This is a genomic window from Tenacibaculum litopenaei (assembly GCF_964514025.1).
GTDB lineage: Bacteria > Bacteroidota > Bacteroidia > Flavobacteriales > Flavobacteriaceae > Polaribacter > Polaribacter litopenaei.
In genome coordinates this window covers 1,077,609-1,119,674 of sequence record NZ_CAZEQT010000006.1, presented here as the reverse complement: position 1 = coordinate 1,119,674, position 42,066 = coordinate 1,077,609, and the positions used below count along the sequence as shown (strand labels likewise).

At 38.6% G+C, this 42,066-nt stretch carries 33 protein-coding genes; 20 read left to right on the top strand and 13 right to left on the bottom strand.

Annotation, left to right across the window (positions count from 1 at the left end; all coding sequences use genetic code 11):
• Window positions 1-4,568: 4,568 nt before the first annotated feature.
• From ACKTS5_RS13680 to rplS, 5 genes are all read right to left on the bottom strand, one after another.
• Window positions 4,569-5,609, bottom strand: coding sequence for an ATP-grasp domain-containing protein (locus ACKTS5_RS13680; protein WP_408044443.1), 1,041 nt, complete (start codon window positions 5,607-5,609; stop codon window positions 4,569-4,571).
• Window positions 5,610-5,621: 12 nt separating this feature from the next.
• Window positions 5,622-5,843, bottom strand: a complete 222-nt coding sequence (locus tag ACKTS5_RS13675; protein WP_408044442.1) for a DUF6095 family protein — start codon at window positions 5,841-5,843, stop codon at window positions 5,622-5,624.
• A 3-nt stretch (window positions 5,844-5,846) separates the two neighbouring features.
• Window positions 5,847-6,665 carry an N-acetylmuramic acid 6-phosphate etherase gene (gene murQ, locus ACKTS5_RS13670; RefSeq protein WP_408044441.1) on the bottom strand — a complete coding sequence of 273 codons (819 nt, stop codon included), beginning with the start codon at window positions 6,663-6,665 and terminating at the stop codon, window positions 5,847-5,849.
• Window positions 6,666-6,824: 159 nt separating this feature from the next.
• Complete coding sequence (locus ACKTS5_RS13665) at window positions 6,825-9,050, bottom strand: NADP-dependent isocitrate dehydrogenase (RefSeq protein WP_408044440.1); 2,226 nt, start codon at window positions 9,048-9,050, stop codon at window positions 6,825-6,827.
• Window positions 9,051-9,560: 510 nt separating this feature from the next.
• A complete protein-coding gene (gene rplS / locus ACKTS5_RS13660; RefSeq protein ID WP_408044439.1) occupies window positions 9,561-9,911 on the bottom strand; it encodes a 50S ribosomal protein L19 in 351 nt (116 codons plus the stop codon).
• 262 nt (window positions 9,912-10,173) lie between these two features.
• On the opposite strand from rplS, the gene ACKTS5_RS13655 reads away from it, so the two are divergent.
• Together ACKTS5_RS13655 and ACKTS5_RS13650 are read left to right on the top strand one after the other, a co-directional pair.
• Entirely contained in the window at window positions 10,174-10,872 is a 699-nt protein-coding gene (locus tag ACKTS5_RS13655) for a phosphatase PAP2 family protein (RefSeq protein WP_408044438.1), read from the top strand.
• Window positions 10,872-12,368 carry a glycosyltransferase family 39 protein gene (locus tag ACKTS5_RS13650; protein ID WP_408044437.1) on the top strand — a complete coding sequence of 499 codons (1,497 nt, stop codon included), beginning with the start codon at window positions 10,872-10,874 and terminating at the stop codon, window positions 12,366-12,368. The genes ACKTS5_RS13655 and ACKTS5_RS13650 overlap by 1 nt, the downstream gene beginning before the upstream one ends.
• Here the strand turns inward: ACKTS5_RS13650 and ACKTS5_RS13645 are convergent.
• The 7 genes from ACKTS5_RS13645 to ACKTS5_RS13615 form a co-directional block, all read right to left on the bottom strand.
• Entirely contained in the window at window positions 12,358-13,836 is a 1,479-nt protein-coding gene (locus tag ACKTS5_RS13645) for an ArnT family glycosyltransferase (RefSeq protein WP_408044436.1), read from the bottom strand. The genes ACKTS5_RS13650 and ACKTS5_RS13645 overlap by 11 nt on opposite strands.
• Window positions 13,837-13,861: 25 nt before the next feature.
• Window positions 13,862-14,539: a tRNA (guanosine(37)-N1)-methyltransferase TrmD gene (trmD, locus tag ACKTS5_RS13640; RefSeq protein WP_408044435.1), complete on the bottom strand. Its 678-nt coding sequence runs from the start codon at window positions 14,537-14,539 to the stop codon at window positions 13,862-13,864.
• 35 nt (window positions 14,540-14,574) lie between these two features.
• Window positions 14,575-15,072, bottom strand: a complete 498-nt coding sequence (locus tag ACKTS5_RS13635) for a hypothetical protein (protein WP_408044434.1) — start codon at window positions 15,070-15,072, stop codon at window positions 14,575-14,577.
• 72 nt (window positions 15,073-15,144) lie between these two features.
• A complete protein-coding gene (gene ggt, locus ACKTS5_RS13630) occupies window positions 15,145-16,824 on the bottom strand; it encodes a gamma-glutamyltransferase (RefSeq protein ID WP_408044433.1) in 1,680 nt (559 codons plus the stop codon).
• A 121-nt stretch (window positions 16,825-16,945) separates the two neighbouring features.
• Entirely contained in the window at window positions 16,946-19,573 is a 2,628-nt protein-coding gene (locus tag ACKTS5_RS13625) for a TonB-dependent receptor (RefSeq protein ID WP_408044432.1), read from the bottom strand.
• A gap of 106 nt (window positions 19,574-19,679) precedes the next feature.
• Entirely contained in the window at window positions 19,680-20,267 is a 588-nt protein-coding gene (locus ACKTS5_RS13620; RefSeq protein WP_456243505.1) for an acyl carrier protein phosphodiesterase, read from the bottom strand.
• Between the two features lie 100 nt (window positions 20,268-20,367).
• Window positions 20,368-21,828, bottom strand: coding sequence for an aminoacyl-histidine dipeptidase (locus ACKTS5_RS13615; protein ID WP_408044430.1), 1,461 nt, complete (start codon window positions 21,826-21,828; stop codon window positions 20,368-20,370).
• A 130-nt stretch (window positions 21,829-21,958) separates the two neighbouring features.
• On the opposite strand from ACKTS5_RS13615, the gene recR reads away from it, so the two are divergent.
• The 12 genes from recR to ACKTS5_RS13555 all read left to right on the top strand — a co-directional run bounded on the left by recR (window position 21,959) and on the right by ACKTS5_RS13555 (window position 32,804).
• On the top strand, window positions 21,959-22,579 hold the full coding sequence (gene recR / locus ACKTS5_RS13610; protein WP_408044429.1) for a recombination mediator RecR: 621 nt from the start codon (window positions 21,959-21,961) through the stop codon (window positions 22,577-22,579).
• Window positions 22,580-23,154: 575 nt separating this feature from the next.
• Entirely contained in the window at window positions 23,155-24,072 is a 918-nt protein-coding gene (locus ACKTS5_RS13605; protein WP_408044428.1) for a PhzF family phenazine biosynthesis protein, read from the top strand.
• Between the two features lie 284 nt (window positions 24,073-24,356).
• Window positions 24,357-25,046 carry a hypothetical protein gene (locus ACKTS5_RS13600; protein WP_408044427.1) on the top strand — a complete coding sequence of 230 codons (690 nt, stop codon included), beginning with the start codon at window positions 24,357-24,359 and terminating at the stop codon, window positions 25,044-25,046.
• A 176-nt stretch (window positions 25,047-25,222) separates the two neighbouring features.
• The gene (locus ACKTS5_RS13595; protein ID WP_408044426.1) at window positions 25,223-25,675 is read left to right on the top strand and encodes a hypothetical protein; all 453 of its coding nucleotides are present in this window, start codon (window positions 25,223-25,225) and stop codon (window positions 25,673-25,675) included.
• Window positions 25,676-26,009: 334 nt separating this feature from the next.
• Window positions 26,010-26,519: a DUF6193 family natural product biosynthesis protein gene (locus tag ACKTS5_RS13590; RefSeq protein ID WP_408044425.1), complete on the top strand. Its 510-nt coding sequence runs from the start codon at window positions 26,010-26,012 to the stop codon at window positions 26,517-26,519.
• A gap of 95 nt (window positions 26,520-26,614) precedes the next feature.
• Window positions 26,615-27,520 (top strand): class A beta-lactamase, encoded by a 906-nt coding sequence (gene bla, locus ACKTS5_RS13585; RefSeq protein WP_408044424.1) that lies wholly within the window; start codon window positions 26,615-26,617, stop codon window positions 27,518-27,520.
• 119 nt (window positions 27,521-27,639) lie between these two features.
• Window positions 27,640-28,497: a hypothetical protein gene (locus tag ACKTS5_RS13580; protein ID WP_408044423.1), complete on the top strand. Its 858-nt coding sequence runs from the start codon at window positions 27,640-27,642 to the stop codon at window positions 28,495-28,497.
• Between the two features lie 252 nt (window positions 28,498-28,749).
• Window positions 28,750-29,202: a hypothetical protein gene (locus ACKTS5_RS13575; protein ID WP_408044422.1), complete on the top strand. Its 453-nt coding sequence runs from the start codon at window positions 28,750-28,752 to the stop codon at window positions 29,200-29,202.
• Between the two features lie 309 nt (window positions 29,203-29,511).
• The gene (locus tag ACKTS5_RS13570; protein WP_408044421.1) at window positions 29,512-30,264 is read left to right on the top strand and encodes a hypothetical protein; all 753 of its coding nucleotides are present in this window, start codon (window positions 29,512-29,514) and stop codon (window positions 30,262-30,264) included.
• A gap of 435 nt (window positions 30,265-30,699) precedes the next feature.
• Window positions 30,700-31,287 carry a hypothetical protein gene (locus tag ACKTS5_RS13565; protein WP_408044420.1) on the top strand — a complete coding sequence of 196 codons (588 nt, stop codon included), beginning with the start codon at window positions 30,700-30,702 and terminating at the stop codon, window positions 31,285-31,287.
• 41 nt (window positions 31,288-31,328) lie between these two features.
• On the top strand, window positions 31,329-31,937 hold the full coding sequence (locus ACKTS5_RS13560) for a hypothetical protein (RefSeq protein WP_408044419.1): 609 nt from the start codon (window positions 31,329-31,331) through the stop codon (window positions 31,935-31,937).
• A 27-nt stretch (window positions 31,938-31,964) separates the two neighbouring features.
• On the top strand, window positions 31,965-32,804 hold the full coding sequence (locus ACKTS5_RS13555; RefSeq protein ID WP_408044418.1) for an alpha/beta hydrolase family protein: 840 nt from the start codon (window positions 31,965-31,967) through the stop codon (window positions 32,802-32,804).
• A gap of 121 nt (window positions 32,805-32,925) precedes the next feature.
• Here the strand turns inward: ACKTS5_RS13555 and tpx are convergent, their stop codons facing one another.
• Entirely contained in the window at window positions 32,926-33,417 is a 492-nt protein-coding gene (gene tpx, locus ACKTS5_RS13550; RefSeq protein ID WP_408044417.1) for a thiol peroxidase, read from the bottom strand.
• Between the two features lie 800 nt (window positions 33,418-34,217).
• Between tpx and ACKTS5_RS13545 the strand changes: the two genes are divergently transcribed.
• From ACKTS5_RS13545 to ACKTS5_RS13520, 6 genes are all read left to right on the top strand, one after another.
• Window positions 34,218-35,003, top strand: a complete 786-nt coding sequence (locus ACKTS5_RS13545) for a LytR/AlgR family response regulator transcription factor (protein WP_408044416.1) — start codon at window positions 34,218-34,220, stop codon at window positions 35,001-35,003.
• A gap of 90 nt (window positions 35,004-35,093) precedes the next feature.
• Window positions 35,094-38,204 (top strand): sensor histidine kinase, encoded by a 3,111-nt coding sequence (locus tag ACKTS5_RS13540; RefSeq protein ID WP_408044415.1) that lies wholly within the window; start codon window positions 35,094-35,096, stop codon window positions 38,202-38,204.
• Window positions 38,205-38,221: 17 nt separating this feature from the next.
• Window positions 38,222-38,989: a LytR/AlgR family response regulator transcription factor gene (locus tag ACKTS5_RS13535; protein ID WP_408044414.1), complete on the top strand. Its 768-nt coding sequence runs from the start codon at window positions 38,222-38,224 to the stop codon at window positions 38,987-38,989.
• A 149-nt stretch (window positions 38,990-39,138) separates the two neighbouring features.
• On the top strand, window positions 39,139-39,885 hold the full coding sequence (locus tag ACKTS5_RS13530) for a gliding motility-associated C-terminal domain-containing protein (protein ID WP_408044413.1): 747 nt from the start codon (window positions 39,139-39,141) through the stop codon (window positions 39,883-39,885).
• A 235-nt stretch (window positions 39,886-40,120) separates the two neighbouring features.
• Window positions 40,121-41,629 carry a hypothetical protein gene (locus ACKTS5_RS13525; protein WP_408044412.1) on the top strand — a complete coding sequence of 503 codons (1,509 nt, stop codon included), beginning with the start codon at window positions 40,121-40,123 and terminating at the stop codon, window positions 41,627-41,629.
• 182 nt (window positions 41,630-41,811) lie between these two features.
• Window positions 41,812-42,063, top strand: a complete 252-nt coding sequence (locus tag ACKTS5_RS13520; RefSeq protein WP_408044411.1) for a zinc-ribbon domain-containing protein — start codon at window positions 41,812-41,814, stop codon at window positions 42,061-42,063.
• The last annotated feature ends 3 nt before the right edge of the window (window positions 42,064-42,066 follow it).

Genomic DNA, 42,066 nt, shown 5'->3' with positions numbered 1-42,066 from the left:
TGTTAAGTCAGAAGAAGTAATGTTACCGTCACCATTAAAGGCAGTCGGATCAACTACTAGGGCACCTGCACCGTTTTGTGTTAAACCAGTACCTGCAACATCCGCGTTTATTTTAGCAGCTGTTACTGCATCGTCATTAATCTTTCCAGTAGTTACAGCGTTATCATTGATCTTAACAGTAGTCACTGCGTTGTCAGCTAATTCTGTAGTTCCAACAGCACCTGCAGCGATTTCTAGTGTAACATCTCCAAGTAAAGCGTTTGTATCACCACCAACCGTTAAGTCAGAAGAGGTAATGTTACCGTCACCGTTAAAGGCAGTAGGATCTACCACTAAAGCACCCGCACCGTTTTGTGTTAAACCAGTACCCGCAACATCCGCGTTTATTTTAGCAGCTGTTACCGCATCGTCATTAATCTTTCCGGTAGTTACAGCGTTATCGTTGATCTTAACAGTAGTCACTGCGTTGTCAGCTAATTCAGTAGTACCAACAGCACCTGCAGCGATTTCTAGTGTAACATCTCCTAATAAAGCGTTTGCATCACCACCAACCGTTAAGTCAGAAGAGGTAATGTTACCGTCACCGTTAAAGGCAGTTGGATCTACTACTAAGGCACCGGCACCGTTTTGAGTTAAACCAGTACCTGCAACATCCGCGTTTATTTTAGCAGCTGTTACTGCATCGTCATTAATTTTCCCGGTAGTTACAGCGTTGTCGTTGATCTTAACTGTAGTTACTGCATTGTCAGCTAATTCTGTAGTTCCTACAGCACCTGCCGCGATTTCTAGTGTAACATCTCCAAGTAAAGCATTTGCATCACCACCAACCGTTAAGTCAGAAGAAGTAATGTTACCGTCACCGTTAAAGGCAGTCGGATCTACCACTAAAGCACCTGCACCGTTTTGTGTTAAACCGGTACCTGCAACATCGGCATTTATTTTAGCAGCTGTTACTGCATCGTCATTAATCTTTCCAGTAGTTACAGCGTTGTTATTGATTTTTCCTGTAGTTACGGCGTTATCGTTAATCTTAACCGTAGTCACTGCGTTGTCAGCTAATTCAGTAGTACCAACAGCACCTGCCGCGATTTCCAGTGTAACATCTCCTAACAAAGCGTTATCATCACCACCAACCGTTAAGTCAGAAGAAGTAATGTTACCGTCACCGTTAAAGGCAGTCGGGTCTACCACTAAAGCGCCCGCACCGTTTTGTGTTAAACCAGTACCTGCAACATCCGCGTTTATTTTAGCAGCTGTTACCGCATCGTCATTGATCTTAGCGGTAGTTACAGCGTTATCGTTGATCTTAACAGTAGTTACTGCGTTGTCAGCTAATTCTGTAGTACCAACAGCACCTGCCGCGATTTCTAGTGTAACATCTCCTAACAAAGCGTTTGCATCACCACCAACCGTTAAGTCAGAAGAAGTAATGTTACCGTCACCATTAAAGGCAGTAGGATCAACTACTAAAGCACCGGCCCCGTTTTGTGTTAAACCAGTACCTGCAACATCCGCGTTTATTTTAGCTGCTGTTACTGCATCGTCATTAATCTTTCCAGTAGTTACAGCGTTGTTATTGATTTTTCCTGTAGTTACGGCGTTATCGTTGATCTTAACCGTAGTCACTGCGTTGTCAGCTAATTCTGTAGTTCCAACAGCACCTGCAGCGATTTCCAGTGTAACATCTCCAAGTAAAGCGTTTGCATCACCACCAACCGTTAAGTCAGAAGAAGTAATGTTACCGTCACCGTTAAAGGCAGTCGGATCTACAACTAAAGCACCCGCACCGTTTTGTGTTAAACCAGTACCCGCAACATCCGCATTTATTTTAGCAGCTGTTACTGCATCATCATTGATCTTCGCAGTAGTTACCGCATTGTTATTAATCTTTCCAGTAGTTACAGCGTTATCGTTTATTTTAACAGTAGTTACTGCATTGTCAGCTAATTCTGTAGTTCCAACAGCACCTGCAGCGATTTCTAGTGTAACATCTCCAAGTAAAGCGTTTGCATCACCACCAACCGTTAAGTCAGAAGAGGTAATGTTACCGTCACCATTAAAGGCAGTCGGATCAACTACTAAGGCACCCGCGCCGTTTTGTGTTAAACCAGTACCTGCTACATCAGCATTTATTTTAGCAGCTGTTACCGCATCGTCATTGATCTTTCCAGTAGTTACAGCGTTATCGTTTATTTTAACAGTAGTCACTGCATTGTCAGCTAATTCTGTAGTTCCAACAGCACCTGCAGCTGTTACTGCATCGTCATTAATTTTCCCGGTAGTTACAGCGTTATCGTTGATCTTAACCGTAGTTACTGCGTTGTCAGCTAATTCAGTAGTACCAACAGCGCCTGCAGCGATTTCTAGAGTAACATCTCCGAGTAAAGCGTTAGCATCACCACCAACCGTTAAGTCAGAAGAAGTAATGTTACCGTCACCGTTAAAGGCAGTTGGATCTACCACTAAAGCACCCGCACCGTTTTGTGTTAAACCAGTACCCGCAACATCAGCGTTTATTTTAGCAGCTGTTACCGCATCGTCATTGATCTTAGCGGTAGTTACTGCGTTGTTATTGATTTTTCCTGTAGTTACGGCGTTATCGTTAATCTTAACCGTAGTCACTGCGTTGTCAGCTAATTCAGTAGTACCAACAGCGCCTGCTGAAATTTCCAGTGTAACATCTCCTAATAAAGCGTTTGCATCACCACCAACCGTTAAGTCAGAAGAAGTAATGTTACCGTCACCGTTAAAGGCAGTCGGATCTACAACTAAAGCACCCGCACCGTTTTGTGTTAAACCAGTACCTGCAACATCCGCGTTTATTTTTGCAGCTGTTACTGCATCGTCATTGATCTTACCGGTAGTTACAGCGTTGTCGTTGATCTTAACCGTAGTCACTGCATTGTCAGCTAATTCTGTAGTTCCAACAGCACCTGTAGCGATCTCTAGTGTAACATCTCCTAATAAAGCGTTTGCATCACCACCAACCGTTAAGTCAGAAGAAGTAATGTTACCGTCACCATTAAAGGCAGTCGGATCAACTACTAAGGCACCCGCACCGTTTTGTGTTAAACCAGTACCTGCAACATCAGCGTTTATTTTAGCAGCTGTTACCGCATCGTCATTGATTTTTCCTGTAGTTACAGCGTTATCGTTAATCTTAACCGTAGTTACTGCATTGTCAGCTAATTCTGTAGTTCCAACAGCACCTGTAGCGATCTCTAATGTAACATCTCCAAGTAAAGCGTTTGCATCACCACCAACGGTTAAGTCAGAAGAGGTAATGTTACCGTCACCGTTAAAGGCAGTCGGATCAACTACTAAGGCACCCGCACCGTTTTGTGTTAAACCAGTACCTGCTACATCAGCATTTATTTTAGCCGCTGTTACTGCATCATTTGCAATTTCATTTGCCGTAACTCCTCCGTTAGCAATATCAATCGTAAAAGGATCAGCTTCAGTACCACTACCGTTCCTAATAAGGGTAGCGTCTGTAGCATTTACAATCTCATTACCTATAACCTGATCTTTATCGTTATTATTTGCAGCAACTAATTCGTCAATCGCAGCTTGAACGGTTGTCGCTGTTAATCCAGAAGTTGCGTTATTATAGGTGGTACCACTGGCGGTAGGGGTAAAGGTAACATCACTACCATCGTTGTTTGTGAACGTAAAGGTACCGTTACCATTATCGGTTAAATCTGCTTTTGAGATTACTTGAGTACTACCGTCTTCCGAGGTATACGTGAAGGTTCCGTTAGCATTATCAACCAGTGTTGTTTTGGTTTCAATATTTCGAACGAGATTCGTCAAATTTAGTTGGGTAGTAGTACCGTCCTCATCCACGTAATCAATATTCGTATTATCAGCATTTAAACTAATTCGAGTAAGCGTTTCTAAATTTTTAACATCAATTACCGTTGGAACTCCATTTTCTGCAGTATAGGTAAATGTCCCATCCGTATTTTCTACAATGGTAGTTAATGTTTCAATTGTTTTGATTACTGTTCCTAAATTTACACTACCACCGTTAAGTAAGTTTAAGGTATTGGTTGCGTTATCATAGGTAAGTACTTGAATTTCGTTCGTCGGATCACTATCCGCATCGTTGATTAACGAACTCAAGTTTACGGTTCCCCAATCTCCAAGGGTCAATTCTTTTGTAATTTCATTAAATAGTAATTGACGGGTATTGGTTGCCGCACAAAGACTTTCCCAAACCATGCCGTTGTATTGATACACACAATCTTCATCTGTGTTGTACACTAGGGCACCTTGAAGTGGGAAAATAGCATTCATCTGTGCATCGGTAACACGAGTAATAACTAAAACCTTGTTATTGCTTTCGAGTTCCAAAACGGAATTGCTATTAATGACATTCGGATTATCTCCAATCTTTACCTGCGCGTAAAGACTGATGGAAGATAGGACTAAAATTAGGATAGTAAGTATTCTCTTCATAATATAACGATATTAATTCACTGAAAACCAGTGTTTTTTCAGTGAGAGTAAGGATTATATATATATATTAGACGTTATTTGCCTTAGTTAAGTCACAAAAGTAGTACTTAATTAAGGTTTTTAACAGTTGATATATAGTTTTTTAAATGTAAAATCTCTTTTGCAAACTCCATAGAACTTTTATACGGAGTATTTAATTTTTTATGATTTGTTATTGCTATTTGATATAAATTTTTCCAATGTTTTCTGATTTCTTTAAGAGCTTTGAAATAAGTATAGTTATTGCTGTCATAGATATGAGTGGGTTCAGCAATAATCCCGTTAATTTCAAGGATTTTAAAATTTAGCCCCTGTTCTAATTCTTCAAAACTGTTGTATTTGATGTCGAGTCGTCCATAATACCAGCCATCAATACTTTTATTGAGTTTGTCAAAAGTGTTTTGAAGTGTTTGAGACACGAGGTGACTTCCATTAATGAATTGTGTTCCCTTGCAGTGATTTCCAATTACCGAAAGAAAAACTTCTTCATTTAAACGCGGGATATACGACAGATCGATATCCTCGTTTTCCTCAATTAACGTTCTATACAATTTCGCTCTTTCGTCTTTCAAAATCAGTTCTTCTACAGTGGATGTTCCATCACCGATCACCGTAAGAAATTTCTTTAGGGTAATTGAAGTAATTTGTCCACAGTTATCAAAGGGATTGCGATAGTAGAAGATACCACATTCGTTTTTATACTCTATAAATTCTTGAATAATGGTAGCGATTGGATATTTTGTTAAATAGCGCTGTAGTTCAGAAGTAGTTTTGATTTTGTGAACCAACAGGCCTCTAAAGCCAATATCGGGTTTTGCGATTAAGGGAAACTCTATTTTTTGATCTGCTAATTGCCCTAGAACTTCTTCAAAACTAGTGTTTGGGGAAACTAGTACTGATTTTGGTCTGTAGGCTTGAGGGATTAATTGAAGTGTAGCGTACTTACTTTCCGTTCCGTTTCCAGAGCTTTTGATACTCGGGTTAACAGCCGTAAAAAAAGCAGGGTGTTTTGCTTTATAAGCAAGATAGAAGGCGTAAGGAACATTTGGCAAGTAAAACATACTCGACGGCCAATATTCCCAATTCAATAATTTTTGAATTTTGTTCATTATCCTCAAATCTTATTCTTTAAAAAGTGTGTCAACTATCCCTTTGAAGGTTCGAAAACCATAATATACGCTATATAAAGTTAATAAAATTCCTGCAATTAATAAAATATATGCAAGGAATACTTTGGGGTAGTCTTTAAATATTCTTAATGCTTTGAAGGCTATGTTTAATACGAGGGGGGAAAAAATTAACAAGCCTAAAAGTATGAGTAGTCGTTTTAAGTTTTGCTCCATATATTACTGATTACTGCGGTAGTTTTCCATTGCTTCTCGCACATTTCCGTATTTTTTTAATAAGGTTGCTGCACGTGCTTTGTCGATTTTTAGGTTTGAAACTAACATGTTAATTCCCCTTTCTACTAATTTGTTGTTAGAGAGTTGCATATCTACCATTTTATTACCTTTTACTTTGCCCAACTGAATCATAGTAGCGGTGGATATCATATTCAGTACTAATTTTTGTGCCGTTCCTGCTTTCATTCTCGAGCTTCCCGTGACGAATTCCGGCCCAACCACAACAGCGATTGGATAGTTGGCTGTTTTTGCAAGTGGGCTTTCCGCATTGCAGGTAATACAACCTGTAGGGATGCCTTTTTCATTGCATTTTTCCAAGGCTGATATCACATAAGGAGTCGTTCCTGAGGCAGCAATACCAATTACGACATCATTCGTCGTTATCTCGTGTGCTTCCAAATCACGCCATCCCTGGTCTGTCGAGTCTTCGGCGAATTCCACTGCTTTTCTAATGGCTTGATCTCCTCCAGCTATGATACCTACAACCAATTCGTGTGGGACACCGAAAGTTGGAGGACATTCACTGGCGTCGACAATACCGAGTCGTCCACTAGTACCGGCTCCAATGTAAAATAAGCGACCGCCAGATTTGAGTTGCTGTACAACAATCTCAATTAGCTTTGTGATGGCGTTTAGCTCTTTTTCTACGGCAAGGGCAACTTTTTGGTCTTCCTTGTTGATGTTAGAAACCAGTTCGTTAACACTCATGTCTTCAAGGTTTTGATAGAGAGAGTCTCGTTCTGTAGTCTTTTCAAAGTTCATAGGGTCAAAAGTACAAATATAGTACGTAAACTTAAGGTCAAATATCGTTGAATTACCGAGTTATACGGATGAATGGGTAATTCAAAATGATTAAAAATAAGTAGGGGGAAGGGTATAAAAAAAGCAGGCCTTAGCCTGCTTTTAATTGTTGTATAACTATTAAAACTTAGCTAATAAATCGTTTAATAGTGCACTAGGACGCATAATAGCGTTAGCTAATTCATCGTTTGGTTCGTAGTAACCACCAATATTGGCAGCGCCACCTTGTACTTGGTTCAGCTCATCAACAATAGCAGACTCGTTGGCTTTGAAAGCCTCAGCAATCGGTCCGAATTCAGCTTTTAATTCAGCATCTGTATCTTGATTTGCAAGAGCTTCAGCCCAGTAAAGTGCTAAATAGAAGTGTGACCCTCTATTGTCGAGCTCTCCGGCTTTTCTAGATGGGCTCTTTCTATTGTCTAAAAGTAGTCCTGTAGCATCATCTAAGGCATCAGCAAGTACTTTAGCTTTAGCGTTACCTGTAGTGGTACTCAAGTGCTCTAATGATACAGCAAGTGCTAAGAACTCTCCTAATGAATCCCAACGTAAGTGGTTTTCAGAAGTTAATTGTTGTACGTGCTTAGGGGCAGATCCACCAGCACCTGTTTCGAACAATCCTCCACCGTTCATCAATGGAACTATTGATAACATCTTTGCAGAAGTTCCTAATTCTAAAATAGGGAAGAGGTCAGTAAGGTAGTCACGTAATACATTTCCAGTAACAGAAATAGTATCTTTTCCTTCTTTAACGCGAGCTAAGGTGTATTTAGTTGCTTCGATTGGCGATAGGATTTTAATTTCTAATCCATCGGTATCGTGATTTTGTAAGTACTTTTCAACTTTTTTAATCAATTCAGCATCGTGAGCTCTGTTTGCTCCCAACCAGAAAATTGCAGGAGTTTGCGTCGCTTTTGCTCTGGTAACAGCCAATTTAACCCAGTCTTGAATAGGGGCATCTTTGGTTTGACACATTCTCCAGATATCACCTGATTCTACTTCGTGTTCTAGTAAAACGGTTCCAGCAGCATCGATAACTTGAACTTTACCGTTTGCGGTCATTTCAAAAGTTTTATCGTGTGATCCGTACTCTTCGGCCTTTTGAGCCATCAATCCTACGTTAGGAACGGTTCCCATAGTAGTAGGGTCAAATGCTCCATTTTGCTTACAGAAGTCAATCGTTTCTTGGTAAAGTCCAGCATATGAACTATCAGGAATTACTGCTTTCGTGTCTTGAGTTTTTCCTTCTTTGTTCCACATTTGCCCTGATGTTCTGATCATGGCAGGCATAGAAGCATCGATAATAACATCAGAAGGTACGTGTAAATTGGTAATTCCCTTGTCTGAGTCAACCATAGCTAAATCAGGACTGTTAGCGTATACCGCGTCGATATCCGCTAAGATCGCTGCTTTTTCTTCTTGACTTAAACTTTCTAAGTTCGCGAGTAAATTTCCAAAACCATTGTTTACATCCACTCCAATTTTGTCAAAAGTAGCACCGTGCTTTTCAAAAAGGTCTTTGAAGAATACGCGTACGGCATGTCCAAAAATGATTGGGTCCGAAACTTTCATCATCGTTGCCTTCATGTGTAATGAAAACAAGACACCTTGCTCTTTAGCCTCTGCAACCTGTGCTTCTAAGAAAGCTACAAGTTTGCGTTTGTTCATTACCGAAGCATCGATAACTTCACCGGCAAGCAAACTTACTTTTTCTTTTAATGTAGTTGTATTTCCGTCAGCATCTGTATGAACAATGCGTACGTCAGTAGCAGCTGCTACTGTTGTTGATTTTTCGTTATGAGCGAAGTCTCCTTCAGTCATGGTAGCTACATGCGTCTTTGAATTCGCATCCCAAGCTCCCATTGAGTGTGGATTTTTCTTCGCGTAATTTTTTACAGCTTTAGGAGCTCGCCTGTCTGAGTTACCTTCTCTTAAAACAGGATTTACAGCTGACCCTTTTATTTTATTGTAACGAGCTAATACGCTTTTTTCTTCTTCAGATGTTGCCTCTTCAGGGTAGTCAGGCAAGGCATATCCCAATCCTTGAAGTTCCTTGATAGCCGCTTTTAACTGAGGTACTGAAGCAGAGATATTCGGTAATTTAATGATATTAGCTTCTGGTTTTTTAGCCAATTCACCTAAAAATGCCAACGCATCTTCAACGCGTTGCTCTTCAGTTAAGTATTCAGGGAAATTAGCAAGAATACGACCTGCAAGAGAAATATCTTTAGTTTCAATACTGATGTTTGAAGATTTAGTAAATGCTTCTACGATAGGTAAAAACGAACGAGTAGCCAAAGCTGGGGCTTCATCCGTTTTTGTATACATGATTTTAGCCGTATTATTCATAAGTAAATTTTAATTAAATATTTTGAAGTCAGGCAAATTTATGAATAAGTGGTGAAATTTTTAGTAGATAATTCTTATAAATTGAGTGTTATAATTGAAGATAGTGTAAAATTTTAGAGGAATTTTGTCTTTTTGTTAGAAATAACAAAAGCCATATTAGGTAAATTGGCTAATATGGCTTTCAGAAATTGAGCTGCTACGAACAAATTAGCTTTTCAATTTCAAGGAGAACATCTCCCTCCAGTAAACGACTTTTAATTAATTCAATAACTATTATTACTTCTTGCAATGGATGTTTTCAATGTACCAAATAGTATGTTGACTGCCATCTCTTTAACGTTAACATGAATACCAAAGTATTTACTGGCTTTTTCAAAGATACGGAGAAATGGTAAAAGTGTTTTTGTTTTAAGTGTTTTGTTATCAACAATTTAAGTAGGGTGTGCTGTCAACAATTGTTAATAAAAAAAGCGCCGTTTTACGGCGCTTTTTAAAATGCTTTTGAAGCTATTAGTTTCTTCTTTCTTTGATTCTTGCTTTTTTACCAGTAAGACCTCTAAAGTAGAAGATACGAGCTCTACGAACTTTACCTCTTTTAGTTACTTCGATCTTTTGGATTGATGGCAAGTTAACTGGGAAGATACGCTCAACTCCAACTGTTCCAGACATCTTTCTGATAGTAAAAGTTTCAGAAGATCCGTTTCCTCTGCGTTGGATTACTACACCTTTAAAGAACTGAGTACGTGTTTTGTTCCCTTCCTTAATTTCGTAGTATACAGTGATTGTATCACCAGCAGCGAATTCAGGTAATTCATTTTTTGTTACAAATTCGTCTTGTACAAATTTTACTAAAGATTCCATTTTTTTGTTTTTTATGTTTTACGAAAAGCAACATTCACGATTTTCGTCAGAGGTTGATTTTTGTGCGTGCAAATTTAGTTTTTTTTTCTGAAAAGAAAAGCTACTAGTCTAATTATTTTTAGGTTATCATAGTTTTTTGAATAGCTTATTAAATTGTTGTCTTTGTGTGAAGTAGTAGTCGATTGTTTAAGTATACTTAAAGTTTCCCTAAGCTTGTATAAACATAGTGCAGGTAGTTTTATTTTCTAAAATTACCGCTGTTATGGGGATACATATTACCACTAAAATTCCACAAAAATACAAATGGCAAATCTGGACTGTTGGCGCTTTGCACAATTTACGGTATTTGTTAGAGAGCATTCGAGTACAAACTTATGTGTTGTATTCCGTGTTTTTTATGGCTAGTTTCATTTTGATAGTCAGTATGAATAAGTTTAGCTTGCACAAATTGATGAATAGCTATCACCATCCTTTTTTTGATTGGTTTTTTAAGTACAGTACCCATCTTGGTGATGGAGCTGTGTTCGGGGTGTTGGTTTTGGTGTTTTTATTTATAAACAGGAAAATGGCATTGGTTTTTTTGACGAGTGGAGTACTTACTTTGTTAATAACTCATTTGTTGAAAAAGGTGATTTTTTATGGAATAGCTAGGCCTTTAGGAGCTATGTCAGGAGAAGAACTGCATTTAGTGCAAGGGGTGAAAATGGCCTTTTGGCACTCGTTTCCTTCCGGGCATACTACAACAGCCTTTGCTGTGTTTACCATTTTATGCTTGTATTTTAGAAAGTGTAAAAGTCAATATGTTTGGTTGGCGCTCGCAATGATAGCCGGACTTTCAAGAGTGTATTTATCTCAACATTTTCTGTTGGATGTTTTTGTGGGGTCTTTTATAGGTTGCTGTATTGCTTTTATGAGTATGAGTTTCTTTTTTAATCCCAAACCAACAGCAAGCGTACATTAATGGAGAAATATCACAGGTATACCTTGTATTTATTAGGTGTAAGTACAGTAGTACGTTTGTTTTTGGCTAATGCATTGGAGTTCGGAAACGATGAAGTTTATTATTGGTTATATGCCAAGTATCCAGCGCTAAGCCATTTTGATCACCCAGGATTTGTGGGACTCTTCATTCAGTTTTTTACCGGAAATCTTTGGTGGGAGACAGAGCTAGCTGTACGTTTGGCGGCAGTAATCCCAGCAACCATAGCTATGTATGTGGTATTTTTGATGGGAGCAATGCTACGAGATGAGCAAACTGGTTTTGTTGCTGTGATTTTATACAACTTAAGTATATACGGAGGCATTATTGCCGGAATTTTTATTTTACCGGATGCTCCCTTGGTGCTCTTTTGGTTATTGGCTTGCTACTTTTTTATGAAATCGATTCCTTATGAGCCTAATAAAACGAATCGTCGCTTTATGGTACTTGGTCTGTTCTTTACTGGCTGTGCTATGTATTCAAAGTACCAAGCCGTATTTTTACTAGTGGGGCTGTTTGCTTATTTGTTGATTTACAATCGGGAATGGTTGCGACAAGCTGCGGTGTACTTGGGTTTGTTGTTTCCGGTTGTTGCCATTGGTCTTGTGGGGTATTGGAATTTTGAGAATGATTTTATCAGTTACCGATTTCATGGAGATCGCGTGTCGCTCTTGAGCGCTGAATTTAATGGGACTACTTTTGGACGAGAATTGTTGGGGCAAGTACTATATAGCAATCCGTATGTGTTTGTGATTCTTTTGTTGACAATGCTGGCGTTAAGGAAAAAACGATTGGTGCTCAACCATCAGTATACAAGAATTTTTATGTGTTTTGCCTTACCTTTAGTTTTGGTTTCACTGTATTTGTCAATGTTTCGTCCCACCTTACCGCACTGGTCTGGAGTTGCTTATTTAACCTTGATTCCGTTGTTAGCTTTTTATATCGTAAGTAAGGCTATTTCTATTAGAAAATTAGGTATAGGATTGGCTACTTTCTACGTCTTGCTTATCGTGGCAAGTATAACTATCAATACGGGTTGGCTTTTGCCAGATCCTAAAGTAGAAACTCCAGAATTAGCTGGTAGGCGTGATGCGTTAATGGATATGTACGGTTGGAAGCAAGTAGGAAGGAAGTTGGAACAATTTTTTAAGGAAGAGCAGTTAACAGAATTACCTATTGTTTCTGACAAGTGGTTTCCGGCAGCGCATATCGATTATTATGTGGCGCATCCCCTCGGAATGAAGGTGTATGGTTTGGGGAATCTGCGCGATATTCACAAGTATTATTGGATTAATAAAGAGTATGAAGCTCTCGATCTACAACGAGTGCTGTACATTACGGATAGCAGGAATTTTAGAAGGCCATCAGAGATTTATAGTCATCTTTACCAGCGTATGGAGTGTTTAGTAGTCCTTCCAGTGTTGAGAAATGGAAGGACCGTGAAAAATGTTTTTGTCTACCAACTCATTAAGGAGTAGGTAAGTAATGAGTACAGCGGTAAACCCAGAATTTTCGCAACTTTTTACCGTTTTTTTCTATGATGATTGGAGTGAGTTGTTCTACTTTCTTAAAATATTTTTCAAGTAGTTCTGGTGTTTTATCCGATTTATCACTGTTTTTGAATCGCGTGTCAGAATCTATAAACAATGCATTTTTTCCGGCTAATGTTGATAAGTCGTCTCCGAGGTAGTCAAAATGCAATGCGTGTTTACCCAATATATTTTGGGCGTATACTTTGTCTTTGAGGTAGAAGGTTAGCGCCGCCGAGGTTTTGTATTTGTCGTCAGAAAAGACAAAGGAATTCGGGTTCTTGTCTAGTAATTCTTGGGTTTCTGTCGCCAATGCTTCCCAACCTACCCAGGTATCATCGCTTTTGATAGGGACGAGGTAGAACACTACTTGAGCTGCTACTAAAACATGCAGAACTACAGAAATGATTACTTGTATTTTGAGTTGTTTTTTTCGAACAAACATTCCCGCTAAAATAATTCCTGTGATATAGGATGGCATGAGCCAATTTAGTTTCACCCAATAGATAGGGGTTAAACTCATAAAGCCCACAAATGTAGGGATGAAAAAGGCGAGTAGGAAAAGTGTTTTCGTCGGAGGTAAAGTAAGTTTAGTTAAAGCGCGTTTAATATACTTCCAAGTGAAAACCAAAAAGAGACCAAACAATATAGGAAGTAATAATACTAGCTGATGTGCTAAAGCTCCAAAGAAAAAGTTAGGATGCAGCTTAAACTTTGACATCGAGGAAGTCCTATTAGACGATTGGAATAAAAAGGATGCAAAATCATGCTGGTAATTCCACCACCATACCGGAAAGGTAACTGCAGCGGATAACAGTAGTGAAATCCATAACCAAGGGCTGAGTAATAATTTGCGATAGCGATTTGAAAACAGTAAAAAACTAAGTAACCCAAATTGCAATAAAACAGCGGTATACTTACTGTCAAAAGCCAAGCCCATGGCAATTCCTGCCCATATCCAGTATATTTTTTTGTTTTCGAAAATAGCACAGTATAAGCTCAATACACTGAGGGTCCAGAAGAGTAGCAACGGAACATCAGGCGTTGAATTGAACGATAAAATCGAGATAAAGAGCGTGGAACCTAGCAAAACTAAAGCACGTCCTGCCCGATGTTTTGATAGGAATTTTAATGCTAATTGGTAAAAACTCCATATGGTTAACGAGGTCACGGTGAAGTCTGCTAATTTTACGACAAAAACGAATTTACCGAAAACCAGTGTAAAGCCTCTTAGTATATAGCCAATCATTCCAGGGTGATCAAAATAGGAGAGCGAAAGGTTTTCTCCATAAAAATGATAATAAGCATCCTGAGGCATGAGCCCCATAAAAGGGAGCAATAAAAATCTGAAAAGTTGAAATGCTAAAATAAAGGCAAGAGCGGGATGCTTTTGCGCAAAGGCTTGTAGTGATTTCAAAGGCTTGCGTTTTACAGTCGTTAAATTAATCTTCTAATAGGTCAGGTCGTATCATTTCTGTTCGTTTGTAGGCCTGATCAGCTCTCCATTCTTCAATTTTTGGGAAATTCCCTGAAAGCAATATTTCTGGCACTTTGAGTCCGTTGTAGTCCGCGGGTCTCGTATATACAGGAGGTGCTAATAAATTGTCTTGAAAAGAGTCTGTAAGAGCAGAAGTTTCATCACCGAGAACTCCAGGTAACAATCGAATGACAGCATCACACAGCACAGCAGCAGCGAGTTCACCACCAGTGAGTACGTAATCGCCAATAGAAATTTCGCGAGTGACAAACAGGTCTCGTACGCGTTGATCAACGCCTTTGTAATGCCCTGTTAATATGATGATGTTTTTTTTAAGTGATAAGGTATTTGCCGTAGCTTGATTCAGTGTTTTAGCATCTGGAGTCATATAAATAACTTCATCGTATTCACGCTCGGCTTTTAGTTTTTCTATACACTTAGCTATAGGTTCTATCATCAGTACCATGCCTGCACCACCTCCAAACTGGTAATCGTCTATTTGACGGTAGTTGCCAAAACCATACTCACGGAGATTGTGGAAATGTACTTCGGCTAGGTTTTTTTCTATCGCCCTTTTCATCATTGAATTTTCAAAAGGACTTTTTATTAAATCGGGTTCTACAGTAATAATATCAATTCGCATGTTGCAAAAGTAAGGTTTCACTGCGTATCTAGAAATTATATTTTGAGGATAGGTTTACTTTCTTTGCGTTTGGTGGTGTCTTTTTTTACTTTAGGTGGAGGAAAACCTATAGTTGTACTCGAGTAGCTCGTCCCAAAAGTTTTGTTCGCCTGTAGTACTTGAGCAACGGCATCGGAAAATTGAGAAGTCGTTAAGGGACGCCAGGGATGTGTAAAAACGGACCATAATACACCGTCTGAAATGGCGTATCGAACGTCAAGTGCGGTGTGGAAATTGGCAGTCATGGCATGAATTATTTGTTCTGGTAGTACTTGTTTTATCGAGACTATAGGCGACATGATTCGCATTCTGTTTGCAGTGGTATCCGTGATGCATATCAAAAGCGTTTGATCAATTTCAAATTGCCAGGTGTTTTGAATACGTTGAACCTTTTCGGTTTTTGTGTTTAGGATGCTGTCTAAGGTATGGAGTTGTATTTCTTGGGCTTGGAGAGCCAAAGAGTAAAAGTAAAGGAGGAAGAAAAGTGATCTCATAATAACCCAATTTGTCACTTAGTCGGATTCGTTGCGGATTCCTATCTATAAAAAAAAGGCCGAAGCCTTTTTTTAAAATCCTTTAGCAGTATCGTCACCACGATGATCAGCTCCTCCTTCTAACTTTCCGTTAGGTAGCACTAGTATCGCGTCTACTTTGCCCAATACAGGAGCATTACTTTCATCGATGTGATAGCCTTTTTCAGTGAGTTGTTTTTTTAGATTGGCATCGAAACCGTCAGGTTCCATACGAATGACATCTGGTAGCCATTGGTGGTGAAATCGAGGTTGGTTTACAGCTTCTTGCATGCTCATATTGTACTCGTGTACGTTGAGTATGGTTTGTAGTACAGAGGTGATAATTGTAGAGCCGCCGGGAGTTCCGACAACCATCCAAAGCTTGCCATTTTTTTCAATGATGGTAGGGGTCATAGAGCTCAACATGCGTTTTTCGGGCATGATTTCGTTGGCTTTCGCACCTACAAGTCCAAACATATTGGGTACACCGGGTTTACTGCTAAAATCATCCATTTCATTGTTGAGGAAAAAGCCCAGTTCACTGGTGTAAAGCTTTGATCCATAACCACCATTTATGGTAGTGGTGACAGAAACAGCATTTCCAAATGAGTCGACAATGGAGTAGTGCGTTGTTTCATCGCTTTCGACAATTTCTATATTTCCGTGGCCAACTTCACTTGATTTTGTCGCCTTATCAAAAGAGAAATTCTTCATTCGTTCCTCGATGTATGTATCGTTGAGGAGTTTGGAAGTAGGTACCGTTACAAAATCGGGGTCACCTAAATAAAAGCTTCTATCCGCATAGGCTCTGCGTTCTGCTTCGGTGATTAATTGAATGCTCTTTATTGAGTTATGTCCGTATTGTGAAATGTTATAGGGAGCAATACTTTTCAGTATTTGGCCTAGGCAAATTCCTCCACTTGAAGGAGGAGCCATTGAAACAACAGTCAAATCGTCGTAGGAAATACTCACTGGTGTTCTCCATTTAGCCTGGTATTTTTCTAAGTCTTCCAAGGTGATATAGCCTCCCATTTTTTGAAGAAAATCCACCAGCTTTTGTGCTGTTTCACCTTTGTAAAATTCATCGCGTCCATGCTTTTTGATGCGAGTCAGTGTATTGGCCAGCGCTTTGTATTGGATGGTGTCACCAATTTGCCAATGTTTGGCAAGCAGTATGGTATCAGTGTTGGCTTTAAAAAAGTTTGGACGGTGTTTGTTGAGGCGTTTGTATTGTTTTTCAGTCACGACAACGCCTTTGTTTGCCAAATTAATAACAGGAGTTAGGATATCTTCGATTGGTAAAGTTCCAAATTTTCTGTGAGCTTCAAAAACACCTGCAATGGTACCAGGAACACCAACAGCTGTTGCTCCAAGAGTACTTTTGTTTGGGATGACGTTGCCTAGGCTGTCTAAGTACATATCTCTATGGGCGGCTAGGGGTGCTTTTTCTCGATAATCTAGAGCACCGATGTCACCGTTGTTCATGCGGTAGACCATAAAACCACCACCACCAATATTACCAGCATACGGGTAAGATACTGCTAGAGCCAGTTCCGTAGCTACCATAGCATCAAAGGCGTTACCTCCTTTTTTTAAGATGGAGATTCCTATTTCTGAAGCTTCTGATCGTGCAGAAACGACCATAGCATTATCGGCGATAAGTCCTGTTTTTTTTGTTCTGGTTTGACAAGCACAAAAGGCTAAGCTCAGTGCAATACATACTATTTTTTTCATGAAGCTTTGCGTATAAAGAATAAAAAATAAAATAGTAGGCTGTGAAACGACCTACTATTTTATGCCAAATTACAACATTCTATGTAGATAACATTGCGAATGAGTGAACTTCTCAATCAGATCAGAATTTAAGATTCAATCCAACGGAGAAATTCGTTCCTAATTGACCGAGTTGTTGCACGGAATTTGCATAGGCAAAACGACCATTTCCGGTAGTTCCTGTATTGACATTGGTACGATCAGGGTAGACGTTGAAAATGTTGTTGATGACTCCGTGAATTTTGAAGTTTTTATTCAGTTGACAACTCAAGCCCATGTCTGTTGCAATTTTAGCGCTCAAAGTTTGGTCGAATTTTGGATTTTGATGATCTCTATTAGACATGATGGTAACTTCACCAAAACGCGTATTGTTTAGGGTAAAGGTCCAACGTTGAAGGTCGTATTTCAGACTGAGAATGAACTTAGATTTAGGTCTTGAATGCAGAATCAACCCTTGCTCTCTTCGGTCGTAAATAGTGTAGCCATTATTTTTAAATATGGCAGGAGAATCGATAGATGTCATCTGAGTCTTGTTAAAGTTCATAGCGAGATTTGCGGATAGTTTTCCTGTTCCCAGAGGAATTTTATCGTAGTTTAATACGATGTCTGTACCAGTAGTTTTGGTGTTTCCCGCATTGATAAAGAACTGAACACCTTTCACATTGTTGTCTAGCAGAATTTGTTCTATTTCATTGGTAGTGGTGTTATCGTCGTCAAAAGATATCTGTGACGAAAATAAAATTCTATTTTTTATTCTGATTTGGTAAAAATCAACAGAAGCTGAAAATTTTGGATTAAATTTATAGGTTATTCCAGTCGACAGGTTTTTAGAAAGTTCGTGCTTTAAGCTAGGGACCCCCAGTGATTTTACGATAGGATTATCGTTGGCCAGAGTTCCTTGCAGTGTGGGAGCAGCATCTTTTACGATAATGTACTGACTTAGCGTAATGTGGCGTTGATGCAGTGAGGGAGCTCGAAATCCGGTGCTATAGGATGCTCTAATGGCTCCAGACTTTGCTATTTTATAACGGGTATTGAATTTCCAAGAAAAGTTAGAGCCTGTATCTGAGAAATTTTCATACCTACCCGCGAGTCCCATCATGAATTCGTCGGAAAGGTCATAATCTAACTGTGCGTAAAGTCCTGTATTGTGACGCGACCATTTCCCCGCTTCTTCAGGGCGCAGTCCGGCAAAGGAGTCGGAACCTCCTTTGTAATAGGAAAGTGCATCTCCTTCAAAGCCTTTAAATCGTTCTTTTTTGAATTCCAAACCAACGGCAGCACTTACTTTTGGACTGAGAGGACCTGAAAAATCTATATTGGTAATGAGATTATTAAAACTGTATCCTCCGGGAGCGAAACTCCTGGGAGAGTATCCATGGTCTTTAAGGTAATCCCGATTGACGGAGTTGTTGACGAAATAACGCACTTCATTGGAGCCGTAACCGAAGCTTAAGTCTGCTAACCATTTGTCATCCAGGAAGTGGGTTTTTACCCCAAAAGTACTAGAAAAGTCTTCAATGGCCACTTCAAAGGTAGGTTGATACCCTATGTAATCTTCAACACGAGGTCTTATAAATAAAGCGTCTGCAACATCTCTTCGCCAATAGGGAGCTCTGTAGTAAGCAAAACTTTTACCGGCACGTGTTGTATAGCCTCCAAAACCGTAAAATGTTGTTTCGTCTGCTAAGTCTTGTTCGAGATTGACATAGAAATCTTTTTTTTGCATCTCGGGTTGTCCGACAGTCATATTTGCACTGGGGTGTTTGCTGAGCCACTCTTTTTCATAGGGTCTTTTAGCACCTTCTGAGTCCGCATTGACAATCCCGGCTCTGTTTGTAATTTGCTGTTTAAAATACCCCAGTGAAATATTGGCATAGCCGTTTTCACTCAGAGGAATGGAAGTGTTCAAGTCGGATGAAAAGTTAAAACCATCATTCTTTGAAGTGATTCCCGAAGTGGCGTTCAATTCGGTATATTTAGTTTTCTTCTTTAAGATAATATTTAGGACTCCTGCAATGGCATCCGAACCGTATTGCGCAGAGGCTCCGTCTCGCAATACTTCAATTCGTTCAATCGCTGCCGTTGGAATACTCTTTAAGTCAACTCCGACTTCTCCTTTTCCTGGAGTTCGGTTTAGGTATACTTGTGCACTTTGGTTTTTTCTCTTCCCATTGATTAAGACCAGCGTTCTACTGGGGCCTAACCCTCTTAAGTCAGCGGGATCGTAATGAGCAGTGGCATCTGAAATAGCTTGGTTTTGCGCGTTAAAGGAGGGGACTTTGAATACCAACATTCTATCAAAAGTCGTTTTCCCAGTATTGACGAGTTCTCCGGCTTGAATATTGTCGATAGGTACTGGTGAATCCAATACTGTACGCGGTTTAGAACGGTTTCCTGTAATGATTACCTGATCTAATAAAATTCCTTCTTTTAAAGTAACTTGAATTGGGGTGCTATTGGTTACAGTGATTTCTTGGGTCTTGAATCCGACAGCGGAAATCTGTAAGACGGTTGGCAGTTTTTTTACCTCCAAAACAAATAAACCATCAAAATCGGTAGCCGTACCTATGCTGGTTCCTTTTTGAAGTACCGAGGCATTGATAACTGGGACTCCAGTAGCGTCTTTTACCGTTCCTTTGATCGTTTGAGCATGAATGGCGTAACACATTAAGAGGAGTGTATAGAAAGTAGTAATGATAGTTCTCATAAGCGATGAATTTGTGAGAGCTAACTTAGCAATAGGTTATAGCTTGAACATATTGCATGTAATGGACGGTAAGAGTTAAGTAAAAAATGACGGTTTTACTGTCGTGTTAACGAAGTTCCTCAAGTGTTTTTATACTGTGTTCTCGTAGGTGCTCGAAAAATAATTTGAAATCTTTATTAAAGTCATCGTAGTGTTCTAGGAGGTCTTGAGAAGCCAAATTCATCTTTGATTTTCCCTGAGTTCTGCGGTTCATTCCATTGAGGACTTCTTGGATTCCTTTCGCAAATTGATAGTTGTATAACCAGTTGTATTTAATCATGTACGGGAGCATCTCCTGTGTTTTCACTGGCAATATATCAAGGTGTTGGTTTAATAAACGGTATACAGATTGTACGTAGGTTTCCAAGGGAATCTCCGAGTATTGACGCCAATTAATGGCTAAAAAGTGATCGTAAAAGATGTCGATAATAACCCCGCTGTAATGACCGTAGCGCTTGTCTAATCGGCGTTTGCTCTGCCTTACAATATCGTGAGTGTCCGTAAAGGAGTCGATAGCTCGATGTAACCGTATGCCGCGCTGAATATCTGGAGTGTACTGTGTGAATTTAGAACCTTTAATGTGATCGGCAATGAAATTTCCAATCATAATTTCAGTATTGTCAGCAGAAAGGTAAAGGTGAGCAAGAAAATTCATTTCGTAAATGTAACTAAAAAAATCAAGAAATGAATACTACTTTGCGTTTACAAAATTGAATAGAAAAGAAAGCCCGGAGTGTGTTCTCCGGGCTGTATATTTATTTTTTTGGAGTATTTTTTAGGATCTCCAATAAAAACTTCCAGAATTTTTGTGTTGACGAAATCTGTGCGCGTTCGTCTGGTGAATGTGCTCCACGAATATTAGGTCCGAATGAAACCATGTCCATATTCGGATAGTTTTGCCCTAAGATTCCACACTCCAATCCAGCATGACAAGCAGCAACATGTGGTTTTTCTTCGTGTAATTCTTCGTATAAGTCAGTGACAATTTTTAATATTTCACTATTGATATTCGGTAGCCATCCAGGGTAAGATCCTGAAAATTCCACGTCAAAACCAGCGAGCTCAAAAGCTGAGCGTAACGAATTCGCTAAGTCCCATTTATTGGTTTCTGACGAAGAACGCGTAAGACAGCCAATTTTGATAGCGCCTTCCTTTACGATGATACGAGCGATGTTGTTTGAAGTTTCAACAAGCCCTTCGATATCCGGACTCATTCTGTATACACCATTAAGTGCCGTATAAACAGCCTTGATAAGTCCTTCTTGAACTCCTAATTCCATGACCTTTTCAGGAGTACTTACTTCTTTGAGGTCAATATTGAGTTCTGGTTCTAAACTAACAAACTCCGCTTTGATAGCGTTAATTTGTTCGTTTAATTCAAATAAAAATGGCTCTTTTGAAACGGTGTCGATAACTACAGTAGCAAAACTCTCACGAGGAATGGCATTGCGCAAACTTCCTCCGTTGATTTCTGAAATGCGAAGTCCGTAATTGGTAAATCCATCAAACAATAAACGATTCATAATTTTGTTGGCATTCCCAAGTCCTTTATGAATATCCATTCCCGAATGTCCTCCGTTGAGTCCTGTGATAGCGATTTCAAAAGCCGTCGTGTTATCTGGAGTCTCCTCTTCTTGATAGGTTCTCGTTGCGGTTACATCAACACCTCCTGCACATCCCATACCGATTTCATCATCTTCTTCGGTGTCGAGGTTTAATAAAATATCTCCTTCTAACAATCCACCTTCAAGTCCCATAGCTCCCGTCATTCCAGTTTCTTCATCAATGGTAAACAAGGCTTCAATAGCAGGGTGCGGAATATCAGTAGACGCGAGTACTCCCATAATGGCAGCAACTCCTAGGCCGTTGTCGGCACCTAAGGTAGTTCCGTCAGCTTTTACCCAATCTCCATCGATGAACATTTTAATTCCTTCGGCGTCAAAATCAAATTCCGTATCGGCATTTTTTTGATGAACCATGTCGAGGTGACTTTGCATCACTACAATTTTACGGTCTTCCATACCTGCAGTAGCCGGTTTGCGGATGATAACGTTTCCTACCTTATCTACTTGGGTAGGTAGGTTGAGTGACTTCCCAAAGTCGACCATAAATTGAATCACGCGTTCTTCTTTTTTTGAAGGACGAGGAACGGCATTTAAATCGGCAAAGTGTTTCCATACTGCCTGAGGTTCTAGGTTGCGTATTTCTGAATTCATTGTGAATCTGTTCGTTTTAATTTTTCGAATACCAAAGGTAGTCAAAATCGTCAAAGTTTGCTGAAAAAAATAATCCGGAAACCCCAAAAAGCATAGCCCTAATTACGGTGTAAAGTTGTAATTTTGCAGCATGGATTTTTCTTCAAAACTTTTAGAAAACGCGGTGAATGAAGTGAGTAGGTTGCCGGGGATAGGGAAACGCACGGCATTGCGGTTGGTGTTACATTTGTTAAAGCAACCCCAAGAGCATACGAAGTATTTAACCGAAGCCTTAAGCGTTTTGAGAAACGAAGTGAAAACCTGCCGTAAATGCCACAATATTTCCGATACGGTGCTTTGTGATATCTGTGCGAATCCTAACAGAAATGCAGAAGTTATTTGTGTAGTCGAAGATATTCGAGATGTAATGGCTATCGAAAATACAGCACAGTTTAGAGGTGTTTATCACGTATTGGGGGGTAAAATTTCTCCTATGGAAGGAATTGGGCCTCAGAACTTACAGATAGAATCTCTGGTAGAAAAAGTCAAGAATGGCGAGGTCAAAGAATTGATTTTTGCGTTGAGTTCAACCATGGAAGGTGATACTACCAATTTCTATATTTACAAACAGGTAGCTCCCTATGAGATTATCACATCGACGATTGCTCGAGGAATTTCAGTAGGGGACGAGTTGGAATTCGCAGATGAGGTAACCCTTGGACGAAGTATCTTGAACCGCATACCTTTTGAGAATTCCTTAAATAGAGGGTAGTCGTTTTTTGAGTAAAACGAATCTCTTATTTCAAAGTAGATGAGTTCATTATTTTAATTAGGACTTTATTCTTTTTGAACCTACTTAAAACCGATAAAGACTGAGTTAAGAGTAACTTTTTTACGCTTAATTTCGAAATCGAAAATAAAAAACCCGTTCCTAAGAACGGGAAAATTGCTATGAAAAAGAAAGTCTAAGGACGTCTCCTTGACTTTGGTAAAAATACATTGTTCATGTCAGGGGAGCAATACTCAGTTTTACTATTTGCTGCCTAGGGAAAACCCTGATATTTGTAGGGGATAAGCGTTAAAAAACAATTTGTCGATGTTGATTGCCTAGTAGAGGGCTTTCTTTACATATTTGTCTACTCGTTCTGGTAGCGGATATTGGAAGTTGTGAGAAGGTAGTGATAGTACAAGTGTAAGCACTGTATTATTCAAATGGAGATGAGGCTCTTTTAAAGGTCGGGTTCAGAAGCAATAATTTATTGCTAAAATAACGTACTTTTAGAGCATAAAATTTTAATTGAACTGCTGTATATGGTTGAAATAAGGCAGTTTTTTAGCTAGCATACAATGGAAATAGCCTATTATTTAGTGGATGTCTTTACCTCACAAAAATACGGAGGGAACCAACTGGCCGTATTTGTAGATTATGAAAATCGAGTTTCGGACACAGAAATGCTACAAATAGCGAAAGAGTTGAACTTTCCCGAAATAACTTTTATTAAAAAGAATCGTGATAACAAAGTGTTTGACATTCGAATTTTTACCCCAGAATACGAGGTGCCTTTTGCCGGACATCCGTCATTGGGGACAGCATTTGTTATTGCGAAGTATCTGGTACCAACGGTTGGTTCGCGTATGACTTTACGTGTAAAACACGGCGAAATCCCAATTGAGTTAACATCGACAGATAACACGATTACCAATAGTTTGTTTGTCATGCAACAAGCAGCGCCTGAGTTTATAAATACCTTTACGCACGAGGAAGTTGCTGAAGGATTAGGGATTCCAATAGATTATTTGGATATGCAGCAGCCTGTAGAAGAGATAACGACAGGGTTGCCCTATATCGTGATACCCATTGTAAATCTAGTGAAAATGAATGCATTGCAGCTCAATGCTCAAAAGGTGATTGCGTTTTTAAAGCAGCATAAAAAGTATAAAACCAATAGTAACACAGGGCTGACAACTTCCTTATTCTTTGCAACTGACCAAACCTTTGAGCAAGGAACTAGTTACAATACCAGAATGTTTTGTGTAGAAAATGAAGTACTTGTTGAAGACGCGGCAACAGGAAGTGCTAACGGTTGCTTTTTAGCCTATCTCCTCAAATACGAAGCTTTACAAATTTCGGCTGTGGTGGAACAGGGGTTTCAGTTGAATAGGAAGTCGCATATCTATTTGGAAGGGACACGATCGGAGGATGAATACGAGATAAAAATTGGGGGAAAGGTCGTTGAGGTAAGTTCAGGACATTGGAAATTATAATAACGAACTCCTACTTATAGGATAAGAAAATTCTTAGATTCGCATTTGATTGTTACTGCAATCTTATAAACAGCAGAAGCGAAAGAGAGAAGGTTAGTTTTTATGAGTAAACTAAATAACGAAGGGGAATAGAGAAGCGATACTAGTGCTAAGTGAATTAGCTTGGTAATTAGTCCGTTTTAAAGGAACAACGTTTAGGAACTCTTTCCGGTGTTCAGCATTGGAATTATCAAAATTTTCTAATCGTTGTTGCAGCTTGGGTGATGTTAAGGCATAGTGATGTTATGAATAGAACAACAGAAGAATTATTAGCGTTAGTTTGTACTATAAACAAGGTGCCAGCCTTGAGTAAGGAGAGGGTAGCGTCGGAATTTAGAACACTTGGCAGGACCTTAGGAATTGAGTTCCCGAAAATAGTTGTTGATTTTTATGCAACTTTAGGAATCAATTCAGTATTGTTTAGTGATGTGTTTAGTGATCTTAGCGTAAATGAACGCGGTGATTTAGAGTTTTATTGTAACATACAAACGGGAGATACTTGGGCCATACAGTTGAAAGGAGAACAGGACCTATGGTACCGGCCGTTTGATGAGGAATGGAAGAGAGTCCCTTTCACTGTTGATGATTTTTTGTCGAATGAGGTTTTAGTGACAAGCTGTTTTAATCAGCCTTATTTTGCACAAGGATATTGTACCAAAGAAGCTCTTGATGCTGCCATCACTGCTGGGACACTAAGAGTGGTTTATGAGTGTGAAATAGCACCAATGAAAAATTTAGCTTCTCGACATCCCTTTCAAATGCTAGGATGTCAGTCAGTAGAAAACGATTTATTATTAGTAGGTTTTCAAAACAACTTTATGGGGAATTCGTATTTAGAGCTACGTTACGGAGCCAACAGTAAATCGGACTTCGAAAAATTTGTTAAGATTTTTGGTTTACATTGGTCAGCACCCTGGCTGGATAATCAAATTTAGATTACAAATCGTTTGACGCTTCTTAATTGACTGTACCATGTTTGTCAGTCCTCGCTTTTGGAGCGCTAGCTTAGACGGGGAAGAAGGAGGAAAATATACCTTCAAAAGAAGGGAAGTAATAATTTTATTTTCAGCAGAGTTTTCTCATCTTTGAAGTCTAATAAAATTTGCTATTCATGAAAAAATATTTCCTGTATTTACTCGTCATTTGTTCATTTATTAACTGTTCTTCAGATGATGAATTGAGGAGTTTCGAACTGTTAACATCAAAGCGATGGGTTTTTGATAGCTATCAATTACTAAAAGTAACGAGTAACCCCGGAAATCACAGTGATAGTAAAATTCAAGATCAGATAATTTCGCAGTATAAAAACAAGGTTAGCTATAATTTTTCTAAAGATTATACTGCCGATTTTTTTGATGGCTATTACGGCTATAGTATTAAATGGGAATTGGTAAATAATCAATTAAAATTAGATTTTGGAGAACGCCCCAGTTTTAATACAACCTTTACCATCCGTGCTATAGAATCGGACCAGCTAGTGTTGTATCACGAGAAAAGCGCTACTGTAATTGATGGAGATCAAACGGAGTACGCAGGCAATAGTATTTTTGTAGCTAAACCCTAGTGTAGGTGTCTGGGGTTATCGAAACTACGTTTTTTTAATACCAATAGTAATCACAGTTATTCATATGAATGAAAAGTTTGCTACATTATACCCAGAAATAGCTCGTATTGGAGAATGTTCATAGGCATTTCGAAAAGAACTGCTCAACAGAATACTTGATTTAGAAGTGGTCAACGCATTCCAAATCGAAGAGTACGGCACGGAGAGAGCTTGTGTGGTTTAGGCCGAAAAGCAGGTAGGAATCGGTTTAGCAAGAGATGAAAAACTATTTATAGTTGACTTTTGGAATCAGGGAATACTGTTAGCTGAAGGCAGGAGTTCTCATTGGCTGGATATGGTGGATGCCATTACAGATTGGTTGACATGCGATGTTACGAGTACGGTTTTTTCGAATAAGTTTCAAGGAATTAACCCTACCGCTATTGCAGAAGCCTTTGATGAAAATAAAGAAATTGAATTTTCCTGGAATCGCTTATTGCAAAGTGAACAGAACGAACCCTTAGGAGCGTTGATAGCACTCGCTGCAGATGATGAAGTGTTGCAGACCTTGTTTCCGTATATGAGCTTGTACACGTTGTTGTTGAGTCGCTGTACGGGGTATCCTTACGATTCTCAAAATCTCCCTACGGTAACCCCAGCGGTGAATTTTTTCGATATTGAAACGCAGGAACGTCAAGTAGGGACAACCACTCAGGTGGATGTCCAGTACGTAGTGGCCGATACTGAAATGAATGTGTTAGGAAAAGGAACTGCTAAAGAGGCGATAGCGATGATTAAAACCTATATTCCTGCTGATATTCAACCCGCAACGAAAGGATTTTGGAAGCAGACTGACTTGCAGTAGCAATAAGTAGTTGAGCTATGTGAAAGGGAATACTTTTGGAAGTTGAGGTGTTATACGTAAAGGGTTTATAATGAATGTTAAAAAGAGCATAACAGATGCGTAAACGATATTTTTTTTGGTGTTGGTTGAGTTTGCTTATGGGAGGAAGCTCTTATGGGCAAACTATGGAAGAGCTGAGAGAGCAAATAGTTCAAGTGCTTCACAATAAATCGGCTACGGTGGGGGTAGCGATTCAGATACTACCCTCCAAGGATACGTTGATGATTCATAGCAAGCTTCGGGTTCCTATGCAGAGTGTATACAAGTTTCACGTGGCCTTGGCAGTATTACATCAAGTAGATTTAGGTGTACTGAGTTTACAGAAACGCATCAACATATCAGAAGCCAAAGTCAAAGACTACCGCCATTTATACAGTCCGCTATGTAGGAAGTATCTCCAAGGGACTACACTGACCTTAGCGGAAGTTCTGAGCTATGCAGTTGCGCAGAGCGATAATCTAGCGTGCGATATACTTTTTGAGCTTGTGGGTGGTCCGAAGGCGGTACAAACCTATATACATCAACTCGGAATTAAGGAGGTAGCGATACTGCATACAGAAAAGGATATGCAAGCCAACTGGCAGCGGCAGTTTGAAAATTGGACAACCGCCAGTGCAGCCAATCGATTGTTAGCCCTCTTTTTTGAAAATAAAAAACACCTACTGAGTAAAGAGAGTCATGGCTTTTTATGGCGGACTATGAAAGCAACCGATACAGGGAAGACTAGCCTCCGCGGAATGCTTCCGAAACAGGTGGTACTTGCTCATAAAACGGGACATTCAGGAAAAAATGCCGCAGGCCTTACCGGTGCTGTAAATGACATTGGCGTATTGTTTTTTTCAGCATCTTCTTATGCCTATATCAGCGTTTTTGTGAGTAACTCAAAAGAAAGTGATACCACCAATGAGAAAATAATTGCTAGCATAGCAAAGTTGACCTATGATTATTTAAAAAAACAATAAGGATACTCAGCACAAAGATTATTGTTAGGAGAGTACCCGTTTGAACTACACCTATGAGAAATTGCTCAACTGTACTAATGAAGATTCAGATAGTACTGGCTTTTTTAATATCCAGTATAATGTTTGCACAACAAAAAGAACGCATAGAGGATTATCAGGGGATTTGGATTGCTAAACCGTATTACGAGTCTTTTGAGAAAACAAAAAATGCGCTGGCCTCCAAAAAGGCTTTTGCTCCCACGGGGCCCGTAGGTTTGCGGATTAATATGTCAGAAGAAACGAATGGTAAATTATCGGTGGGGCTGGCCATGCTGCACGATCACCTGTTACGAGCTGAGGTATCACAGTACGTAGTTCAAGGAAAGGATACGTTGTATGAACAAGGTTTTTTTAGTATCCAATTAAAAGAGCAAGATAAAAATAATGCGTTTAATGTTTACCAGGGGCCTTATTTTGGTCGTTGGTCTCCAACCAAATTAATACTTAAAGAGAACGCTGTTGTATTGCAGCGAGGAGGAAATAGCGATGTTGCTGTAGAGCGAATTTCGTACGTTCGAATTGCTGAGAAATTTGAAAAGGAATATCAGTTCCCGAATCCCTTGTATTATTACATGAGAAAAAGTTTACTAACGGGTGATTTTACGCTCAAAGACAGTACGGATACTACAATTTGTCCAAAATTTACAATTCACCCTGATGGGCGTATGGAAGGATATTCGAAGTTAAAAAACAAAAGCATATACTATTCAACAGATATCTATTGTGGTCCAGAGATCATTGACGAAGTTGTATTGATAGCTGAAGAATTCAAAGATGTCAATCCTCATTGTGCTGTGTTTGTGTTTAAGAAAATCGATGAAAAAACGATATACTTGTACAAAACCTATCCTAGAACGAATAGTTCCAATGGAGATGTGGGAGCAGCTGAGCAAAAAGCACCATTGGGTAAGGTGTTTTACAAATTATTGAGGCATTGACACTGATTACCGTCATAAGTTGTGGTATTTTTCGTAAAAGATCTTAATTTGTAAATGAAACGGATTCGATTTGTGTTCAAATTCAAGTCAAAAGGTTTCAGAAGTGATTATAAAAAAATAATACTATCTTGCGATGCTTCTAAATTGCTATGCCTAAACAATCTACAAATCGTATATGTTGTTGAGCTTGTCTAAAGTTTCAACAAGAATAGGATGGTGGTTTGGAGCAGTAAATCTAAAAACTTAATAAATATGTTAAAAAAATTACTATTCGGGGTGTTACTGAGTTTTCTGTTGGTGTCTTGTATTGACAATAATGATACTCCTCCTAAAGATGAGAAAGCCTTATTAACTGCTAAACTATGGACCTTTAATCGTTTTGAAATAACGGAGCTTAATGAAAATCCAGGGAATTATACTGAGGCCGAAGTAGAGGCTATTATTAATAAGCTACGCAAAGGAATTACCTTTAAGTTTAATGAAGATACTTCAGGTACGTATACAGTTAGGTCTGAATCCTTCGATTTGAACTGGTCATTAGAAGAAGGTATTTTAAAACTTCGTTTTTCTGACAGTATGTTAAACACGGATTTTCGTTTGAATGATGTAAGCGAAGAAGAATTAAATATTTCGTTTTTAACCCTGTCTACCGGAATCTTTAATAATCAAAAAACCACCTATCGAGGCAATCATTTTTATCGATAGTCAATACAAAAGCTTAGCGTCTGCTAAGCTTTTTTTCTTAATAGAGTACCCTTAATATGGTGTTTTTCTTACTGATTCTAGTAGCGTAAAAGAAAGTAGTATATTGATCTGAGCGATAGGCTGCTTTTCTTTTTCAGTACTCGTAAAAATGGCCTCGATACGATTACAGCGAGTTGTTTGCTGAAAGAATTGAGGTACTGGGATACCGAAGTAAAATTAATTATTGGTATCTTCGTTTTTTAAAATGCCAGGGGAATTTTTATGGTTCTTACGACGAGAATACAACCCCAAAAGAAAAAGAATTCAGTAATGACACATGCAAATTTTGATGCGCAAATTGCGGCGCATAAAGATCTCAGTAAACTCCTACGCGATCAAGAGATCATCGGATTTTCAAATTTTAGTGACCTCGAAGCCGCCCCAGAATTTTTAAACTATATAGCACCGCAGTACATAGCGAGTTTTAGGGTTCTCTTTAAAAGGTATACAGAAACTGCTCCCAACGAGGTGAAGTTGAATGCTTTGTTGAGGTCTTTGGAGTATGTAGCAAGCTCTGAAGTAATTACTGCTGTAGAGGAAGACCTGAATAGTCTTTTAAAAGAAGCACTCGATCTTTTGGTAATTAATAAATCACGTGTCGATGCCAAATTGGAGTTGTTAGATATTCCAGCTCTTAAAAAAGCGGTCTCGATCACCGTTATTAATTGCTGCAATCGCGGAAAGGCATCGCCCAAAGTACAAAAGACGACTGATGAGATAATTGCACATATTTTATACCTCAATTACAAACTTAAAGATGTAAATCCTAAGTATCAAAAGCAACTGTATTTCGCGGATGAAGAATTGAAAGAGCGATTGCTAAAAATTGAACGATACCATCCATCTCAAAAATCGAAATACCTAGGCTTTAAACAAGAAGCCTCGTCTACGACTCCTAAGGAGAACGAAACACAGCCGGAAGAAATCCCCATTATTGAGGTCAAAAAGGAAAATAAGAACTATTGGATCTATGTAGTTTTAGGAATCGGTGTACTCTTGTTAAAGTTTTGTGCTCGAATCTAACTAGCACACAGGACTTAGGAATAAAAATAGCGTGCAATGATGAAAACCGTAAGGGCTTGCGCTGACGGTTTAATATTTTTGTAGAAAATAAGGATAGTAAAAAGGAGATGAGAGAATTTTTAGTTTCGGTATACGCGATGTTTTTTTTTAAAACACTGGATGGAGTGTCCATTTTTTTGGGATTAATGGGCTGGATTGGTGTAGTTATTTTTTTATTTGGAATGTTGAAGTACTAAGCAAAGCGTATAGACAGGTTAATATGCCGCGGTATTGTGTCGCTAACTTATTGATAAGCAATATGAACTGGGCTTAGTAACTCGTCCGTTTTGTTGTTTTTCTAGCATAGTATGCATCGTTTCCTCTGTTTGTCGCTATAAAACTCGCGATAAATTTCATATCTTGGTAGTTGTGACGCGAGACTAAACTAGTATTACCATGAAAAAACTAATGATAGTAATAATGTTCCTGAGTAGTATTGTGCTACAGGGACAAACTGCTAAAGAGAATTTGCGAAATACTTTCGATACTTATATAAACTTGACCATGGCGCAGGAGTTCGATAAATCTTTTGATTATATCATTCAAGATTTGTTTGAAATTATTCCAAGAGCGCAAATGGTAGCCCTGATGAAACAGATTTACAACAATCCAAAAATGAAAATTCACTTGGAAAATCCTAAAATTCTGTCGTTAGGAGCTATTGAAAAACTCAAAGGAAAATGGTATGCTATTTTGACCTATTCTAATATCATGCGCATTAAAGTGAACCCAGAGGATACCGATGAATCCGCAGAAGATAAGGCTGTTCGTATGGGATTGTTAAAGGTGTCTTTCAATAAAAAGTTTGGAACTAAAAATGTTAAGTACAACGAAGAAACAGGTTTTTTTGAAATTAATGTGGTAAAATCAGTTTGTTGTGCTTCTGAGGATGGCAAGTCTGATTGGAAGTTTTTAACCTTAGATAAGGCGCAACAGAAACTAACGAAATCCTTTTTACCAGCAGAGATTTTTGAAAAGCTGTAATTAGAAAATAAATCTAGAATAGGTTTTAATTATAAATTGTTATGAATAAACAGCGATTGACCTTGTTAATCTTGGCTTCGTTAGGTGTATTGGCTACGTTTATGCCGTGGTCATCTCTTCCGGTGTTAGGAGCTATGAGCGGAATAAACACGAAAATAGGGAAGTTTTCACTCGTCCTTTTTACCATTCCTTTATTAGGAAGTTTTATAGGCGATAGAACGAAAGATCTGAAAGGAATACTATTGTACGTAGTAGTATTGAGCAGTGTATTGTCAGTGCTTTTTAATACAGTACAGTTATGGGTGCTCACATCAGTGGATGCCGAAACTAGTAATCCTATTGATTATATTCTTGCTGATCAAATTAGGGTGGATGTGGGCCTCTTCTTGGCCTTGCTATCCGGAGTACTTATACCTGTTTTAGTAAAGATTATGAAAGAATCTGCCCCCAATGCATCTGTGAATTTGTCGAAGAATAGCGATGCAAAAAAATCGCAATTTCCTGTGAGGGAAACGATGAAAAGCAAACCGATTATTCAAAAAGATCGTCCAAAAATTGATGCAGTAAGCGTAGCAAAAGAGTTAAAAAACGAAGCTACCAAGGTGAATGTTATGGAACCATCTGATCACAGCAAATACATGCCTAAGTAGTAATGTAATATCACAAACCTCATAGAAATGAATTCAGACTTTATAGAAATTCCCTCTGCCAACGGACTATTAAATGCCACCATGTACACTGCGCAAGATTGCAATAGCGTTTTGGTAATAGCTTCTGCTACAGGTGTGAAACAAGAGTTTTATAAAACTTTTGCCACGTATGTACAAGCGCAAGGTATAGCAGTAATCACCTTTGATTATAGCGGTATTGGTCGCAGTTTATCACTGCCACTGCAACAAGTAAAGTCGAATGCGGCTAGCTGGGGGTACCGTGATCTTGAAGCTGTTTTTCAATTTGTGTTGCAAAAGTATCCGAAGGCTAAAAAAATGGTACTAGGCCATAGTATAGGAGGGCAATTGATTGGATTGGCACCATCGTCAATACAGTTTGATAAAATTATATTGGTCGCTTCGCAATCGGGATATTGGAAATTTTGGTCAGGCAAAAGCAAAATTCAAATGTGGTTTAATTGGTATGTGTTATTTCCGGTACTATTACCACTTTTTGGGTATCTACCTTCAAAAAAGTTGACCGGTATGGAGAATTTGCCTAAAAATATGGCGGCACAATGGATGCGTTGGTGTAGGTCGGAAAATTACCTTTGGGACGACCCGAGTATAGAAGAAAAGTATTATTCGACCATCGAGAATCCTGTAAGTGTATTTGCTATTGAAGACGATCACTTTGCACCGAAAACTGCCGTTTTATGGCTTGCTAAAAAATACGAGAATGCAAAGCTGAAGGAATACGAGCTTAAGCTGAAGGATTTCCAAACGAAACGCATTGGTCATTTTGGCGTTTTTAAAGCCTCTTTTGAATCTTCTATCTGGCAGCTACTGCTTCGTGAAATGGCATAAAAAGCAAGAGGTTAATGCGTTAACCTCTTACTGACGTGAATTGCGAAATCAAATCACTACTACAAAAAACTAAATTATAAAAATTAATATATGAAAATTCGTTGCTAGAGGTGTCGCTTACCTAGATACGAGGGATTTTTTTATAGTTCGGCTCTTGTGTGAGCTCATCGCTAATTTCCAAGTAGCGAACAACACCATCAGCATTGACTTTTGAGAGCGATCGAGCGTGTAAACCAGCTAGATTTCCGGTGGCGATTTCCACGCCAAAATGTTTTCCAAAAACCCCTTCTTTGAAATCTGATAACATCACGACATTTTTTAATTCGTGAGTTGTTAAGTAACGTTCTTGAGCAAAAGGTAAATCTCTAGAAATACAGATTAAGGGTACACTGAGTTTTTCTGCTTCTTGTGAGAGTTTGAAAATGGAACTAGCACAAACTTCGGTATCTACACTCGGAAAAGTATAGAGTAAGGCCCCATTTACGAGTACATCGTATAGAGCTACCTCTTTCAAGTCAGAGGATAGCAAGTACACTTTCGGTAGCTGTGTATGTATTTTAGGAGTTACACTTTGTAAGTGGAGTGTTTCTCCCATGCAGGTTATGGTCTTCATAGTGTTTGAATTTTATTTGTTGCGAAAGTATAAAGAAGCTTTTAGGAGATGCACAGTCATGTGCTGAGCTATGGGGGATGGATGACTAGCGTAGTAATTTCGGTGATAAAGCCAATCGGAATCGATATTGTTACTTTTATTTGAAATACTGACCATAAAAAAAGCCAGTGCATATGCACTGGCTTTTGAACTAGCGATTGAGAAAGATGAACTACCGTGTATTCAGGTATTTAAAACGTCAACCAAATAAAGGAAACCTGAATATAGGTAGTAAAACACCGCTAGCATTTAATAAGCTGTGTTACTAAGGCTACTTGTAATTTATAGAGATGCAATAGTAGTAACTAGGACAGTTACTTTCCTTATTAAAGTTTTTAATAACGTATTACTTGTGATGAACTCGTTTAAACTAGTGATATAGGTCGCGGAGGAGTAGTTAATACCGTAAAAAGTAAAAAAGGACAGCGAAATTGCTGTCCTTGAAGTCGGGGTACTACGTACTAAACAAGTAACTATAAATAGCTGTTACACGGACAAAGCTAGCGACGAAATTGGTTGATGATTCACTTATATGACGAGGACCTTGAATGTTGTGATTACTGCAGGGAATATTGTTTTTAACATGCTGAAGCATGAAAATACAGCGTTTGTGATTGGATACAAATATTCTTGTCTATATTTGCGGCGAGTGAATTTTTAATTCACCATCCCTAGTTACCTATAATTAAATAGCGATACCTTTTAAATGCTGTGCATTCTGAGAGGAAATGGCTGATACCTACTAAAAAATAGTGTAACGAATGATTGTAAAAACAGTACTTATTGGGGGAGAAAGTACCGCCGCAACTAATTTTAAGAAACGAATTTCGAAATGTGAATTTTTTACGTTGACAGAAGTAAAAGGAACACTTTCTGGGGTGCCTACATGGCTTGACAACACCACACCACAATTACTTTTTATAGATAGAGCAATTGAAATAACTGAGTTAGAATTACTAAGTGATTTAATGAAAAGCCCAGCAACTTTTTTGCTGTGTTCTCGACAGGGGGTAATACTTGAGGAAACAATGCAACACAGAGAGCAATTTTACCACATTGAAGACTGTGCTAGTGAGCTTGTGATGGCAGAGGTGTTTTGTCGAATTCTCTTTGCGATCATGCGATGGCAGCAACGAGAGCTGACTCAAAATTTTACTGCCAACGTACTGCAGTTACGTCTTAATGAACAGGGAGAAAAACGCATCAGTTTTAAAATTGATAACGTGGTAATTTTCCTAAAGCTGAAAGAAATAAAATACATTTTAGCTTCTGGAAACTACATTGAAATCATCACTGCTGAAAATAAGAAATATTTGGTGAGAGAAACGATTAGTCGCCTTGGCCAGGTATTTAGGAATACCGTAATGTTCAGGATCCACAGGTCTTGCATCGTGAATATATCTTTTGTAAATAGGTTGGTGTATTCAAGTCATGGTGAGCTCGACGTAGGGATTTGTGACTCTGAACTGTTAAGAGTAGGGAAAAGTTACAAACAAGATTTTTTAAACCATATGGATATCACAAAAGGGGTAAATGTTTTACCCTAGCAACGATATGTGGCATTGTTCTTGATAAAGTAGCTTTTTCTAATTTTTAACTAGTGAATTTTTAAGGGTAATTGAAGTGATATGCGGTTGATGGAAGTACGTAAAGGAATTGTGGCGTTTATTGTAATACTAGGCTGTAGTGGATTTGTACGAGGACAAGATTTACTGTCGAGTTTTACGGTACATAACGGTAACGGAAGCAGAACGAACCCTAAAATTATTACCTGTGATCAGGATGGTTTTTTGTGGTATTCTTCCAATAATTCGGTGGTGAAGTTTACCGGACAAGATCAAATAGTATATCCATTAAATGTCAATTTTCCGATAGGAAAAAATGATATCGTAGATATTTCAGTGATAGAGAATACCGTTTTTGCCCTAGCTAAAAAAGGACTTTTTATACTCAATTTAACGACCAATCAAACAGATTGGCACAGCTTTTATTATAAAAATGGTGAAGAATACTTAAAGTTACGCTCCTTAAATTACAATTTTGGTAAAGGGCTTTGGATTGATACGGAGACAGATATTGTTATTCGGTACGATTTTGAGACCAACGACTTTGAGAAATTCAATTTATCAGCTTCGGGAAAGGAAGAGATTAGTAATGACAACAAATTTAATCAGTTAAAAATCTTAAATGTCACCGACAGTAATGCGATAATTTTTAGAAAAGAAAATCAAATAAGGCGCTTTGATGGAGAACGTGTCACACTGGTTCAGGATACCTTTAACAGGGCAAATAAACCCAATCAGAGAAGCTACCAAGAAAGTATCCTCGTTCCCAATGGAAGTATTTTTCCAAAAAATTACTCAGGGAGTTTTCAGTATAAAAATAAGAAGTACCAAATTACCTACCTCGAAGCAATCGATAGTCAGCTTGTTAATTTGCCTTTTACGCAGCGGATTTATATCGAGAATATACAGCTGTTTCAAAAGGGGATTGGACATAATGCTAGTTTGGTTGTCGCCAATGGGTTAAACCTCAGTGTTTTTCAGTTTGAAAAACGAAGTAAAGGCTTTGCGTTGATTGAGCTTTCCCAACATGTGTTGGAGGAGGAGGTGACTAATTTGTTTATAGATTATTACAACAACATATGGGTTCATGCTGGGAGTAAAATTGTAAAGGTAATTGTTCCAGATCCGATTATTGATTCTTTTCTAGTAAATAATGAGAATACGAGCTGTCGTGATATGTTTGAAGATGCTGAGGGATCCGTAGTTTTAGCTAGCTATAGGGGACTGTTTGTAAAACGAGCAAAGGAAGGAAAATTTCAAAAATTAAAGCTCGCTAAAAGCAAGGAAGAACTTCAAGAAAAGTCGAGCTTCTTGAATCGGATTTACGCGTTTAAAAAGCTGTCGCCAAATCAGGTACTAGCCCTGGGACATCATTGTGAATTGGCTATCTTGGATTTGAAAAAAGAGGAATATTCATTTGTGCTCTCCGAAAAAGTAGATACTAAGTGTATCGGCGAGTTTTACGATGCGGAATATTTCAATAAACAAGAAGCATTAATGTATCTGGCTAGTGATCGAGGACTGTTTGTGGTAGATTTAAAAACAGGAGCGCTTCGCGATTACAACGAGCTTCCGGGTGGCTTGTCTTTGAAAAATACCGTCATCGAAGATCTATTTAAAGATTCTCGTGGAAATTTGTGGATTGCGACTCAAGGAAGAGGACTAATTAAAGTCGATAGGACTGCGAGTCGAACCACCCACTACAAGCCAAAATCAACAAAATTTCCGTTGATTAATAGTTATGTAAATGTGGTCTATGAAGATAGAGACGGAGCTATTTGGGTTGGTACCGCAGGAGGGATCCAAAAAGTAGTAGCAGCGAATGAAACGGAAACCGATCAGTTCAATACGCATTTCATGGACACCAACATCGTAGGGATTTTACAAGATGATGAAGGCATGTATTGGTTGTCAACCTTTAATGGTTTGGTGCTGTTTGATGGAAAAAAAATAGTTCAGAGTTATTATCAGGAAGACGGGATAGCTAACAGTGAGTTTAATAGAAATTCCTCCCTAAAACTTTCTAATGGAGAGTTGCTTTTCGGTACTGTTAATGGAGGAATACGAGTAAATCCTCAACGAGCAAAAGAAAAGAAGAAACGAGAAGATTCTCAGTTGTATTTGACAAAATTGTCGGTTGATAATTTTCGTGTAAACTCACCCGAAAAATTAGCAACTCTAAAAGATATTGAAGTCGATGATGAACACAGTAGTTTAGTTTTTCATTTTGCGATTAACGATTTAAGTCATTTTGATCGGGTAAAGTATGAGTACAAGATAAAAGGAGTGCATACCAGGTGGAACACCCTAGGGAAAAGAGGCGTCTTAAGGTTGTTTAGTTTACCCAAAGGAGTACATGAAATTTGGGTGCGCGGGGTGAATTCAGGAGCTTTTCATACGGATGTTTTAAAGTATCGTATTGTGGTGTCACGTCCCTTTTATAAGGAGCCATGGTTGGGAGTTATAATACTAGTATTAATCATGATACTAATGGTAATTCGTTTGCGGATAAAACTGAGAAAACGAAGAGTGCTTTTTCAGTTAAAAAAGAAACTGAGAAACTTGGAATCGAAGTCTTTAAAGAGTCAAATGAATCCACATTTTTTGTCAAATATCATCAACAGTGTCCAAGGTGTCATGGTACTTAAAGGTATCGAAGAAGCGAGCCGCTACTTAAGTTGTTTTTATACCTTGTTACGCTATCAATTAGACAGTACAAATATGGATTTCATTTCGTTGGGAGGTGAGTTACAGTATTTAAAATCCTATGTATACATCGAAGGTCAAACCCTTGACAAAACCATTACCTTACATATTAATTGTGAAGAACGGATAAAGTATTTTAACATTCCTCCAGCATTGTTACAACCACTAGTAGAGAATTCAATACATCACGGATTCAAAGGAAACAAGGAAGGCAATGAGATTACAATAGACATTCGCCTATGTGGTAAAGTACTTCAAATTGTGGTTTCAGATAATGGTGTGGGGTGCAGTGGAAAAGGTCGAGTAGAAAATCAAACCGAAACTAAGCAACACCAATCGTGGGCGACTGCTATTTTGCGAGAGCGCATGGAAGTATACAATGTTTTGTATAGCCAAGAAAAGCTATTTTCAATTCAATACGAACGAGGAGCTTCTTCAGGAACTCGCGTAGTATTGATCGTTCCCTTTAAGCATTAGAAAAAGAATGAACTATTATGGATAAAAGGATTAACACGATCGTCATAGACGACAGGAAAAGTAACGTAGAATTATTAGCACATTATTTGGAAGGCTACTGTACAGCGTACATCGAAACAGTGTATCGGGCGTATTCCATTTCCGAGGCTATCGAGAAAATCAACACCTTTAGACCAGAGGTGGTGTTTTTGGATGTTCAAATGGATAATGAAACAACGGGATTTGATATTCTCGACAAAATTACGCCTTACCCTGTGAAGGTAGTTTTTGTAACCTCCTTTGAAGGGTATGCAATAAAAGCTATTAAGTACAATGCTATCGATTATTTATTGAAGCCAATTGATTTCACAGATTGCGCTAAAATTGTAAAACGCGTACATCGAGAGTTTAACGAAATCACCGAAACAAAAGATACGCAAAATTTCGATAAGTCTCTAGCTGATTTTAGAGCGAGATTACTACCAGTGATGTCACTAAAAACGATAGACTTCATAGAAAAATCAGAGATTATTTATTGTAAATCTCAGGGCTGTTATACCATTTTTAAACTAAAGAATGCAACGGATATTGTCAGTTCCAAAAACATTGGAGAATACGAAAAAATTTTAGGAGCTAACTTTCTAAGAGTTCACAAGTCTTTTATTATCAATGTTAATTTAATTGCTCGTATTCATAAGGTTTCAGGAGTCGCTTGTGAGATGATAGAAGGGAGCATGATTTCTGTGGCGGTAAGAAAGGTCAACCTGCTTTATAGCTTGCTGGGAATCAAAACCAAATGCACGTAGTATGAGATGGTGGTTTAACGTTCTTTAGTCAATTACTTACGATGGTTAGCTACCTAGTTACGTTACTCGTTTTGGGGGAGGAGGAGTTGAAAATCGTTCTTTTCTTTGCACTTGAATAGCATACTTTCAATGCAAAAAGTACAGAGATAATGAAAAGTCGTTTAACTGTTTTATTGGTAGTGCATTTCCTGAGCTGTAAAGGAGTACAGGCTAGGTGTTTTCAGGAGTTTAAGAGTGTCTTGCTTTCTGAGATACCTCCATCAATAACAGCTACTTCCGTAAAGCCACCGGGAAGTAAAACGTTGAATTTATCGCTAACTATTGTGTCAGAAAAGCTGAGTACATCAGAGAGTTTAGGGGTTACGAACTACCTAATCAAGCTAAAAAATAACGGGACGCAAAGGATAAGTGGACTGCAAATCATTGAAAGGGATACCGTTGATAGCACTGTCCATTACGTGGGCAATCCTAAAGCTGTAAACGCGGGTCAAGAGCTCATTGTTGAACGAGTTTATTATTGGAAAGCGGACCAAGATAATGCTAAGGGGGTAAGCCTAACAGTAGATGTATATACCAAAGGAACTCGATTATTGACAAAAACGATTCCCATAGCTCTTACTGGTAAAACCGTGAAGGTAAACAACCTATTTTCTCCGAATGGTGATGGTATAAACGATGTGTTGCTAATTCAGGGGCTTACAGACTATACTGAGAGCTACTTGTCGATTTACGACAGATCAGGGATACTAGTCTTTAGTGCAAAGAACTACGATAATACTTGGGATGGAACAGTAAACAATGGACGCAATGCCTTAGAGTGCGGTACTTATTTTTACACTTTGCAACTAGGGGCAACTCAAGAGCCTTTAAAAGGCTGGATACAAATAAAGAGGTAGTTAGTTTTGATAATACTAGGGATGGTGGGTTCAATCTTTAATTAAGTAAGGGGTTGATTAAAGAGGACACTCATCAATAAAAGGGGGGACCAAAAGGTTTCCTCTTTTTTTATGTTTAATTTTTTTAGTTTAAGAGAATTGACGTTATTTGTACCTGAAAAAATTGCATTTACTAAAAATTTTATTGACAGACTACCTGCTTTGCAAGCAGGTGTAAATTATGTATTAAATTATTATGAGAACAAAAATTAAAATTGCAACGCTTGCTATGATGGGGTTGGGTTTAACCACCTATGCTCAAGAATTTAACCAGCCCGTAAAAGTTAACAATCAATTTTCGGTATTTACTACTCCCAGCACCAATGGGCAATTGATGTTACTAAGAGATACGGCAGCAAATGGAACAAATCAATCTTTTGGAGGTCTAAAATTTTCTTCAGCTTCTGGGTACGATTTTGTTTTAGGAAAATTTTCGGATGTAGGAACAGGGAAGTTCCAGCTACGCGATCAAAACAATACAGCCTACTTTACGATTTTACCAGGAGGTAATTTCGGTATTGGAACGGGAATCCCTTATGGAAAGTTAGACGTAACTGGATTGGGAGTTTTTAGAGCTACTGATAATAGTAATGGTTTGGCCTTTATGCTTGCAAATACCCAAGGGAATTCCGCATTTACCATGCGAGCCTTTACTAATAAAGGACAAATAAAAGCTGAAAATGGTTTGCCTTTAGAGCTGTTATCTGACGATGGAAAAACCTTATTCTACGGTCAAAATGGAGGAAATGTTGGGATTGGAACTACAAGCCCTAAGAAAACACTACACATTGTAAATACTAGTTCTTTTGAAGTAGGAATAATGGAATCACCAAATCAACAAGGATCGAATCTGAGGTTTATTGATAATGCAAATACCCCGGTAGAGTTTGGTAGCCAGTTGGGTGATGCTGTGATTAGGACAAATAGTGAAGTTAGATTGGTTGCAAAGACGGGCTCAGGAAACATTGGAGTTGGTATTGCGGCACCAACAGCCCGCTTACACGTAAATGACGGAAAGGTGTTAGTACAACCAAAAAATGACAACGATACGGATATTTTTAGAATTAATGAATATCGAGGTGGAAGTTTGATGAGTATGTCAGAAACTGGAGATGCCGGTGTTCTTGATATTGGGTATTACGGACTTGCCGGTGACAAGGTTCAAATTAATGGAGGTGTTTCTAATCAAGGAGCTTCGATTGGTGGATTCGATGACGGAGTTAAGAAATTCAATTTAAACTCTAAAGGAGATTCGTATTTCAACGGTGGTGGATTGGCCGTTGGGACTACAAATTTAGGAGGATATCAATTAGCAGTGAACGGAAAAATTCGCGCTAAAGAAATCAAAGTAGAAACCGGATGGGCAGATTTTGTTTTTTATGAGGATTACCAATTACCAAGCTTGGAAGCTGTAGAACAGCATATCAAAGAAAAAGGACATCTAGAGCACATTCCAAGTGAAAAGGAAGTTGCAGAGAACGGAATTTACTTGGGAGAAATGGATTCAAAATTACTCCGTAAAATTGAAGAGTTGACCTTGTATACCATTCAACAAGAAAAGAAAATTAAGAGCTTGCAAGAGCAAAAAACAGTGATCACTAAGCAAGCTCAGGAAATAGAAAACTTAAAAAAGCAAAATGCAGTACTGAAGTCATTATTGACAAGAGTAGCACAATTAGAGGAAAAACTAGACTCGAAAAAATAAGTGATTTCCAACACAATATAATAGAGCAACTCCCGTAGTTGCTCTTTTTTTGTCTTAGTTTTTTTATTTTGGTGTTGGAAGCTAGCTGAGACTTAAAAAAGTGAGTCCCAAATGCGAGTTAGTAGTTGCATATGTATAAACTGTGTAGTATTTTTCCATAAAATTTGTAAATTGAAACAGCTATGGCCATAATTGCGTGTAAAGAATGTTCCAAAGAAGTTAGTGATAAAGCAACTGCCTGTCCTCATTGCGGCTATCCGATGAATCCTCAAAAAGTAAAAACGGAAGTTCAGGTAAAGTCCACAACTGAGGAGACACCGAAAACTTCCTTAATAGACAAAGTGAGCATTGTTGGTGAATTAGGAACAGCAGCTTCGGGTTGTATGGTACTAGTAGTGTTTTTTTGTGCCGCATTGACCTTGCTGTTTTTATAAAAA

Coding starts and splice junctions, on each gene's coding strand:
- ACKTS5_RS13590 (WP_408044425.1), top strand. CDS start 26,010: ATGGTGGATGCCATTACAGATTGGTTGACATGCGATGTTACGAGTACG.
- recR (WP_408044429.1), top strand. CDS start 21,959: ATGGATTTTTCTTCAAAACTTTTAGAAAACGCGGTGAATGAAGTGAGT.
- bla (WP_408044424.1), top strand. CDS start 26,615: ATGCGTAAACGATATTTTTTTTGGTGTTGGTTGAGTTTGCTTATGGGA.
- murQ (WP_408044441.1), bottom strand. CDS start 6,665: ATGAACTTTGAAAAGACTACAGAACGAGACTCTCTCTATCAAAACCTT.
- ACKTS5_RS13560 (WP_408044419.1), top strand. CDS start 31,329: ATGAATAAACAGCGATTGACCTTGTTAATCTTGGCTTCGTTAGGTGTA.
- ACKTS5_RS13555 (WP_408044418.1), top strand. CDS start 31,965: ATGAATTCAGACTTTATAGAAATTCCCTCTGCCAACGGACTATTAAAT.
- ACKTS5_RS13545 (WP_408044416.1), top strand. CDS start 34,218: ATGATTGTAAAAACAGTACTTATTGGGGGAGAAAGTACCGCCGCAACT.
- ACKTS5_RS13650 (WP_408044437.1), top strand. CDS start 10,872: ATGGAGAAATATCACAGGTATACCTTGTATTTATTAGGTGTAAGTACA.
- ggt (WP_408044433.1), bottom strand. CDS start 16,824: ATGAAAAAAATAGTATGTATTGCACTGAGCTTAGCCTTTTGTGCTTGT.
- ACKTS5_RS13625 (WP_408044432.1), bottom strand. CDS start 19,573: ATGAGAACTATCATTACTACTTTCTATACACTCCTCTTAATGTGTTAC.
- ACKTS5_RS13580 (WP_408044423.1), top strand. CDS start 27,640: ATGTTTGCACAACAAAAAGAACGCATAGAGGATTATCAGGGGATTTGG.
- ACKTS5_RS13535 (WP_408044414.1), top strand. CDS start 38,222: ATGGATAAAAGGATTAACACGATCGTCATAGACGACAGGAAAAGTAAC.
- ACKTS5_RS13575 (WP_408044422.1), top strand. CDS start 28,750: ATGTTAAAAAAATTACTATTCGGGGTGTTACTGAGTTTTCTGTTGGTG.
- trmD (WP_408044435.1), bottom strand. CDS start 14,539: ATGCGAATTGATATTATTACTGTAGAACCCGATTTAATAAAAAGTCCT.
- ACKTS5_RS13665 (WP_408044440.1), bottom strand. CDS start 9,050: ATGAATAATACGGCTAAAATCATGTATACAAAAACGGATGAAGCCCCA.
- ACKTS5_RS13525 (WP_408044412.1), top strand. CDS start 40,121: ATGAGAACAAAAATTAAAATTGCAACGCTTGCTATGATGGGGTTGGGT.
- ACKTS5_RS13655 (WP_408044438.1), top strand. CDS start 10,174: ATGGGGATACATATTACCACTAAAATTCCACAAAAATACAAATGGCAA.
- ACKTS5_RS13615 (WP_408044430.1), bottom strand. CDS start 21,828: ATGAATTCAGAAATACGCAACCTAGAACCTCAGGCAGTATGGAAACAC.
- ACKTS5_RS13600 (WP_408044427.1), top strand. CDS start 24,357: ATGAATAGAACAACAGAAGAATTATTAGCGTTAGTTTGTACTATAAAC.
- ACKTS5_RS13605 (WP_408044428.1), top strand. CDS start 23,155: ATGGAAATAGCCTATTATTTAGTGGATGTCTTTACCTCACAAAAATAC.
- ACKTS5_RS13675 (WP_408044442.1), bottom strand. CDS start 5,843: ATGGAGCAAAACTTAAAACGACTACTCATACTTTTAGGCTTGTTAATT.
- ACKTS5_RS13530 (WP_408044413.1), top strand. CDS start 39,139: ATGAAAAGTCGTTTAACTGTTTTATTGGTAGTGCATTTCCTGAGCTGT.
- ACKTS5_RS13680 (WP_408044443.1), bottom strand. CDS start 5,609: ATGAACAAAATTCAAAAATTATTGAATTGGGAATATTGGCCGTCGAGT.
- tpx (WP_408044417.1), bottom strand. CDS start 33,417: ATGAAGACCATAACCTGCATGGGAGAAACACTCCACTTACAAAGTGTA.
- ACKTS5_RS13620 (WP_456243505.1), bottom strand. CDS start 20,267: ATGAATTTTCTTGCTCACCTTTACCTTTCTGCTGACAATACTGAAATT.
- ACKTS5_RS13540 (WP_408044415.1), top strand. CDS start 35,094: ATGGAAGTACGTAAAGGAATTGTGGCGTTTATTGTAATACTAGGCTGT.
- ACKTS5_RS13635 (WP_408044434.1), bottom strand. CDS start 15,072: ATGAGATCACTTTTCTTCCTCCTTTACTTTTACTCTTTGGCTCTCCAA.
- ACKTS5_RS13565 (WP_408044420.1), top strand. CDS start 30,700: ATGAAAAAACTAATGATAGTAATAATGTTCCTGAGTAGTATTGTGCTA.
- ACKTS5_RS13570 (WP_408044421.1), top strand. CDS start 29,512: ATGACACATGCAAATTTTGATGCGCAAATTGCGGCGCATAAAGATCTC.
- rplS (WP_408044439.1), bottom strand. CDS start 9,911: ATGGAATCTTTAGTAAAATTTGTACAAGACGAATTTGTAACAAAAAAT.
- ACKTS5_RS13520 (WP_408044411.1), top strand. CDS start 41,812: ATGGCCATAATTGCGTGTAAAGAATGTTCCAAAGAAGTTAGTGATAAA.
- ACKTS5_RS13595 (WP_408044426.1), top strand. CDS start 25,223: ATGAAAAAATATTTCCTGTATTTACTCGTCATTTGTTCATTTATTAAC.